The 57,671-nt window shown below is 33.6% G+C and carries 62 protein-coding genes and 1 riboswitch (1 of these 63 running past the window's edge); of the genes, 25 read left to right on the top strand and 37 right to left on the bottom strand.

The annotated features are described in order from the left end of the window. Positions 1-515: the 5' portion of a (Fe-S)-binding protein gene (locus RT228_RS15060; protein ID WP_006261368.1), read on the bottom strand. 226 nt of this gene lie to the left of the window's left edge; the window shows 515 of its 741 coding nt (coding positions 1-515); its start codon is at positions 513-515; its stop codon lies beyond the left edge, outside the window. A 19-nt stretch (positions 516-534) separates the two neighbouring features. Beyond that, entirely contained in the window at positions 535-2,067 is a 1,533-nt protein-coding gene (locus tag RT228_RS15055; RefSeq protein WP_006261369.1) for an L-lactate permease, read from the bottom strand. 253 nt (positions 2,068-2,320) lie between these two features. Here RT228_RS15055 and RT228_RS15050 point away from each other — a divergent pair, with 253 nt between their 5' ends. Then, positions 2,321-2,839 (top strand): DUF6452 family protein, encoded by a 519-nt coding sequence (locus tag RT228_RS15050; RefSeq protein WP_006261370.1) that lies wholly within the window; start codon positions 2,321-2,323, stop codon positions 2,837-2,839. Continuing rightward, positions 2,793-3,665 carry a DUF6048 family protein gene (locus tag RT228_RS15045; protein ID WP_006261371.1) on the top strand — a complete coding sequence of 291 codons (873 nt, stop codon included), beginning with the start codon at positions 2,793-2,795 and terminating at the stop codon, positions 3,663-3,665. Before RT228_RS15050 ends, RT228_RS15045 begins: the two co-directional genes overlap by 47 nt. 56 nt (positions 3,666-3,721) lie before the next feature. On the opposite strand, the gene RT228_RS15040 is transcribed toward RT228_RS15045, so the two are convergent. From RT228_RS15040 to RT228_RS15030, 3 genes are read right to left on the bottom strand one after another with little or no spacing between them, the layout of a single operon-like run. Continuing rightward, complete coding sequence (locus RT228_RS15040) at positions 3,722-4,267, bottom strand: putative glycolipid-binding domain-containing protein (protein WP_006261372.1); 546 nt, start codon at positions 4,265-4,267, stop codon at positions 3,722-3,724. A gap of 1 nt (position 4,268) precedes the next feature. Then, complete coding sequence (locus RT228_RS15035) at positions 4,269-5,060, bottom strand: class I SAM-dependent methyltransferase (RefSeq protein WP_006261373.1); 792 nt, start codon at positions 5,058-5,060, stop codon at positions 4,269-4,271. Between the two features lie 12 nt (positions 5,061-5,072). Next, entirely contained in the window at positions 5,073-5,558 is a 486-nt protein-coding gene (locus RT228_RS15030; protein WP_006260008.1) for a 3'-5' exonuclease, read from the bottom strand. 221 nt (positions 5,559-5,779) lie between these two features. On the opposite strand from RT228_RS15030, the gene RT228_RS15025 reads away from it, so the two are divergent. Then, positions 5,780-6,052, top strand: coding sequence for a hypothetical protein (locus RT228_RS15025; RefSeq protein WP_313138755.1), 273 nt, complete (start codon positions 5,780-5,782; stop codon positions 6,050-6,052). A gap of 6 nt (positions 6,053-6,058) precedes the next feature. On the opposite strand, the gene RT228_RS15020 is transcribed toward RT228_RS15025, so the two are convergent. The 8 genes from RT228_RS15020 to RT228_RS14985 form a co-directional block, all read right to left on the bottom strand. After that, complete coding sequence (locus tag RT228_RS15020) at positions 6,059-6,595, bottom strand: GRAM domain-containing protein (RefSeq protein WP_006261376.1); 537 nt, start codon at positions 6,593-6,595, stop codon at positions 6,059-6,061. A 29-nt stretch (positions 6,596-6,624) separates the two neighbouring features. Continuing rightward, the gene (locus RT228_RS15015; RefSeq protein WP_259638070.1) at positions 6,625-7,293 is read right to left on the bottom strand and encodes a hypothetical protein; all 669 of its coding nucleotides are present in this window, start codon (positions 7,291-7,293) and stop codon (positions 6,625-6,627) included. A gap of 102 nt (positions 7,294-7,395) precedes the next feature. Continuing rightward, entirely contained in the window at positions 7,396-7,683 is a 288-nt protein-coding gene (locus RT228_RS15010; protein ID WP_313138754.1) for a type II toxin-antitoxin system YafQ family toxin, read from the bottom strand. An 11-nt stretch (positions 7,684-7,694) separates the two neighbouring features. Continuing rightward, on the bottom strand, positions 7,695-7,949 hold the full coding sequence (locus RT228_RS15005) for a toxin-antitoxin system HicB family antitoxin (RefSeq protein WP_313138753.1): 255 nt from the start codon (positions 7,947-7,949) through the stop codon (positions 7,695-7,697). Between the two features lie 162 nt (positions 7,950-8,111). Continuing rightward, positions 8,112-8,816 (bottom strand): hypothetical protein, encoded by a 705-nt coding sequence (locus RT228_RS15000; RefSeq protein WP_313138752.1) that lies wholly within the window; start codon positions 8,814-8,816, stop codon positions 8,112-8,114. A gap of 535 nt (positions 8,817-9,351) precedes the next feature. Beyond that, positions 9,352-10,098 carry a 3-oxoacyl-[acyl-carrier-protein] reductase gene (gene fabG, locus RT228_RS14995; protein ID WP_006260004.1) on the bottom strand — a complete coding sequence of 249 codons (747 nt, stop codon included), beginning with the start codon at positions 10,096-10,098 and terminating at the stop codon, positions 9,352-9,354. Positions 10,099-10,166: 68 nt separating this feature from the next. Next, positions 10,167-11,468, bottom strand: a complete 1,302-nt coding sequence (locus tag RT228_RS14990; protein ID WP_313138751.1) for a Na+/H+ antiporter NhaC family protein — start codon at positions 11,466-11,468, stop codon at positions 10,167-10,169. A gap of 61 nt (positions 11,469-11,529) precedes the next feature. Next, positions 11,530-11,630: riboswitch (SAM-I-IV-variant riboswitch) on the bottom strand. 189 nt (positions 11,631-11,819) lie between these two features. Continuing rightward, positions 11,820-12,782: a nitronate monooxygenase family protein gene (locus tag RT228_RS14985; RefSeq protein ID WP_313138750.1), complete on the bottom strand. Its 963-nt coding sequence runs from the start codon at positions 12,780-12,782 to the stop codon at positions 11,820-11,822. A gap of 359 nt (positions 12,783-13,141) precedes the next feature. Between RT228_RS14985 and RT228_RS14980 the strand changes: the two genes are divergently transcribed. Beyond that, positions 13,142-13,639, top strand: coding sequence for a hypothetical protein (locus RT228_RS14980; RefSeq protein ID WP_006263740.1), 498 nt, complete (start codon positions 13,142-13,144; stop codon positions 13,637-13,639). 65 nt (positions 13,640-13,704) lie between these two features. Here the strand turns inward: RT228_RS14980 and RT228_RS14975 are convergent, their stop codons facing one another. Both RT228_RS14975 and RT228_RS14970 read right to left on the bottom strand, forming a co-directional pair. After that, positions 13,705-14,313, bottom strand: coding sequence for a hypothetical protein (locus RT228_RS14975; protein WP_313138749.1), 609 nt, complete (start codon positions 14,311-14,313; stop codon positions 13,705-13,707). Further along, complete coding sequence (locus RT228_RS14970) at positions 14,303-14,791, bottom strand: RNA polymerase sigma factor (protein ID WP_313138748.1); 489 nt, start codon at positions 14,789-14,791, stop codon at positions 14,303-14,305. Before RT228_RS14970 ends, RT228_RS14975 begins: the two co-directional genes overlap by 11 nt. Before the next feature lie 119 nt (positions 14,792-14,910). On the opposite strand from RT228_RS14970, the gene RT228_RS14965 reads away from it, so the two are divergent. The 3 genes from RT228_RS14965 to RT228_RS14955 are packed head-to-tail and all read left to right on the top strand — an operon-like array spanning position 14,911 to position 16,500. Further along, positions 14,911-15,381, top strand: coding sequence for a hypothetical protein (locus RT228_RS14965; protein ID WP_313138747.1), 471 nt, complete (start codon positions 14,911-14,913; stop codon positions 15,379-15,381). After that, positions 15,374-16,273, top strand: a complete 900-nt coding sequence (locus tag RT228_RS14960; protein WP_313138746.1) for a hypothetical protein — start codon at positions 15,374-15,376, stop codon at positions 16,271-16,273. Before RT228_RS14965 ends, RT228_RS14960 begins: the two co-directional genes overlap by 8 nt. 59 nt (positions 16,274-16,332) lie before the next feature. Continuing rightward, positions 16,333-16,500, top strand: coding sequence for a hypothetical protein (locus tag RT228_RS14955; RefSeq protein ID WP_313138745.1), 168 nt, complete (start codon positions 16,333-16,335; stop codon positions 16,498-16,500). A 149-nt stretch (positions 16,501-16,649) separates the two neighbouring features. On the opposite strand, the gene RT228_RS14950 is transcribed toward RT228_RS14955, so the two are convergent. From RT228_RS14950 to RT228_RS14915, 8 genes are all read right to left on the bottom strand, one after another. Further along, positions 16,650-17,249, bottom strand: a complete 600-nt coding sequence (locus tag RT228_RS14950; protein ID WP_313138744.1) for a hypothetical protein — start codon at positions 17,247-17,249, stop codon at positions 16,650-16,652. 15 nt (positions 17,250-17,264) lie between these two features. Beyond that, on the bottom strand, positions 17,265-17,630 hold the full coding sequence (locus RT228_RS14945) for a type II toxin-antitoxin system HigA family antitoxin (RefSeq protein ID WP_041892147.1): 366 nt from the start codon (positions 17,628-17,630) through the stop codon (positions 17,265-17,267). 6 nt (positions 17,631-17,636) lie between these two features. Then, positions 17,637-17,930 (bottom strand): type II toxin-antitoxin system HigB family toxin, encoded by a 294-nt coding sequence (locus tag RT228_RS14940; RefSeq protein WP_313138743.1) that lies wholly within the window; start codon positions 17,928-17,930, stop codon positions 17,637-17,639. Between the two features lie 66 nt (positions 17,931-17,996). Further along, complete coding sequence (locus tag RT228_RS14935; protein WP_313138742.1) at positions 17,997-18,617, bottom strand: DUF4240 domain-containing protein; 621 nt, start codon at positions 18,615-18,617, stop codon at positions 17,997-17,999. 282 nt (positions 18,618-18,899) lie between these two features. Beyond that, complete coding sequence (locus RT228_RS14930; RefSeq protein WP_025126173.1) at positions 18,900-19,463, bottom strand: Crp/Fnr family transcriptional regulator; 564 nt, start codon at positions 19,461-19,463, stop codon at positions 18,900-18,902. 6 nt (positions 19,464-19,469) lie between these two features. Next, entirely contained in the window at positions 19,470-20,126 is a 657-nt protein-coding gene (gene ribB / locus RT228_RS14925; protein WP_313138741.1) for a 3,4-dihydroxy-2-butanone-4-phosphate synthase, read from the bottom strand. 3 nt (positions 20,127-20,129) lie between these two features. Further along, positions 20,130-20,351: a DUF2798 domain-containing protein gene (locus tag RT228_RS14920; protein ID WP_071307441.1), complete on the bottom strand. Its 222-nt coding sequence runs from the start codon at positions 20,349-20,351 to the stop codon at positions 20,130-20,132. Between the two features lie 410 nt (positions 20,352-20,761). Continuing rightward, complete coding sequence (locus RT228_RS14915; protein WP_313138740.1) at positions 20,762-22,546, bottom strand: ABC transporter ATP-binding protein; 1,785 nt, start codon at positions 22,544-22,546, stop codon at positions 20,762-20,764. A 177-nt stretch (positions 22,547-22,723) separates the two neighbouring features. On the opposite strand from RT228_RS14915, the gene RT228_RS14910 reads away from it, so the two are divergent. Next, a complete protein-coding gene (locus RT228_RS14910; protein WP_286416419.1) occupies positions 22,724-23,356 on the top strand; it encodes a porin family protein in 633 nt (210 codons plus the stop codon). 109 nt (positions 23,357-23,465) lie between these two features. Here RT228_RS14910 and RT228_RS14905 read toward each other — a convergent pair whose 3' ends face one another. Next, entirely contained in the window at positions 23,466-24,320 is an 855-nt protein-coding gene (locus tag RT228_RS14905; protein WP_006261391.1) for a GNAT family N-acetyltransferase, read from the bottom strand. A gap of 439 nt (positions 24,321-24,759) precedes the next feature. Here RT228_RS14905 and RT228_RS14900 point away from each other — a divergent pair, with 439 nt between their 5' ends. Together RT228_RS14900 and smpB are read left to right on the top strand one after the other, a co-directional pair. Further along, positions 24,760-25,353 carry a porin family protein gene (locus tag RT228_RS14900; protein ID WP_006259986.1) on the top strand — a complete coding sequence of 198 codons (594 nt, stop codon included), beginning with the start codon at positions 24,760-24,762 and terminating at the stop codon, positions 25,351-25,353. Between the two features lie 100 nt (positions 25,354-25,453). Next, positions 25,454-25,906 carry an SsrA-binding protein SmpB gene (smpB, locus tag RT228_RS14895; protein WP_006259985.1) on the top strand — a complete coding sequence of 151 codons (453 nt, stop codon included), beginning with the start codon at positions 25,454-25,456 and terminating at the stop codon, positions 25,904-25,906. A gap of 755 nt (positions 25,907-26,661) precedes the next feature. Here the strand turns inward: smpB and RT228_RS14890 are convergent. Both RT228_RS14890 and RT228_RS14885 read right to left on the bottom strand, forming a co-directional pair. Continuing rightward, positions 26,662-26,961: a hypothetical protein gene (locus tag RT228_RS14890; protein ID WP_039329726.1), complete on the bottom strand. Its 300-nt coding sequence runs from the start codon at positions 26,959-26,961 to the stop codon at positions 26,662-26,664. A gap of 104 nt (positions 26,962-27,065) precedes the next feature. Next, positions 27,066-27,707 (bottom strand): protein-L-isoaspartate(D-aspartate) O-methyltransferase, encoded by a 642-nt coding sequence (locus RT228_RS14885; protein ID WP_283840929.1) that lies wholly within the window; start codon positions 27,705-27,707, stop codon positions 27,066-27,068. A 150-nt stretch (positions 27,708-27,857) separates the two neighbouring features. Between RT228_RS14885 and RT228_RS14880 the strand changes: the two genes are divergently transcribed. The 8 genes from RT228_RS14880 (at position 27,858) to RT228_RS14845 (ending at position 35,710) form a co-directional block, all read left to right on the top strand. Continuing rightward, positions 27,858-28,826: a Gfo/Idh/MocA family protein gene (locus RT228_RS14880; protein WP_006259982.1), complete on the top strand. Its 969-nt coding sequence runs from the start codon at positions 27,858-27,860 to the stop codon at positions 28,824-28,826. 30 nt (positions 28,827-28,856) lie between these two features. Then, positions 28,857-29,744 (top strand): 3-hydroxyacyl-CoA dehydrogenase family protein, encoded by an 888-nt coding sequence (locus RT228_RS14875; protein WP_006259981.1) that lies wholly within the window; start codon positions 28,857-28,859, stop codon positions 29,742-29,744. 92 nt (positions 29,745-29,836) lie between these two features. Further along, complete coding sequence (locus RT228_RS14870; RefSeq protein WP_006261394.1) at positions 29,837-31,054, top strand: DUF1015 domain-containing protein; 1,218 nt, start codon at positions 29,837-29,839, stop codon at positions 31,052-31,054. Between the two features lie 15 nt (positions 31,055-31,069). Next, positions 31,070-31,741: a YggS family pyridoxal phosphate-dependent enzyme gene (locus tag RT228_RS14865; protein ID WP_006259979.1), complete on the top strand. Its 672-nt coding sequence runs from the start codon at positions 31,070-31,072 to the stop codon at positions 31,739-31,741. A gap of 17 nt (positions 31,742-31,758) precedes the next feature. Beyond that, a complete protein-coding gene (locus tag RT228_RS14860) occupies positions 31,759-33,108 on the top strand; it encodes an exonuclease domain-containing protein (RefSeq protein WP_313138739.1) in 1,350 nt (449 codons plus the stop codon). An 11-nt stretch (positions 33,109-33,119) separates the two neighbouring features. Next, on the top strand, positions 33,120-33,971 hold the full coding sequence (locus RT228_RS14855; RefSeq protein WP_006259977.1) for an ion transporter: 852 nt from the start codon (positions 33,120-33,122) through the stop codon (positions 33,969-33,971). Beyond that, the gene (miaA, locus tag RT228_RS14850; protein WP_313138738.1) at positions 33,955-34,875 is read left to right on the top strand and encodes a tRNA (adenosine(37)-N6)-dimethylallyltransferase MiaA; all 921 of its coding nucleotides are present in this window, start codon (positions 33,955-33,957) and stop codon (positions 34,873-34,875) included. The genes RT228_RS14855 and miaA overlap by 17 nt, the downstream gene beginning before the upstream one ends. 100 nt (positions 34,876-34,975) lie before the next feature. After that, positions 34,976-35,710: an acyl-ACP thioesterase domain-containing protein gene (locus tag RT228_RS14845; RefSeq protein ID WP_313138737.1), complete on the top strand. Its 735-nt coding sequence runs from the start codon at positions 34,976-34,978 to the stop codon at positions 35,708-35,710. 91 nt (positions 35,711-35,801) lie between these two features. On the opposite strand, the gene RT228_RS14840 is transcribed toward RT228_RS14845, so the two are convergent. From RT228_RS14840 to RT228_RS14830, 3 genes are read right to left on the bottom strand one after another with little or no spacing between them, the layout of a single operon-like run. Then, complete coding sequence (locus tag RT228_RS14840) at positions 35,802-36,674, bottom strand: hypothetical protein (protein ID WP_058699912.1); 873 nt, start codon at positions 36,672-36,674, stop codon at positions 35,802-35,804. Then, complete coding sequence (locus tag RT228_RS14835; RefSeq protein WP_286399533.1) at positions 36,671-37,036, bottom strand: hypothetical protein; 366 nt, start codon at positions 37,034-37,036, stop codon at positions 36,671-36,673. Before RT228_RS14835 ends, RT228_RS14840 begins: the two co-directional genes overlap by 4 nt. A gap of 18 nt (positions 37,037-37,054) precedes the next feature. After that, positions 37,055-37,498 carry a HipA family kinase gene (locus tag RT228_RS14830; protein ID WP_286399536.1) on the bottom strand — a complete coding sequence of 148 codons (444 nt, stop codon included), beginning with the start codon at positions 37,496-37,498 and terminating at the stop codon, positions 37,055-37,057. A gap of 235 nt (positions 37,499-37,733) precedes the next feature. On the opposite strand from RT228_RS14830, the gene RT228_RS14825 reads away from it, so the two are divergent. Both RT228_RS14825 and RT228_RS14820 read left to right on the top strand, forming a co-directional pair. Further along, the gene (locus RT228_RS14825; protein WP_313138736.1) at positions 37,734-38,573 is read left to right on the top strand and encodes a helix-turn-helix domain-containing protein; all 840 of its coding nucleotides are present in this window, start codon (positions 37,734-37,736) and stop codon (positions 38,571-38,573) included. A 66-nt stretch (positions 38,574-38,639) separates the two neighbouring features. Next, the gene (locus RT228_RS14820) at positions 38,640-39,821 is read left to right on the top strand and encodes a multidrug effflux MFS transporter (protein WP_313138735.1); all 1,182 of its coding nucleotides are present in this window, start codon (positions 38,640-38,642) and stop codon (positions 39,819-39,821) included. Between the two features lie 65 nt (positions 39,822-39,886). Here the strand turns inward: RT228_RS14820 and RT228_RS14815 are convergent, their stop codons facing one another. The 7 genes from RT228_RS14815 to RT228_RS14785 all read right to left on the bottom strand — a co-directional run bounded on the left by RT228_RS14815 (position 39,887) and on the right by RT228_RS14785 (position 51,229). Then, positions 39,887-41,110, bottom strand: coding sequence for a Ca2+-dependent phosphoinositide-specific phospholipase C (locus tag RT228_RS14815; RefSeq protein WP_313138734.1), 1,224 nt, complete (start codon positions 41,108-41,110; stop codon positions 39,887-39,889). Continuing rightward, positions 41,103-43,133: a glycoside hydrolase domain-containing protein gene (locus tag RT228_RS14810; RefSeq protein ID WP_313138733.1), complete on the bottom strand. Its 2,031-nt coding sequence runs from the start codon at positions 43,131-43,133 to the stop codon at positions 41,103-41,105. Before RT228_RS14810 ends, RT228_RS14815 begins: the two co-directional genes overlap by 8 nt. Before the next feature lies 1 nt (position 43,134). After that, positions 43,135-44,373, bottom strand: a complete 1,239-nt coding sequence (locus RT228_RS14805) for a YdcF family protein (protein ID WP_059050828.1) — start codon at positions 44,371-44,373, stop codon at positions 43,135-43,137. A 20-nt stretch (positions 44,374-44,393) separates the two neighbouring features. Further along, positions 44,394-46,070: a RagB/SusD family nutrient uptake outer membrane protein gene (locus RT228_RS14800; RefSeq protein WP_058699906.1), complete on the bottom strand. Its 1,677-nt coding sequence runs from the start codon at positions 46,068-46,070 to the stop codon at positions 44,394-44,396. 10 nt (positions 46,071-46,080) lie between these two features. Further along, on the bottom strand, positions 46,081-49,497 hold the full coding sequence (locus RT228_RS14795) for a TonB-dependent receptor (protein WP_313138731.1): 3,417 nt from the start codon (positions 49,495-49,497) through the stop codon (positions 46,081-46,083). After that, on the bottom strand, positions 49,494-50,414 hold the full coding sequence (locus RT228_RS14790; protein WP_313138730.1) for a FecR family protein: 921 nt from the start codon (positions 50,412-50,414) through the stop codon (positions 49,494-49,496). The genes RT228_RS14795 and RT228_RS14790 overlap by 4 nt, the downstream gene beginning before the upstream one ends. A gap of 254 nt (positions 50,415-50,668) precedes the next feature. Further along, on the bottom strand, positions 50,669-51,229 hold the full coding sequence (locus RT228_RS14785; protein ID WP_006259963.1) for a sigma-70 family RNA polymerase sigma factor: 561 nt from the start codon (positions 51,227-51,229) through the stop codon (positions 50,669-50,671). 236 nt (positions 51,230-51,465) lie between these two features. On the opposite strand from RT228_RS14785, the gene RT228_RS14780 reads away from it, so the two are divergent. The 5 genes from RT228_RS14780 (at position 51,466) to RT228_RS14760 (ending at position 57,034) form a co-directional block, all read left to right on the top strand. Continuing rightward, complete coding sequence (locus RT228_RS14780) at positions 51,466-52,332, top strand: helix-turn-helix domain-containing protein (protein ID WP_313138729.1); 867 nt, start codon at positions 51,466-51,468, stop codon at positions 52,330-52,332. Between the two features lie 91 nt (positions 52,333-52,423). Continuing rightward, entirely contained in the window at positions 52,424-53,743 is a 1,320-nt protein-coding gene (locus tag RT228_RS14775) for a TolC family protein (RefSeq protein ID WP_313138728.1), read from the top strand. Positions 53,744-53,929: 186 nt separating this feature from the next. Continuing rightward, the gene (locus RT228_RS14770; protein ID WP_006259960.1) at positions 53,930-55,048 is read left to right on the top strand and encodes an HlyD family secretion protein; all 1,119 of its coding nucleotides are present in this window, start codon (positions 53,930-53,932) and stop codon (positions 55,046-55,048) included. Between the two features lie 138 nt (positions 55,049-55,186). Then, positions 55,187-55,411 carry a four helix bundle protein gene (locus RT228_RS14765; protein WP_225600599.1) on the top strand — a complete coding sequence of 75 codons (225 nt, stop codon included), beginning with the start codon at positions 55,187-55,189 and terminating at the stop codon, positions 55,409-55,411. Positions 55,412-55,498: 87 nt separating this feature from the next. Then, complete coding sequence (locus tag RT228_RS14760) at positions 55,499-57,034, top strand: MFS transporter (RefSeq protein ID WP_313138727.1); 1,536 nt, start codon at positions 55,499-55,501, stop codon at positions 57,032-57,034. Positions 57,035-57,364: 330 nt separating this feature from the next. Here RT228_RS14760 and RT228_RS14755 read toward each other — a convergent pair whose 3' ends face one another. Continuing rightward, positions 57,365-57,493: a hypothetical protein gene (locus RT228_RS14755; protein ID WP_259638031.1), complete on the bottom strand. Its 129-nt coding sequence runs from the start codon at positions 57,491-57,493 to the stop codon at positions 57,365-57,367. Positions 57,494-57,671: the final 178 nt, after the last annotated feature.

The following is a 57,671-nucleotide window of genomic DNA, read 5'->3' as shown; positions in this document are numbered from 1 at the left end:
GTAGGCTCTACTACTTCTACACCTTCTACAAGACTAAGCAAGGCTTTTACCTTAGAATAAGGTTTTATATTTAATTCACTAGCTGCTCCTAGCTTTAATTCTCTTAATCCATGGCAACTGTTGTGAAGGCTTACTTTATGAGGAAACTTACCTGGCAATTTGTCAATCTTCAGGATATCGTGTAAGAATTCACAGATATCATACACCTTACCACTTACTTTACTCGTACAGCCTTCCTTCTCCATTAATCTCGGGTAAGTATCTTTTACAAACCCAACACAACTACCCGAAGGAGCAACTATATAGTCAAACTCTTCAAATAAATTATTAAACTGCTTCGCTAAAGGCAAAGCTTTATTCTCGAAACCTGCGTTAGCCATAGGTTGACCGCAACAAGTCTGATCTACGGGGTAATCTACTTCTACCCCAAAATGTGTCAATATTTTATAACTTGCTAATGCCGCCTCAGGATAAACTGCGTTCACATAGCAAGGAATAAACAACCCAACTCTCATATATCTATCTATTTAATTCTTAACTTCCAATATATACTATCAAGCCTGCTATTAAAATATATAACAATGCAAAACCGACAGCTTTTTTAAGGATAATACCTTCTTTACCTTGTTCTCCACAAGCTGTTGTAGCTACAGCAATACTCTGTGGAGAAATAATCTTTCCTCCTGTAGCACCTGTTGTATTCGCTGCTGCCAACCAACCTTTATCTGCTCCAATCTTATCTGCAACTGTAGCTTGTAACTTCCCGAATAAAATATTAGAGGATGTATCACTACCTGTTAAGAATGTTCCTAAGGCTCCTATCGCTGGAGCAAAGAAAGGATAGAACGTCCCTGTAGTCGTCGCTAAGGCTAATCCTAGAACTGTAATCATACCTGAGAAGTCCATTAACGTAGACAAAGCGATTAAGCAACATACTGTAATAACCGTCTTTTTTAATTGTACTGCAGTTTTACCTAATAAAGCAAACAAACCACTTAGAGAAACTCCTTGAATCAATCCTCCTACTAATGAGCTTATAAAAATTAACACGCCTGTATCTGTCAACCAATATATTGCCACACTGCGAATACCTCCTGCGATAGAAAAGGAAAAATTCGTTTGGAATATTTCCAAATTAGATTTCATCATCGTTGCAAAAGGAAACAGAGGACTAGTCAATAAAACGAGTAATAAGATCAGTCCATATACACTCCATGCCTGAAAGATACTTAGAAGGCTAAAGCTCTGCTTCTCTATTTTATCTTCTTTCTTTGCCGTGATTTTTCCAAATAGGATAATAGTAATCACTGAGGCAATACTTCCTAAAATAGCAGGAGTCTCTGCTCCTATATATACCGCTGCATAATACTGAACAGCTAAGGTAACACCTCCTACCAGAAGACTTAAAATAATGTTCTTTGGGATAGCTTTTACAGATTTATCTGCTAATGTTACAATTAAAAAAGGAACTAAAAACATCAATACTGCTAACTGCCAAACTACATGAGCACTAATCGTAGTAATCTGCTCTACCATCTCTACTTCTCTAGCCAAAACAATAACCGGAATACCAACTGCTCCAAAGGCTGTAGGCACACTATTAGCAATCAAACTAACAACGGCTGAGAACATGGGCTTAAAACCTAAACTAATCAAAATAGCTGCAGGAATAGCTACTGCTGTACCAAAACCTGCCATTCCTTCTAACAGTCCCCCAAATCCCCAAGTCAGTAGTAATACTTGAATAGATTTATCTGTTGAAATAGCCGAGAACTGTTGTTTAATAATCTCTATTTTCTGAGACTCTACTTGTACATTATAACTATAAATAGCCATTAAGATAATAATCAAGATAGGAAAAATAGCTTTCACTATCCCATATACTACTGATAAAGAAGTATCTATCAAAGAGAGATTAAAACCAAATAACGCTATTAATGCTGTAACAACTAAAGTAATACTGGCACTTTTCTCACCTGGTAACTTTAAAAAACCTAATAATACAATTAACAATATAACAGGGGTAACTGCTAATATTACCTGCAAACCTGAAACAGTTTCTAACATTTTACTTAATCTTTACTTATCTTAGAACTTTAAATATAAGGCGTCATTTACAATTACTATGTTAATTACAGTCATAAAAATACAACAAACGCCACTATTTAGAATCTTTAAAGCAAAAACGAATCATTTTCTCCACATTTATTCTAAAACATTTATACTCTAAAAGTATAGAAGTTCACTTCGAACTTTTTTAAAGAGTTCTGAATTAGTTTTAGTATTTTTGACAACTTATATACAGAGATAAAAAATCTATATGAAAAAACTAATATTGGCAGCAGTATTTCTAAGCTTAGGAAGTTTTATTTTTAGCGCTTGTGAGAAAGATGATATTTGTGGTGCGGATGAGCCTACTACGCCTAACTTTCTAATTGAATTCTACAATTTTGAGGATCAAGGAATCGCTAAGAATGACTTAGTTGAAGCTTTTGTTGCGGGTAGAGAAAAAGATGTTATCAAAAGCAAAGCAAACAAATTACTAATACCGCTTCGCTTAGATAATCAAGAATCTGAATGGATACTTAAATCAATAAGAAGAACTCAGAATCAGACAGACACACTTTATGATACATTGACTTTTAAATATAAAATCAATACCAAGTATCTTAATAAAGCCTGTGGATATGTATCTACATTCTCCTTAAATCAAGATGGTACTTTTCCTATGTTAAACGGAGAATCTCAACAAACGAGTGGTAACTGGATTAAATATTATACAACTGAAACAAATGAAATTCAAGATAGCAAACAAGCACACTTCAAGATTTATTATTAATTGTGGTTTACTACTATTAGCTTTCTCTTCATTTGCACAAGAGAATAATCCTACAGAACTAAAGACTCCTGCTCCACTTACTGATGCTGCAGAAGAATCACCTCATTACTACCCACAGAGATATGGACTGCGTGTAGGGGTTGATTTATTTAGAATCACGCGTTCATTCTATGACAATACTTATCAAGGTTTTGAAGTAGTTGGGGATTATCGTCTTACTAAAAATTGGTATGCAGCAGCAGAGATAGGTCATGATAAAATGGATAGAGACGAAAGTAGTTATGGCTTTACAACCAATGGTAACTACATTCGCATAGGAGGTAACTATAACCTATACGAAAACTGGCTAGATAGAGAAGATATGATCTACGTAGGTTTTAGATATGGTTTTGCGACCTTCTCTCAAACTCTTAATTGGTACCAATCTTATACTACAGATCCATATTTCCCTAAAGAAAGAATAGAAGTAGATCGAAAACAAAGTGGACTTAGTGCACACTGGGTAGAATTTGTAGCAGGTATTAAAACAAGAGTATTTAGCAATGTCTTTATGGGATTCACCATGAGACTAAATGGGCTAGTGTCTCAGACGCAACCTGATGATTTTGAAAACCTATATATTCCTGGCTATAACAAAAAACACAGTGGTAATATAGGAGTAGGATTTAATTATACCATCTCTTACTTATTCCCACTATACAAATCTAAGAAAGATAAGTTTGTTGTCCCTACTGAAGAAGAAACTAAGTTTGACTTAGAAGGAAACGCAATAGAACAAGCTGAGGATTTAAAAATGATTGAAAACAATAAAAAGAAAAAGAAGTAATCTTCTTCTGAACAATATATAAAAAAGCCCCGATCTCTATCGGGGCTTTGTATTTTTTATAGTCTATTGAATAACTTCGGATAATTAGTCACTAAGCCATCTGCACCTACTTCTATCGTAGACTCGAAATCACTCCACAAGTTTTTATAGTGATAAGTGGTTTCAGATAGTCTCTCATAACGCTGTACTACTCTAGTAAAACGCTCTTCTATAGGATTAATATACAACACTGCTATTTCCTTAGACTCTCCTATCGCTAAGTTAAGTCTATTAATAGGCAATGCATTAGTAAAAGGTGTCACAGAAATATCTATATCTAAACAATCGTGTAACTCTGGATGCTCTTGTTCATCTATAATCCACTGATTATTTAGTTTATACCCATGTATAGTATAGTGCTTATGCCCCACTTTACAAGTAATATCAAAGAATCTAGTCTCCCATCTCTGATCTACTACTACTTGATATTCGGCACCATACACCTGATTATTCTTATTCCCTACTAACTCACCTTTACTGTGAATGGTTTCTCCTTTATCAATCAGGACACATTTTTCAATCGATAAATTATCGACACCTGTCCAGACTATATTTTTCTCCATACTATTGAAGTTTAATTGCTACTGTACCTATAAAAGTTGGTAAATAATGATCTACTACAAAGCGAGGATGTGGCTGAAATGCCTCTTCATATTCTTTAATTAAAAAACCTGCTTGTAGCTGTCCTCCTATCAAATCTTGAAGACTATGTCCAAAGACGAAAGCCTCCTCTTTATTTCTTTTTTCTTCTACCTGATCTGGAGTCATATCTGTCAAGTCTGCATAAGGAATCTTATACATAGGCTTCACAACTCCTTCTGCTGCATACTTAGGATCTCTATCGTGTATAAATATCACTGGATTATAGAAACTACTGATTAGTCTTCCTCCCTTGTCTAATACGCGATAACACTCTCTCCAGATCTTCGTTACATCACTTACATAGTGATTAGAGATGGGATGAACAATAATGTCAAAACTATTATCCGCGAACATCTCTAGATTCGTCATATCTCCTTCTACAGTTGTCAAATCTAAATTATCTCTAAGTGCTACTTGTTTATCCTTATTAAGTTGCTCTGTAGATAAATCTAACACAGTTACCTTACCTCCTATAGCAGCTAAAATAGGTGCTTGCTGTCCTCCAGCAGATGCTAGACATAATACGCGCTTCCCTTTTACCTCTCCTAACCACTTCTTATCTATTGGAGTTGGCAACACATATAATTCCCATTCACCTTCCTTAGCTTTTGTTACTGTCTCTGCACTTACAGGCATAGACCATTGCTGATTAGCTAACGCCTGTTTATCCCAAGACTTCTTATTGTGTTCTAAATACTCTTTACTCTTCGTCATAATTTGCTATTATTAAATTAGACCTCCTTGCTTTAAATATTGATCAAACAATATTCCGCATACTTTAGCATCACTAAGAGCATCGTGGTGATTTAATGCAAGATTATACTTCTCAGCCAAAGAAGCTAATCCTTTTTTATACAATCTATAAGTACAATGCTTCTCGTATTCAGGCACAGCCAAGTTATAATACTCTAATGTCTTCTCTAAGACTGGGAAGTCAAAGCCAAAGCCATTATGTGCTACTACATTCTGAAATTGTATAAAGGGTAATATCTTATGCCAAACTTCTTCGAATGTAGGCGCATACTGTGTATCTTCTGGTGTGATACCGTGTACGTCAATAAATTTACTCCAATAAACATTCTGAGGAGGTTGTACAAGAATGTTTAAGGAATCTACTATAATTCCGTTCTCAAATACAACTAAGCCAACTTGGCAAATACTATTGCGCTGAGGCTGAGCTGTCTCAAAATCTATAGCTGTAAATTTATTCATCGAAGTATTGTAATCATAATAGCTAAGGTAGTCTTTTTTGATGATAATCTATTAGCCTACTTACAAAAAACATCACTTTGCTAAGTTTTTTAGCTAATCTTTTAGATTTAATCTATTAAATTATATTTCAAATACAGGCATAAAAAAACGACTATAATGTATATAGTCGTTCTCTATCAAAATATTTATTGTATCTTACTCTTATTAAATCACTTACTACGATGAATAAGCACTTTATTACCTATGCAATTATATTTAGTATCATTGGTCTAAGTATTTTTTCTATTTACAAAAAGACTCAAAATCAAGCATTTATTAATCAGTTTATTTCCACACATAGTGCGTCTATAAAAGAGATTAATTATTTTGACTTAGGACTATACACCTCTCTTAAACTAAGAGATCATCATGGCAACCAAGTAGACTTCTCTTCTTGTTTTGCTGATTTTGAAAAGCTTACGCATGCAGCAACAGCACATTTACTTAAAGATTAACTCGTGCTACTTTATCTTTTTCTGAATAACCTCTAACCACGTTTTTCTATCATTGACCACAAACACACACCGGTCTGTAGCCGTCTGTACCTCTATTCCATTGTTAAGCAACCACATCACTCTACAGGGTTTAATAGATTTAATATCTTCAAAAGGAATGCGGACAGTACTCTTCTGTATATTAAACTTATGAGAATGGAATACTAAAGTATCTTCAGTCATACCTAATTTACCCCCTAAGGCTTCTTTCCCTAAGAACATATTAGCTACTCCATATACTTCTAGCTCTTCTCCTTCTGCTAATGGTATTTGCAGCTTTAGTTCCACTCTTTTGGTCAAGGTCTTAATCGCGTAATACATCAATACAGAAAGTACAATACTATATACCAACCCTTTTAAAAGATAGTTTTCCCAACTTTTAATAGCTCCATCGAATAACCAATCGAAAAGAAGCATAATCAACACATATACTGTAAAGAAAAAAACTAGTATTGTTATCTTATCACTATTACTTATACCTATTGTATCATTTCCTATTTTCATAACATTTATTTCTATATTATTTAAACCATCTAATATCTATAGTAAATATACAATATAAACAAGATTTGTATCCCTACTAAGGCATAAAACATCCATAGTCCAGGAAGTAACGCTAAAGGATTAAAACGAAGTGTTGTCAATTGTTGTAACAAGGTAGAAGGCCCATTACCTAATTTAGCATTTGAAAGGACGTAGTTTGTCGTTTTTCGTTGTACCATACCCGCTACATGATTATCTTCATTAAGTGCTATTAACTCTCTCTGTATCGCTTCTTTATCAGGTTGGCTTCCAAACAGTGTAGGCTTTTTCTGATGTAGATATTCCATCAACTGAGCCACGTAATTGGTAATAAATACACTTCCTTGCTTCTCCCATAATAAAGAGATTGCCTTCTGAATAGCATATTTATTAGCTACATAGAAATAGGCGATAATCATCACGACTTGTAGAAGAAAGATAATAATCACAGAATAGTTTATATCGCTAAAAAAGGCTGTGAAGTTATCCCAAAAGCCTCGTGCCTCACTTCCTTTTCTCAACTGATAAATCTTACTCATCGAATAGAAAAAAATCCAAAGAGACAAAAATACACCTACCACCATCATGCCTAGCCATCGAATCAAACATATCAACACGATTCTAAATGACTTAAGGCCTTGTTTTCCTACTGCTACTCCTTTATCTAATACCTTCTTCATTTTTTTATTTAAAAGTACTGAGTATTCCCTAAAAGACAAAAAATAATTCGTGTTGAAACTAAAAAGGCTACCTGATTACACAGATAGCCTTTATATATAATGTTATTTGAATAACTCGGCATGAGAACCTATCCGAACTAATATAATTTCTTTATTTAGTTCATCTTGTTGCCAAATTAAGAGTAAATCAGGTAATATATGACATTCCCAGTGATCTTTATAATTACCTATCAGAAGGTGAGGTCTAATCTTCTTTGGTACTAAAGAAACACCTCCTTCTAAAAGGTATTTAAATACCGTTGTCGTTTTTTCAAGTGCTTTAGCATTGTTTTGAATCTTCTTAAAGTCTTTTTTAAACTTACTGGAATATGTCAATTGATAAGCACTCATTACTAACTAAATTAATCTCCCATTAAATCATTTAACAAATCATGAGTATTGTCAAAACGTTTTGATGACATTTTTTCTTTCTGTGCATGCTCTATAGCTTGAATCGTTTCTTCATTAAGTTCGTGAAAATGTATAGCTTCAGCTAATGTTTTCTCTATAAAGTTATTAATGCTTCTATTTTCTTTTTTAGCTAACATTTCAATATAATTGTATAAATCATTATCAAGGCGTAAAGAAGTTGCTTTTTTAAAATTCAATGTATTCATACTACTATCAGTTTATATACAAAAGTAATCATTAATACTTTATAAACAGCAGTATTTTAACACATTAACCATTCCTCCTAAAAAAACAACAGACCTCCTCTAACCTATACTCCTAACTAAAAAGGCTACCTGATTACGCAGATAGCCTTTATATTGTTTATTTTATTTAAACGTCTCTATACTAAAAGAAGCTTGTGGCGAATCTATTGATGACATATTCTGTACGTTATTGCGTTGTACATAGTTATTCACTTCACTAGCATTGACTACTCTATCTTGATTAATAGAGACCTTGTCATCCTTACTGTTTAGCTTAATCCATGCATAGTTATTCACTAAGTAATACCCTCCATCTACCTCAAAAAACACATGGTTGTTATTTGCTCTTAACTTTGCAATCTTATTATTCAAGATACTTCTAGCCTTTACTTTATCATTAAAATAACTCTCTACAACAGCAGTAGTCACCTCACCTTTATGAAGGTATAATTCAGAGAAACTCCCTCCTTTAGATGATTTTCGCTTTTGTAAAGCAAAGTACATAACAGGGTTTTTCTCATTGTCCTCTCCCCAATTATCATTTTGCCTAAAAGTAGAATACTCTTCTTTCTTTAAATTCAACGAAAATTTAAACCCTTCTTTACTAGTAGAATGGACAGTGACTTCATAATATCCCTCGTCATTTGTAGTTGCTAATGTTTTTTTATTTTCATTTGTAATCTTGACATTAGCCAGAGGTAATAAAGTCTCACTATCGACTACTAATCCGACAATTTTTCTAGTTTTAGGCTCTGTATTATTAGCCATACTTAGACTACAGTTGGTCAAAATAAGTAGAGTAATTAGAATGTTCTTGAATACTTTCATATCATTTTATTTAGTTGGTTGTTACGTTACAAGTATTAGAATGTTGCTGCACCCTTTGTATAGTTTTGTATACTTCGATCTACCTTAGCCTGCTATACATTTATATAAAATATCTTGTAGTTTAGCCTAATTCATATAGATCAGATTATATCTAAACACTCTAATACTAATTACATACCAAATAACCTATTATCCATAAACACCAATACAACAACCATTTACAAAAAAAGTTATCTTACCTATGTTCATTATCGGACAGTTATTTTATGAAAACGAACAGTCACTCTCCCTTTATGCAGTCATATAAATACTTAGCGTATAATTTATTTGGTATAATAAATAAGTAATTGAGACGTCAATCCATATTCACTCCGTTATTTTATACCATTTAACGGACTCACTACGGACTCACTACGGACTCATATCGGACACATTCAAAAGCAATCTCCTAAAACACTACTATAAAACTCTTCACAAAGTAAAAAAGGCTACCTGATTACTCAGATAGCCTTTATATATGGTTATGTGTTCACTCTTAAGTAAGCATTCCACCATCTACATTAATCACTTGACCAGTGATATAAGCAGACATATCAGAACCTAAGAATACACAAGTATTTGCGATATCTTCTGGAGTACCTCCACGCTTTAATGGAATAGCATCTCTCCATCCTTTTACAACATCTTCAGGAAGTTTACCAGTCATCTCTGTTTCGATAAATCCAGGAGCAACAACGTTACAACGGATATTACGAGAACCTAACTCTAATGCGATAGATTTAGAGAATCCAATAACTCCAGCTTTAGAAGCAGCATAGTTCGCTTGTCCAGCGTTTCCTTTTACTCCTACTACAGAACTCATATTGATAATAGACCCTTTTCTGTTTTTAAGCATTGTGCGTTGAACAGCTTTCGTCATATTAAATACAGACTTCAAGTTCACTTCAATTACAGCATCAAAATCTGCTTCAGACATTCTCATTAATAAGTTATCTTTAGTAATACCAGCGTTATTAACTAAAATATCAATGTTTCCGAATTCTTTTAAAATCTCTTCTACCAATTGTTCTGCTGCTGTATATTCAGCTGCATTTGATTGATATCCTTTTGCCTTAACACCTAAAGCTGTTAATTCTTGCTCTAATTCTACAGCTGCTTGAGCAGAAGAACTATATGTGAATGCAACACTTGCTCCTTGTTGAGCATATGCTAAAGCTACTCCTCTACCGATTCCTCTTGTAGCACCAGTGATAATAGCGATTTTACCTTCTAATAATTTCATGTGTAAATCCAATTTTTGTATTTGAACCGAGGACAAATATAAACAATTTGTATTTTCTCACGCCCCTTTTATGCTGTTTGTGTACTTTTTCTCAAAAAAATCATATAAGTTAACGTGATAATCAACAGAGCAACAAAGTAATACGAATATTTCATCAAATCTAGATAATCTATCTGTCCATTAGTAAAACTTAGTAAGATCAGTATCTGTGCTCCATAAGGTAAGATTCCTTGAATAATACAAGCGAAAATATCTAATATAGAAGCAACACGTGGTCTGTCTAATTCATACTCTGTAGCAATATCTCTAGCCAGATTACCTGCTACCAAGATAGAAACTGTATTATTAGCTAAGCACACTCCTATCGATGACACTAATCCTGCAATACCGAACTCAGCCCCTTTAGGAGATTTCATCAGCTTCTTCATTTGTTTTAGCAGCCATTGAATCCCCCCCTGATCTTCTACCATCTTCGCTAAACCTCCTGTCAACATAGACAATAAGAATATCTCATTCATAGAAACAAAGCCTTCATACGTCAAATTAGCAAAACCTAATACATCAAAATCTGCTTGAATAAGCCCAATAATTCCCGCTACCAAAATACTGATAAATAAAGCTACGAATACTTGTACCCCTACTAAGGCTAGTACGATAATTAATATATAAGGGATAATTACCCAGAAATTACTTGTATCACCTAGTTCTAAAGCTACATCTGTCGCCCCTCCGCTCATAAAGAATAAACCTACTATCGTAATTAAAGCCGCAGGTAATGCTAATTTAAAGTTGGCTCTAAACTTATCTTTCATTTCACACCCCACCGTTTGAGTAGCTGTAATCGTTGTATCTGATATAATAGAAAGGTTATCCCCAAACATCGCTCCTCCTAATAGTGTTCCGCATAGTAACCCCATAGACGAACCTGACTTCTCAGCCAACCCAACTACAATAGGCCCTAAAGCTACAATAGTTCCAACTGAGGTACCAATCGCTAAAGATAAAAAACAAGCAATCACAAAGATTCCGATAGCTAGATACTCTATTGGTACCACACTAAGTCCCATATTGACCATCGTGTCTACTCCTCCTATTGCTTTAGTCACTGCCGCAAAGGCTCCTGCTAATAAATAGATGATACACATCGTGATAATCTTACTATCTCCACATCCATGGATAAGAGAGATAACCTTCTCTTGCATCTGTGTTTTATAAAATAGTAAAAATGCAGATATCACTCCGACAGATATTGCTATAGGAGATGGCATTTTATAAAAATCACCTAATAGTATACCTGAGCCTAAAAAGATGGCAATAAAAATAAAAAAAGGAATAAAAGTGTAAAACTTGTTATCTGACATAGCTTTCATTTAATAATAATGTTATTACAAATAATTTGCCAGATTGGTAGAAATAAAACTTACTAAGGAAGTAAACAACATTTTTTCCATTTCTGGCTTATCGATTGCAGCACCTTGCTTGTTGTTGCAGGTTGCTATTCTACTTATTAAGTAGAATTCTTGATAATTGAGGGACAAAGATAATCGTTTTTAGCTAAAAAGCAATATCTGTATTTATTATAATTTGCATTCTATGAACTCTTTATAAAGTCTTAGTCCTAAAAAGCCTGCTTATTACAACTTCTTTATCGACATAAAGGCGTAAAAAAACAGCTCCTTTTGGGAGCTGTTCTTATTATATATCCATTAAATGATTGATTCTTAAAACTTAATATTCTTCTGAATATCAGCATTCTTATTCAGTGCACTTTTATATTCTGCTTTTAACTGACTAACAAGGTCTTTAACGCTAAGTACTTTATCAATACCTGCTGTACCATGCCCAGCAGACCAAATATCTTTCCATGCCTTCGCATGCTCTCCTGTTAATTTTGAGAAGTCCTCTTCTTTCTTTTCAGACAAATCTATTCCAGCCTTTTCTATACTAGGTTTTAAAAAGTTAGCATTCACACCAGAGACCCCATCTGTATACATAATATCATCTATTCCAGAGTCAACGATCATTTGTTTATATTCGTCTACTGCTAAACATTCATTAGTTGCTATAAAACGAGTTCCCATATAGGCCATATCAGCTCCCATAGTCTGCGCTGCTAATACATCACTTCCTGTATCTATACTACCTGCTAATAATACAGCTCCTTTAAAGAAGCTCTTTACCTCCGCTAATAAGGCAAAAGGACTCGCAGTACCCGCATGACCTCCCGCTCCTGCTGCTACACAGATTAATCCATCTACCCCCGCTTCTGCTGCTTTCTCAGCGTGTCTTTTCTTCACGATATCATGGAAGACTAACCCACCATAACTATGTACTGCATCTACTAGATCCTTCACTGCTCCTAATGAGGTAATCACTAAAGGTACTTTATACTTAACACACAATTGTAAATCAGGCATCACTCTTGGGTTGGTCTTATTCACGATTAAGTTTACCCCAAATGGAGCAGGCTTAATACCTGTCTCTTTCTCAAAGGCTGCTAATTCTGTTGTTACCTCAACTAACATCTTCTCAAAATCCTCTGAACTTCTTCCATTCAAAGCAGGGAATGTACCTACAATTCCATTTTTACAACACTCGATTACTAGTCTTGTTCCAGAAACGATAAACATCGGGGATACTACAATCGGTAATGTTAGGCAATTTTTAAATTCTTGTATAGTCATATAATAATATATTTAGTTAGATAATAGACACTATAAAGTACTAACGTAAGATAAGTCAAATAATTGATTGTAGAAAAGTAATTTTGCTCTCTCTCCGTAGAATAATATCAATTGTAAGACTTATCATATTTTTTTTAATATTTTACAAATTAGGGCTTAATCCTCTCATAATTCTACTACAATCTGTTAAGTCTACATTTTTTTATTTCTTTTTTAAAAACAACTAACTTATTCTTATTAAACATTTAAGCCTTCTGAGTAGCCGTATTTAATGCCATAACAAGGCACTCCTGCTTATTTAGTTTGAATTCACACACATTTTGTACTACTTTTGAAATGCAAAAAAACAAAACATTACAATGAAAAAATTATTGCTTTCAGCTGCTCTTGTTGTAGCGGTAGCTTTTACTGCTCAAGCACAAAAAGGACCAAAAAACGCATTAGGTTTGCGTTTTGGAGGAAACCACGGTTTAGGTACAGAAATCTCTTACCAAAGAGACTTATCTAAAAACAACCGTTTAGAATTAGATCTTGGTTGGAGAAACAACAACGACTTTGATGCCGTAAAACTTACAGGTATTTATCAATGGGTTTGGAATATTGAAGGAAACTTCGATTGGTATGCTGGTGTAGGAGCTGCAGTAGGTACATGGAACTCTAGCTACTACGAAGGAAAAAGAAAACACTCTGATAGTGGAGCATTCGGGCTAATCACAGGTACTGTAGGGGTAGAATACACTTTCCCTGAGTTTCCAATACAAGTAGCCTTAGACTTACGTCCAGAGATCTACTTAAATGACAGTTACCGCGATGGTATCTATGCAGATTTCGGTATTGCAGTACGTTACAAATTCTAATTACTTTTTTTGCACCTGAAAACGATTTAAAATACAAAGCCACCCATGAGGTGGCTTTACTTTTTTTATTGAATAGCTTGGAGAGCTTTAATCATTTGCTCTAGCTTCACTATCTTTTTTGAATTCATCTTTTTATTCCAATACATATTCACTCCAGCCCAAATCCCTAATACAGCATAATATCCTACTAATACAATAGAATACCCTACCGATATTGCAGTATCTACCATGTCTATAAATGGATAAGAGTATATAGCTATCCCAACTATAAAAAGCAAAATATATACATTCATCCATACTTTAGACAATTGTAATTGTTGTTTCTTTTCTTTTGTCAACAATACAATATAATCACTTGTAGTCTGTGTTAATATAGAGCTTGGTATTAAACCATTTAAGCGATAATAACTCGTCATAAACATTGTCATTGCTAAAACACAAATTATACTCCCTAATACTACCCAAATAGATCCATAGAACACTGTTCCTTTTAATAGTACATTAATCCCGATAATCCATCCTATAGAAAACACACCTATTATAGCTAGAGCCCAATTCATCTTTACTTTCTTTAAACGATAGGTGTCTATAGACTGATAAACTTCCCTAATATCGCTGTGTTCTACTCTCGGAATAGCCCAAAGCTGTTCTAAATTTACTTGATTACTTTCCATAGTTATTGAGTTTTTGATATAGTTCTTCTTTAATACGATGTACTCTAGTACGCACATTAGCATGTGTAAGTCCTGTCACATCAGCAATCTGTTTTTGATCCACCCCCTCTAGAGTCAGCGAAATAATAATCCTGTTAATTTCTGTGAGTTCACTAATCGCTTGATAGAGTTTTTGAGTATTGGTTTCTTTATACTCCTCCTCTACACTTTTGCTCTGCCTTATCTTGCTTTCATTAGGCATAACTTTTTTACTCCGCTCTATTTGTCTTAAACAGATATTTACAGTGATCCGGTATATCCATGTACCATAGCCTGAATCAGCTCTAAACTTGGGCAACTGATTCCACACATTAACGAATGTCTCTTGTGCTATATCTTTAGCCCAATCTACATCGTTAACATACCCTAGAGCCAATCGATAAATTCGTTGCCAATATTGTTCATAGAGCGACTCAAATGTTTCTTTATACTTACTCATGTGTTTTGATTGGTTTTGTAATTTAGATACACTGTATGGGGATATGTTACAATAAGTAAATATGAAAATCACTATTAATTAAAAGAACACTACCTTTGATTTACAAAGAAACTAATATAATGAATATCAGAATATTTATATGTATACTACTACTTATAGGAATTCATTCTTGTAACAAGAAACCTACAGAGTCTCCTCAAGAGGTTATAGAAATTGAGGTAACTAATGAAAATGTCATTGACCATAATGCCAACGCTCTAAATCTTATCAAAAACCTTGTCGTTAATGGTGAAATAAAAGGTAAATGGTTATATGGAGGTTATGATTGCTATGTACTTATAAAAACTGATGAATCCTTATCTATGGTTAGATATAAATACCATGAAGAAGACACAAATAATTTATCGGTTTTTAGTAATCAAACTGTTATACCTTTTCAATATTATGACTCTGATAAAATCGAGTATCCAACAGGAGAACAATATAGTTATCAAATCAATGATGATGGAGATCTCTGGATAATAGATGCTTATTCAAGTGCAGAAAGAGGAATACACGGAATAGCTACAAAATTAAAATACAATGAATAAATTAATCCATTACATAAAACACAGTCTATACTGCTTATTCGTTTTAAGTAGCCTATTTAGTTATGGACAATCACTATATCCCGTAAACAGCGCTAATAGCAATTCTATATTTGTATCATTGACTAGGTTTAACCTAACTGATCAACAGCAGAAAACACTTCAACAACACCTTCCTAAAACAGAAAGCTTAGAGCCAATCTCTCTACCTAAGGAACTAAACAATATAATTCTAAAAGCATCTGAATACACAAGTAATGACAAAATATTCTACTATAACTATGTCACAAATAAGTTACTTACTTGGAATGTAAATGATGCGCAATTAATAGCCTTACAAGACCCTTACTTAGATGGTTTTGATTATGGATTGATGATAACAGATGATGCCTTAGCTCCATATAAAGACAATCTCACTTCTGCTTTTATTCATATCGGAGCAACGAACCCTTTTGCTCAAGAGAAACTTAATCCTATAAAATGGACACTAATAAACAAGAAAGCTTATCCTATACCTATTGGTTTTATAAATCAATTAAAATCCCACACCTCATCGCCTTGGACTATATTAAAAACACATCAATATCACGATAACCAATATGATTACTATTTAGCAGAGCTAACATCCGAAGATCATCAATACGCACATTTCTTTACTATCACTAAAAAGAACTCTGATATAGTACATTATTATAAACTATCTATCTCTAGTGAGGAGAACTATTTAAACACAGTAAACACAGGAAGTGAAAATGACGTCAAAATACATATTGGTAAACTTATCAAGAATAAACCATTAGCTTTTTGGGGATTATCTGATACGTCTATTGGTTGCTCTTCTATTTATTTTATTGATTATGACGAAATCGTAATGAGTTGTATAAATAACCATTAAACAACAAGATAGGCACAAATATTGCTGTATAATATACAGTATCAAAACAATAACTCATTATGAAAAAACAGAACTCATACGACGACTTAAACGTTTCAACAAACATCCCTCAATGGCAACAAAGCATTGTACTTGATCGAATAGAGAACTCAACAGAATTCGTAGATGCCTTCGAAATGTTAGCTCAGTTAAACCCAGATTCCGCATTCGCCCAATACTACGAATAAATTCTACTTTACATCTCTTTCATTTCTTCTAAAACCATACTATAGTATGCTTTTTTCATAAATTCAGAGCTGTTTTGTATAATTTACTCTCGTTAATAGGTCTATCGCGTATTCTGGGTTAAAGAATGAATAAAAAAAGCATAGATTACTTACAACCTATGCTTAAAATATTTTAAATCTGATTTCTTCACTTCTAATGAATATACTTTCTCTCTAAGTATATTTAATTGTCTTAAATACTCTGATTCACTCGTTTGTTCTATATATCGAATCAAGTGATCAATTAGGGTTAACGCTTTACCTCTGTACTTTACCACTTCTCCTACAGGATGATATACCTGACTCTTTAAATATAGCTCTAGATTAAACTTGACCATTTCTTCCTTCGTGATATTAGGAAAGTCTTCTTCTGCTCTTACTAGTGTACTTAATATATCCTCTACTCTAAAGCGAATACCCCGCTCACATAATACCTTAAGCGCTAAAAACTCTTCTTGCTGTACAAAATATAAAGCTAGAGGTTCATTAAACTCCTCATAACTATACCAGCCTCCATGAGCACAAGAGATAAGCTCCTTATATCGTTTGGCCTCTTTCCACTGCGCGATTATACTGTCACGCACCTCATTATACCTCGTTAATCTTTTATGCTCTTCTTCTAGCGTAATCTCTAAGGCATTATAATGAAACTGGAGACCAAGTTGTTTATAATGCTTCTCTATCTCTTTAGTTAATTTTGTGTAACTCATTATTAATAAAAGACTTTAAACCCCTAAGACAATAGCTGGGTCAATATCTAATTTTCTACTGATTTCTCTAGCGACTTTTAAAGGAGGTTCTCCCTTCCCTGTAAGATATTCGCTAACTCTAGAAGTACTAACACCTAATAATTCTGACAGAGACTTTTGATTTAAATCTCTTTCATACATTCTTAACTTCATACTCTCAATTAAAGTAGGAGGTAAAACTGGTTCATTTAATTCCTCGTAATTAGCAACTAAGTCAGAAATAAAATCCAACTCTATAAAGTCTTTACTATCTGTAGGGGTATCATTACCTACTACTTTAAGTAATTCCTCTATTCGCTCACACAGTGCGTTATACTCAAGTTTATTCTGAATTGTTCTCATAATTAATTATATATTTTTACAATCAATCTTATCATACTCAGCATGCGTACCAATAAATCTAATGTACACTTTCTTAGATGCAAAAATAATTATTGCTACAAGTCTATAATGGTTCCCTTTTATATTAAATACATAACGATTATTTCCAACATAATCAACAGTACTAAAAGTCCGTTTAAGATCTCCTAAACTCTCCCCGTCACATTGACTAACTCTGTAATACCAATCTCTAAGTGCAATATCAGACATAGGATGGCTCTCTATAAAAGACTTAATTGCCGAAAAGGTTACTATTCTCATCTAGCTTATAATTACAACAAATATATAACAAAAAACAAAATATAGTTACAGAATACAAAACAATCATCACTCCTCTCTCCTCAGCTCTCCTATTTCTTTCACTAATGCAGGATAGTGTGCTTGTAACGCTGTACCTGTATAAGGTGGTCGAGTCCATTGTGTGTCGATAACATCATAATGTTCTATATCTTGGTACAATTCATTTACAGCATCTGTTACAAAACTAGAATCCTCTGTCCCATACTTGGCATCATAGGCTAAATCACTCACATACAATAAGCCTTCGCCCCATGTATCTCCTATATCAAAAGAATACTTGCCGCTAATAAAGGCATTAATATCCTTTATGATATCGTAGAAAAACTCTTTTCCTCGTAAAATTAACCAACACCTAAAGTAGATAAATCCGTCTGTAGAGATATGATCATCAAAGTTATAAATCCCATCCTCTTCTTGAAAACTGTTTTCTAAAATAATGCCTAACTCTCCTATCTCTACCTTATCTAGTTCATTGATTTTTTTTCTCAATGTCATTTCAAAGAGAATCATCTCTTCTGAAGACAACTCTGTTAAGAGAGCAGTTAGCTCATCTATATGTTCATCTATATCATAAGTCTCCCAACTATCACTAGTATTAGACTGTTCTATTAATTCCCAAAAGAACTGTTCGTTTAAATCTATATTCATTGCTTTATATGCTTATGTCAGTCTTACTAAGATACAGCTTATTCATCTTATATTGCTTAAATCAATGAAATAAAAAACCCTCTCAACAGCACACACTGTCAAGAGGGTTAAACTCAAAATTAGAATTAGTCACATACTACAAAGTAATTCTACTTCATATCTCTTACATTAACTCTAAAACCATACTACAGTATGCTTGTATCGCAAATTCAGACCTATTTTATATACTTACTTGTCGTTTATATGTCTATCACCTATTTTGGGTTAAATAAATAATCCGACTTATTTAGATTTTATTCTACTCAGCGTTTCTTGAGATATATTTAAGTAAGAAGCAACTATCTTATTGGGTAGTCGTTGTACGATAAGGGGATTTAATTTGAGTAGTTCATTATATCGCTCTGCCGCATCCATGGTGACCATAGCGTGTAATCTATTGGTATTATTGATATAAGCGAATTCTAAATACTGCCTGTAGAACTTCTCCCACTTCGGGACTAACTCTAATAAATTGTAAAAATCAGCGTGCGTAATAGAATATACTTCGCTTATCTCTAGTGCTTGTAAATATTCGGATGACGTAGAACTATTGATAAAACTCACTAAGGCTGTAGCAAACTGATTTTCAAAAGCAAAGAATCTCGTAGCATCTTGCCCTGCCTCATTGATATAAAATATACGCAAACACCCTTTACACACAAAATAAAGCTTCTGCGCACTCGCCCCTGCAGATGTAAGCTGTTCTCCCTTTTTTAGTTTCTCATAGTGAAAAAAAGAAAGTATCACATCTAGCTCCTGATCATTTAATTCAACTCTATCTTGTATATAATCTATTAGTTGCTTCATTACTCATTATTTTTCTGTAACAAAAGTACGGTAATATACTAAGTCTGCTATACTTAACACCATCATTTTGTGTTCTTTTGCAAACTCTACTACCTCTGGTAATCTAGCCATTGTACCATCGTCATTCATTAATTCACATAATACAGCTTGAGGAGGTAAACCGGCTAACTTCATTAAGTCAATCGCTCCTTCTGTATGTCCATTGCGCTCTAATACTCCTCCATTTTTTGCTCTTAATGGAAATATATGTCCTGGACGTGCTAGATCAGCTGGTTTAGCATTCTTATCACTTGCAGCTCTTACCGTAGTTAATCGGTCTGCGGCAGATAATCCTGTGGTTACCCCTTCTGCAGCTTCTATGGTTATTGTGAAAGGTGTTTGGAATCTAGAACTATTTTCTGTCACCATATAAGGAAGCTCTAGTTCGTCTGCTTTATCATTCGTTAGACATAAACACACTACTCCACTACAATAGCGAATCATCATCGCCATATCCTGCTCTGACATTAAATGTGCTGAGAAGATGATATCTCCTTCATTTTCTCTATCTTGATCATCTAATAAAAGAACACCTTTACCGCTCTTTAAAAAACTCAACGCTTGATTAACTCTTTCTTGACTATCCCAACCAAATTGGTTAAGGGCATTTTCTAATGTATTCATATTTTATTCTTTTATTAGTCTCTCTGCATATTTACGCGCTCGAGGAATAATTAGAAAGGCAGAAGCATAGGCCACTGGCGACATTACACTCCATGCTTTTAAAAACATAAAGAACCATCCATCTCCAAAACCATAATTTCTAATCAACCCTACAAAGGCCATAATAAGGGTCATCGGAATAACCACAAATAGCGTATTTACATACTTATAATACTTAGTTTTCATTCTTTTATTTTTTATTTATTGACAAGACAAAGTTCTTCTTCCTAACCCCGAAAAACATTGACGTAAGTCAAAAAATAAACACACTCAAAAAACCTTAGTACACACTCAAAAAATAAAGCCACCGCCTAAGCAGTAGCTTTATTACACAACCTATACTTGTGAGAGTCTAAATCACATAATATGTATAATCTTATATCAGGTTGGCGGTATCTTTTTTGAACTATAATTATTAGCTTTTCCGACTTTATCTCTTGAGAGACACTAATAATTTTTGATCTTTTGGTATTGCAAATATCATCCCTGCTCAATCCAAAAACATTGACATAAGTCAATAAAAACGCTTTATAATAAATAAAGCCACCGCATACGCAGTGGCTCTATTACACAACCTAATTTATAAATGTCTATTTTTAATCTTGATGTAACGTTTGTGATATTTTCTCTAGGTTTAAGCTATTTGCCATAGCAGAGAAGATCTCATAATAGGTATTCTTATTTTCATACAGCTCCTCATGCTTACCATTCTCCACTACTCTTCCTTTTTCCATCACTACGATATCGTGAGCATCTATAATCTGAGAAATACTATGCGATACGATAATCACTGTTCTATTCTCCTTAATCGCGTCTAAACTTTTCTTGATCTGCTCAGTAGCGATAGCATCTAAGCTAGCCGTAGGCTCATCTAAGAAAATAATAGCAGGATCTTTTAAGAACAACCTCGCTATAGCGATACGCTGTTGTTGACCCCCTGATAGCAGACGTGCATCAGATTCATACCCTTGAGGAAGATCGATGATCTGCTCGTGAATATACGCCTTCTGCGCTGCTAATTCTACTTCTTCTATCGTAGCATGAGGATTCCCATAACGTATATTCTCTGCTATACTACCTTGGAATATGTGATTCTTCTGTAGTACAAGCCCTATGTGCTTACGAAGTTCTTTAGTATCGTATTCTCTTAGATCTACACCATCTAGGAGTATTTGTCCAGAAGTAGGCGCATAGAACTTATCTAATAAATTAATCACTGTACTCTTACCTGCTCCACTCAGCCCTACAAGAGCAGTCGTCTGATTAGGTTCTATCGTCATAGACACTTCTTTTAAAGCGCTTGTCCCATTAGGATAATCAAAAGAAACATCCTTAATCTCTATCTTTCCTTTAATTTCGGTAGGAACATAAGTACCTGTTGTTTCTACTTCATGATCTGCATTAATAATCTCAAAGAAAGTCTCTGAGTAAATCATCGCATCGTTCACATCATCATAGATACGGTGAAGCTGTCTAATAGGAGCTGTAACGTTATTAAATAATAGAACGTGAAACATAATAGCTCCTACAGTCATCTCTCCTTTTAGAACAAAGTAAGCCGTCATCAGGATAATCACAACAAGTCCAAACTGCTCAATAAACCCTTTTACAGCATCAAAGACAAAACTCATTCGTCTCGTCTGTAACTGATTCTCTGTCATATCATATTGAATCTCTTCATGTTTCTCCGCTTCTAAAGGCTCTCTCACAAAAGACTTAATCACAGTAATAGAATTAATCAGAGAGATAATACCATTGTTTTTATTCTCTCTATAACTACGCATTTTTCTTCTAAAACCTTTTAATTTACTAGCCTGAAGCTGACTCACATAGAAGTATAAAGGAATCATCGCTGTACTAACTATACCTACATACACATTAGCTGTATAAATAAACACTAAAGCTACTATAGCATTAGCAAACAAAGGCAAGATATCGATAAAAAAGTTCTGAATCAGTCGAGTAATACTCCCTACTCCCTGATCTATACGAGTCTGTAGCTTACCACTATCATTCTCATCAGAGGTATAGAAAGCCATTCGGTAGGTTAATATCTTCGTAACCACTAACTGTGAAATATCTCTAGAAACATAAATACGCAGTTTCTCCCCAAAAAACTTCTGTCCAAACTGTATAAAAGCATTTAAAATTTCTTTTACAATAAGAACAACAGTACTAAAAACAAGCATCTTATACCCCCAAGCCAAATCCTTCACTCCACTTACTACATCATTTAACGTATCCACCATAAAGCGAATAATAAGCGCATTTACCTGCACTGCGAAGGACCCAACGGCTGTTAATACCAATGTCCCTATGATTAACCTTTTATAGGGCATTACAAAAGGCTTTATCTGTTTAAGTATTTTTATCAAACTCATACTGCAAAGATAGAATTGTTCTAAATAAAAAGCTTTGATTTAAGTCAATAAATTCACTAGTTTTCAATCTATTACACAATCACCTATTCTCATTTTGTCATATAAATGCTTTATACTCCTTGTTTTTATAAAAAATTCGTACTAGTTTTACGTTAAATTTAACAATAAATTAAAGATATGAGAAAAATTACTTTATCATTAGTTGCAGCCCTAGCAATAGGTTTTTCTGCAAATGCACAGACTCCAGATGTAAAAATCGGAGCAAAAGCTGGTTTAAACGTTTCTAACCTTACTAATTCTGATGCGTCTTCTCGTACGAGCTTTCATGTGGGAGCTGTAGCAGAGATTTTTATTAATGAAAAATTCTCTATTCAGCCTGAGATACTTTATTCAGAACAAGGTTTTAAGATAAAGGAAAGTGATTCGTTCAATGGAGTACAAAATAAAATTGATGTAACAAGTCAATTAAGTTACATTAATATTCCTATAATGGCTAAATATTACCTTGTAAAAGGGTTAAACGTACAAGTAGGACCACAATTTGGATTTAATGTTAAGGCTAAGAATAAAATTAATGATTTAATTATTGCTGGTCAAAATGTACAAGGAACAGGGTTTGACGACATTGATAAAGATTTTAAAGACAGTGTTAAATCTTTTGATTTTGGCGTAAACTTCGGAGCTGGATATGAACTTCCTATGGGAGTATTCTTTGACGCTCGTTATAACGTAGGTCTTTCTAAAGTAAACAAAGAAGGAGAGGCTTCTAAAAATGGAGTATTCCAACTATCTGTAGGATATAAATTCTAATACAGATACCTAATATAACTATGGAGGTTCTTATCGGATAATAAGAGCCTCTTATTTTTTTATAAATACCACAAAAAAAGACCTAAGCATTGTTTAGGTCTTAGTTATCTTATGATAAAATATTGAATACCATCAGTACCCCTGGTACTTGTACTTCTTCTTTCTTATATTCTTCTAAACTAAAATACTTCACAGCTCCTATTTCATTAGTAGCTTCTATAGTTTCTCCATTTAGGCTATAACTATAACAGTCTTGTTGCATCATGATATTAAGCTTCTCCCCATAGGCAGGAGCAGTGATATGATGTAAAAAAGTCAGCCTATCTACGTCTAGCACTAGATTTAACTCCTCTTCTATCTCTCGAATAAGAGCAGTTCTACTCCCCTCTCCTTCATCGATCTTTCCTCCAGGTAGATACCAAGCCTTCTTATTATTGCTATACGCTAGTAATAGTTTACCTTCTTCTACTACGACAAGCCCTGCCGTATCTAGATCTATCCAATTCTCTTCCACAACAGGTAGGTGATACACCTTCATCATACGACCAGGGACACTAGTTAACACCTGACGTACACATACACCTCCCATTTTCTCATAAAAGAGATTTGCATTAGGCTCTGCATACACCTCTATATACTTATATCCTCTGGACTTAGCTATCGCTTTAATTTGAGACATGATCACTCGCCCATATCCTTTATTAATATGTGCAGGCAATACCCAAAAGTGGTCTATACATAAATAAGGACCTTTATTTTCTAATTCAAAAAAGCCAATATATTCATCTGCATAAAAACATTTGATAAGTTCTCCTTTTCTAAAATTAATATCTGTGATTGTTAGATCATCTGTCCACATCGACATATATTCCTCTCTGTATCCCCAATATCTCTTGGAAGCTAATGCAGTCTCTGTTAGTAATTCACAATCTGCTACTGTAGCATTTTTGTATGAAATAGTCATTTTATAGTAATTGTTACAAGATAGTCAAATGTAACATTTATGACTTTAAAATTCCGTTTATTCTAGTTTATTTACTATAAAACCTCTATTAATCAAATTCAAAACCTCTAAACCAATCCCTTATAGACTAAATAAGAAAATATTTATTACATCCCCCCTCCTATACGGTACTTATAAACTACTCTAGCTCATTTAGCCGCTTAAATAAAACCAAAATCTTTAAAAAACTGTATATCAAGTCATCAATTAAAAAATATACTGCAAATACAATCTCATAATATTAGCTATAAACTGAAAATTTGATTTCTATAGAAAAACAACTCAACCGTTTATCATAAAAATACTGCCCTTTATGTAAATCTGTCAATATCTACAAAGAAAACATTTTAAATAATTAACTTTTTATTTAATTTTGTCTTTCAATATAAAAAAAATGACAATGAAAAAAATCATGCAATCACTTACTTGTGCTCTTATGTTAGTTGGAGCAACTGCATTTGCACAAACACCTTCTCCAATTCACTTTGGTATTAAAGCTGGTGCTAACTTCACAAATATTTCTACTGACTTAAAAGATTACAGTAGTAAAGCATCTACAGGATTTGGTATTGGAGCAATGACTAGAATTGATATCAAAAAGACATATATCCAAGCTGAACTATTATATGCTGAGAAAAAGTCTAAGTTCGAAAACAACTTAGGAGAAAGTACTACTAGTACTTCTAAACAACTTGAAATACCAGTAGTTATCGGACACAAATTCTTAAAACTACCAATGGTAAGCCTTAGAGGATTTGCTGGAGGAGTGTACACGAATACTATTGATGACAAATTATCAGGAAGCAAAATCAACGATGCAGTACAATTCAAAAACTTTGACAAAAACAATATCGGATACCGTTTAGGTGTTGGTGTTGATGTATTGACATTCACTGTTGACGTTTCTTATGACGGAAGCTTCAGCAAAACAAACAAAGAAATCGGAGCAAGACCTAATACTTGGATGGTATCATTAGGATACTTCTTCCTATAGTAGGTCTATAAAACATACTATTTAAGAGCTATCTCTAGAGGTAGCTCTTTTTTTATATCATAAAAGTAGAAACACTTTAAAAATTTGTTATTTTTGTCCCATGCAAAAGACAATAAACATTTTAAACAAAAGGGCTAAGTTCGAATACGAAATACTAGATAAGTATACTGCTGGTATCGTATTAACTGGAACTGAAATTAAGTCTATACGTTTAGGTAAAGCAAATATCGCTGAAAGCTTTTGTGAGTTTCAAGGACACGAATTATTCGTTATCAATAGTCAGATAGAAGAATACGCATATAGTAAGCACTTTAATCACAAAGCAAAAACAGAGAGAAAACTTCTTTTAAACAAAAAAGAATTAAAATCTCTACTAAAAGATGTTCAGAATAAAGGTCTGACTATCATCCCGCTTAGACTATTCTTAAACGATAAAGGTAGAGCCAAACTTGATATCGCTCTAGCTCGTGGTAAAAAGAACTATGACAAGAGAGAAACAATTAAAGATCGCGATAATAAACGCGACCTAGATAGACTTAAAAAATCGTATTAAGACATACACTTATCGAAGCATCCTATAAAGGATGCTTTTTTGTTTACATTCTACTTTTTATCCTCCACAAAGTCTCTTGACTTTTGATTACTTGATCTGGTTTGGGTGACATGCAAAATATTGCATCTCTACCTTAATAGATTATATATATGTTATGAGAATATGTCCTGACAAAACATCTCCACAATACCACGTCATTAATAATGTTTATCTAAAAACAACTTAAAGTTTTTTTTCTGTATATTTGCATATATCAATCATATAAGTTCTGTGAGTATCTTCTTAAAACACACAAATTGAACCAATATCCAATGTTGTACTCTTCAGCATTATTACAGTAAAAAAGTCAATCTGTAAAATTCTTATTTTAAATTTTAACATTAATCTTAACATATACTTTTTCATCTAAACCCTCTATTCATACGGTCTTAGACTAGATTTGTTCGGAACCTGTTCGGAAAAAAAACCATTTTTCCGAACAATCCCCGAACAAGGCTAACAAAAAAAACTGTAAACACTTGAAAATACAGGGATTGGATATCATTTAGCACTGTAAAAAACATCATAAATGTTAAAAATTTAACTATGAGTAAATAATCCTAATCAACATTAGTTTTAAGTCTAAAATAATCTCTAATTGAGATTATTAAAAGAAAGTGTTTTTTGTCTTGGTTATATACAAACGATCTTTACATACATTAATTTCTATTAAAAAAAGCTGTTATCTAAAGACAACAGCTTTTATCTAATTTTAATTATAATTCCCCAGGTCCTGTAAGACACATCATTGCTTCATGCTCCTTCATATATTTTCCTCCTACAATTGTACCACCACGTTGTTGAGCAAATTCTACTGCACATTCATAACCTTGTACATATACTTCCCAACCATCAGCAAGTCTAACTAAATAAGCATAAACAAGCCCTGCATTAGGATCTTGATCTAACGATAAATGGGTACTAGACTTTATCGTAAATAAAGTATTAACATCTAAGGCTAATGCGCTTCCTGAAAATGTAGCAAAGGCAATTGCTACGAAAAATAGTTTCTTCATAATTTATTATGTTTTAATTGGTTATATAAACATAATAAAAAAATATGGTAATTAAACTACCATAATAAAAGATATAGTTAGTATCCTAAAATCAATCTAAATTCCTAATTCTTATTCTCCAGCATGGGTACGAACTTAAAGTCTCCGTGTTCGTGTTTTTCAAACTGTTTTTCGTTGATACGGATTAACTCTGTCATGATTTGTTTCTCCTCACCAATAGGAATGATAAGTCTACCTCCTACTTTTATTTGTCCTAATAAAGCTTGCGGGATAAAAGGAGCACCTGCTGTAACAATAATAGAATCAAAAGGAGCATAATTAGGTAATCCCTTATACCCATCACCAAAAGTAGTAAGCTTAGGTCTGATCCCTAACTTTGGCAATAAAGCTGAAGTCTTTTTATACAATTCGTTTTGTCTCTCGATACTATACACTCTAGCGCCCATAGCTATAAGTACAGCAGTCTGATATCCACTACCAGTACCAATCTCTAAGATTTTATCTTCTTTTTTGACTTGAAGTAACTGAGATTGAAAAGCTACAGTATAAGGTTGCGAAATAGTCTGGCCTGCTCCGATAGGAAAAGCCTTATCTTGGTATGCAAAATCCTCGAAACTTGAATCTAAGAATAAATGACGTGGTACCCTCTTGATAGCATTTAAAACATTGGTATCAACAATCCCTTTTTGCTTAAGTACTTCAACCAACTGGTTTCTAAGACCTTGATGTTTTGCAGAATCTTTCACTATTAAATTATTATTTCCCACAAAATAACTAATATTTTCTAACAAAAGCAATCTGTATAAGCCCTGAGAATATAATTGAACAAAACTTTAAGCAGGTTTATTGAAAGTTTAGATAAATAAATTATATTTTTGTTTTCAAAATATAGTTTTATGCTTAAAGTTGGAGTATTGGGAGCAGGCCACCTAGGTAAAATTCACCTACGCTTGCTTAACCAATCTGAAAAATATGAACTAGTAGGATTTTACGATCCTTTTAAAGAGAATGCTGAAAAAGTAGCAGCAGAATTTGGCTATAGAAAATTTGACACTATAGAGGAATTAATTCAGGCAGTAGATGTAGTAGATATCGTTACTCCTACCCTTTCTCACTTTGACTGTGCTAAACAAGCTATCGAAGCTGGTAAGCATGTGTTCTTAGAAAAACCGATTACAACGACTATTGAAGAAGCTGAAGCAATCATCGCATTAGCTGCTAAATATAATGTACTAGGACAAGTAGGTCACGTAGAGCGTTTTAACCCAGCGTTTATCGCAGTACGTCCAAAGATAGAAAACCCTATGTTTATCGAGACTCACCGCCTAGCTGAGTTTAATCCTAGAGGAACAGATGTACCTGTAGTATTAGACTTAATGATCCACGATCTAGATGCTATCTTAAGTGTGGTTAAATCTCCTGTAAAGCATGTAAGCGCTAGTGGCGTAGCTGTACTAAGCGAATCTCCAGATATCTCTAATGCTCGTGTAGAGTTTGAGAACGGATGTGTGGCTAATATCACTGCTAGCCGTATCTCTATGAAGAATATGCGTAAATCGCGCTTCTTCCAACGCGATGCTTATATCTCTGTGGATTACTTAGAGAAGACGTGTGAAGTAGTGAAGATGAAAGAAGCTCCTGAAGTACCAGGTGACTTTGACCTAATCCTTCAAAATGCTGAAGGAGTTAAAAAACAAATTTATTACGACAATCCTGAAGTATTAGCGAATAATGCTATCTTAGACGAGTTAGAGACATTCCATGACGCGATAGTGAATAAAACTACGCCTATCGTGACGCTAGATGATGGTACTAAAGCACTGCGCTTAGCTTACCAAATCATCGAGGCAATGGAGAAAAAATAAATTAACATCAAAAAATATAAATTAACCATTATGAAAAAAATTGCTGTTATCGGAGCTGGAACGATGGGAAATGGTATTGCACATACATTTGCTCAAAAAGGTTTTACAGTTCTTTTAATTGATATATCAGAAGCTGCTATCGAAAGAGGAATGACTACGATTATTAAGAATTTAGATCGTATGATCGCGAAAGGAAGCATCACTGAAGCGGACAAAAAAGCAACTATCGAAAACATCGTTACCTATACTGATATTAAAGATGGTGTAGCGAATGCTGATTTAGTAGTAGAAGCTGCTACTGAGAATGTAGAGTTAAAACTAAATATCTTTAAACAACTGAGCGAAGTATGTGATGAGAATGTAATCTTAGCATCGAATACTTCTTCTATCTCTATTACAAAAATCGCTTCTGTGGTGAAAAACCCTGAGCGCGTAATCGGTATGCACTTTATGAACCCTGTGCCTATCATGAAGTTAGTAGAAATCATCAGAGGATACAACACGAGTGATGAAGTGACTAAAGCAATCATGGATATGTCTAAAGCTTTAGATAAAGTTCCTACAGAGGTTAATGACTACCCAGGATTTGTAGCGAACCGTATCTTAATGCCGATGATCAATGAAGCTATCGAGACATTATACAACGGTGTAGCTGGTGTAGAAGAAATCGATACTGTGATGAAGTTAGGTATGGCTCACCCAATGGGACCATTACAACTAGCTGACTTTATCGGATTAGATGTATGTCTTTCTATCCTTAACGTAATGTATGACGGATTTAAAAACCCTAAATATGCTCCATGTCCACTATTAGTAAATATGGTAATGGCTGGTAAATTAGGAGTTAAATCTGGAGAAGGATTCTACGACTATAGCGAAAGCAAAAAAGCTGAGAAAGTAGCGAAAATGTTCGCTTAACCCTCCAGTGTTATTGTAAACTAGTAAATACTAATAAAAGACAACCAAACTAAACTTTGGTTGTCTTTGATATTTTTGAAACCATACTTATAATGGCTAAAATAATTCCTTTTAAAGGCTTGCGCCCTACCCGAGATAAAGTAAGCTTAGTAAGCTGTAGATCATTCGAAGACTACAATGCTGTTGAGATTGCTTATCTTTTAGACTACAACCCCTTCTCTTTTTTGCACGTATTAAACCCTGCTTATGTAAACCCTTCAAAAGTAACGTATGATAAACGTTATAAGATGGTCGCAGCCAAGTTAAACGACTTTAAGAAAGAAGGTATTCTGATTACAGAAGATAAACCGATTTATTATCTGTATCAGATCAGTACAAAAAGTTGGAGTTTTACAGGGATAGTGGCAGGAACTTCTATAGATGACTACCAGAGTAATGTGATCAAAAAACATGAAGACACCTTAGAGTTTCGCGTAAGATTATTTAAGGAATACTTATATCACAGTAAGTTCAATACTGAACCTGTACTGATGATGTATCCTGATCAGGAGGGTATAGAAAAGTGGATTATCACGAAGAAGCATGAGAAACCCCTGTATGACTTTAGTACTGTAACTAGAGAAAGACATACGATCTGGAAGATAGATGAGGATACCGATATCAAGTGGTTAACAGAACAATTTGCAGATATTAAAGAACTGTATATCGCAGATGGACATCACCGTTTTGCTTCTGCAGAACTGTTACAAGCAGAACATTCTAACGGAACTCCTGCTCATAACAATACAGTGATGACGTATTTAATCGCTGAAAACAATATTAAAATCTATGAGTTTAATCGTATTATACACGATTTAAACAATCATACTAAAGAAGAGTTCCTAAACCTTCTAAAAGAGAAGTTTCACGTTGTCAATAAAGAACAACAACTTTGGAAACCTACTAAGAAGATGGAATTCGGAATGTACTTAGACGGTGACTTCTATGCCTTAACGCTAAAAGACATCAAACAAACAGACTGCATCTTACAACAGTTAGATGCGCAAATACTATACGATGAAGTACTACATCCTATATTAGGATTAGATGACTTGAGAAATGATGCTCGTATAGACTATGTTCCTGGTAATGAATCTATCGTTACAATCAAAGAACTAGTAGATGATGGTGAATACGAAGTAGGATTTATGCTTTATCCTACAAATGTAAGTGAGATCAAACAAGTGGCAGATAACGACCTTATCATGCCTCCAAAAAGCACATATATAGAGCCTAAGTTTATGAATGGTCTCTTTATATACGAAATTTAAAAAAAGATAAAAATTATGTCTATTACAGAGAATTTAAAACACGTTAAGAACACATTACCTGCTCATGTTACCCTTGTTGCTGTTTCTAAAACGAAACCCAATGAGGATATTCTAGAAGCATATGAAGCAGGACAACGTGTATTCGGTGAGAATAAGATTCAGGAAATGACTGATAAATATGAAGCTCTTCCTAAAGATATTAAGTGGCACATGATCGGACATGTACAGCGCAATAAAGTGAAGTATATGGCTCCCTTTGTCTCTCTGATTCACGGAGTGGATAGCTTCAGACTCTTACAAGAGATCGATAAACAAGCGAAGCGTAATAACCGTGTTATAGAATGCTTATTGCAAATGTTCATCGCAGAAGAAGACACAAAGTTCGGCTTAGATGAGGCAGAATTGTTAGAAATTCTTTCGAGTGAGGAATTTGCTGGACTTAAGAATATTAAAGTAGTTGGACTAATGGGCATGGCTACTTTTACAGATAATCAAATACAAGTAAAGAAAGAATTTACACAACTAAGTAATATATTTGCAATGTGTAAAGAGAAATACGGCACGAAGGATAACCTAGACCTAAACATTGTCTCTATGGGGATGAGTAACGATTATCCACTAGCGATAGAATGTGGGAGTACGATGGTTAGAATAGGTAGTAATATCTTCGGTAGTCGTAATTATTAATTTATTAAAAGGACAAGTTGTACGCAGTTTTAGATATAGAAACAACTGGTGGGCAGTTTAATGAAGAAGGAATCACCGAAATTGCTATATATCGATTTGATGGTAATCAGATCGTAGATCAGTTTATTAGTTTAGTTAATCCAGAGATGGAGATACAACCTTTCGTAGTGAAACTTACGGGAATCAATAATGCTATGCTACGGCTAGCTCCGAAGTTCTACGAGATAGCTAAGCGCATCATAGAAATAACGGACAACTGTGTCATCGTAGCTCATAATGCTGAATTTGATTATCGAGTACTGCGCAATGAGTTTAAACGACTAGGTTATGAATACAGTCGCAATACACTGTGTACAGTAGAACTATCACAGAAGTTACTGCCTGATATGCCTTCTTATAGCTTAGGTAAACTAGTGCGATCACTTGGTATTCCCATCGCAGATAGACATCGCGCTAATGGAGATGCTATGGCTACAGAAAAGCTATTCGAATTACTTCTATCAAAAGATAAAGAGAAGACCATCTTAACCTCTATGATTAAGTCGGATATCAAAACGGGGATTAGTCCTAAGTTTTTGGATATCGTAGACACTTTGCCTTCTACTGTAGGTATTTATTATATCTTGGACAAAGAAGGTAATATTATCTTCATCGGTAAGAGCAAGAATATTAGAAAGAAAGTCTTACAGCACTTTACAAGTAATTCGCTTATATTCAAAAAAATACAACAAGAAACCTATACTGTCACTTTCGAAAAAACAGGTACTGAACTCATCGCGCTTCTAAAAGAGGCTGAAGAGATCAATACCAATAAACCAAAGTACAATAAGGTCAGTAAGAAAAGTGTATTCCCCTACTCTATTTATTTAAAAACTAATCTAGAGGGATACTTATACCTATCTATCGAAAAGACAGATGGTAGAAAAAGAAATCTAATGGCGTTTACATCGCCTAATGAAGCTAGAAAATTCTTACATAAGATATTCCAAGGTCAACAAGAGTTACCTTATGTAGAGTTTATATATGAGAAAAAATCAACTAAAATAACAGCTGATAACTTCTTCACCAACTTTACCTCGACAAGGGAAGAGTTCAATGCTAATATACTTGAACTATTTAAACCTTATGATATAGATAAAGACCATGTTCTAATCTTAGACAAAGGCCGTAAAGTAGATGAGAAAAGTGCTGTCGCTTTAGAAAAAGGGAAGCTAAACGGATATTGCTTCTATAACTTAAACCACCAAATCAACGCCCCAGAACGAATAGCAGCCAATTTAACGCCAATTTTGTTTAATAGAAACAACAGAAATATCATTCTTAATTATCTAAATAAGAAGATCGGTTACAAATTAATTCACTACTAAAAACAGTTTTTGTGAGACGCAGATTAAAAAACAAATGGGATATCCTACAGCAGAAGATTTACATCATTATTTATGGTTCAAATACTTTTGCAGGTAAATTATTTGATATTGCCTTACTAGCGGTTATTCTGATGAGTGTACTTCTAGTGATGCTTGAATCGATAGAGAGCTATGATATGAAGCACCACACAGGTCTAGTAGTCTGTGAGTGGATTATCACTGTGTTTTTTACCATAGAGTATATCCTTAGGATTCTTTGTAATAAAAAACCGCTTAAGTACATCTTTAGTTTTTATGGAATAGTAGATCTTATCTCTATTCTACCGATGTATTTATCGTTCTTTATTCCTGGTTCTAGAGCACTTACTGTTGTAAGAGCACTGCGTTTACTGCGTTTATTTGGTATCTTAAACCTTGTACCATACATTGGACAACAGTCACACTTAAAGCTAGCTCTTAAGTCTAGTAGAACGAAAATTATTGTATTCGTATACTTTGTACTTGTGATGTCGATCTTATTAGGTGCGCTAATGTATGTTATTGAGAGTAAAGAAAGTGGCTTTACGAGTATACCTAGAAGTATCTATTGGTGTATCGTAACGCTTACTACAGTGGGGTATGGAGATATCGCTCCACAGACCCCACTAGGTCAGATGATAGCATCTTTTATCATGATTATGGGTTACGGTATTATCGCCGTTCCTACAGGTATTGTGACAGCAGAGTTCTCTAATATTAAACGCAACAGATTAGATGCGAAGAGAAGAAGAAACTGCTCTACATGTACTACTACAATCTACGATGATGATGCAAATTACTGCTATAACTGCGGTCAAAAATTAGGAGATGTCTACGAAAAATAACAATTATCTTATTGTTGTCATTGGACCTACAGCGATTGGAAAAACAGCTTTAGGAATCAAACTTGCACAACATTTTAATACCAATATAATATCATGTGATAGCCGCCAATTCTATAAGGAAATGGCGATAGGAACAGCTGTGCCTTCTAAGGAAGAACTAGCTGCTGCTCCACATCACTTTATTCAGAATATCAGCATTCACGATACTTACTCTGTAGGAGATTTTGAAAGAGAGGCACTGGCTAAGCTAGATGAGCTCTTTACAGATAATCCTGTACAGGTTATGGTAGGTGGATCGGGACTATTTGTCAATGCGATCCTAAATGGGCTTGATGACTTCCCTGATGTAGATCCTGGTATTAGAGAACAATTAAATCAAGACTTAGCAGAAAAAGGCCTTCCTTATTTGCAAAATATGCTAAAGGAATTGGATCCTATTCACTATGAAAAAGTAGCGATAGACAATCCTCAAAGAGTAACTCGAGCATTAGAGATCTGTATAGGTACTGGCAAGCCCTACTCTAGTTTCTTAAATATAAAACAACACGCTCGCAACTTCACTCCTATCGTGATAGGTCTAGAAGCTGATAGAGAGAAGATGTATGAGCGCATTAATAAACGTGTGGATATCATGCTAGATAATGGCCTTCTAAAGGAAGCTCAAGATTTATATCCGTATCGCGATAACAATGCATTACAAACCGTTGGCTATCGAGAATTATTTGCGTACTTTGACAACGAATTCACATTAGAGTTCGCTATTGAGGAAATCAAAAAGAATACACGCCGCTTTGCTAAACGTCAGATTACTTGGTTTAAACGTACTCCTGATGTTATGTGGTTTGACTACCTTACTGCACCAGAACAAATCTTAAAAGCTGTAGAAGATAAAATACAGTTTTAAGGAAACATAAAACCGAGAACGGGGAACTGAAAACAGGGAACAACGATTTCACAAATTTACAGTCTCACAAAAAAACAACAGCACAAAAAACAAAAAAACCATGCCTATATCACCCAACTTTACATCTATATTTACACAGAGCTTCGATGTTGATTACTTTGACTGCGATATCAATGCTCAGTTAAAAACAGTAGATTTATGTAAGATGATACAGATGGCTTCTTCTAATCATGCAGTCTTAGGAGGGATAAGCTTTTGGGATCTGCAAGAAGCAAACCAATCATGGGTAGTCTATAAATTTAGAGTAGAAATAGACAGAATGCCTAAGTGGCAAGAGCGCATTGATATCACTACTTGGATAGAGACATTAGATGGTATTCGTTCTGTGCGTAACTTTGAGGTACACTGTAACGGAGAGCTTGTCGCAAGTGCTAGCTCGATGTGGGTAATCATGAATACAGTAAGACGTCGTCCTGAGATGATGGCTATTCCTCATGACCACTTTACTAAACACGAGGACAAAAAAAGTATCCAAAATGAGTTCACCACTTTTCAGAAGAAACCTGAGACAACGCATTTAATCACAGATAAGGTAAGATACTCTGATCTAGACATGGTTAATCATGTAACTAATATCAAATACTTAGAATGGGTTATTAATGCCTTAAAAGTATCGGAAAACACTTCTAAAGACATTTCTGTAGTTGATATGCACTTTAATAAAGAACTTCGTTTTAATCAGGAGTATACCATAGAACAATGTGTTGCTAATAACAACCACTTTGTAATCAAATCTAATGAAGGAGACCTTAACTTCCAATGTGTGATAGAGTAGATAGAAGAGAACAGACTTATTATCATAAATAACAAAGGCTAATACATCGAGATGTACTAGCCTTTGTTTTATTATTTAGTTCTTAATAATATTATCGCAAAATCAGTTCAGAGAATTTAGATGCTCCTGTTCTAAGAATATCAGCAGTTACTTCTTCTAGTTGATTTGAATTAATCAATCGATATAGTTCATTTTCTTGGTTACTTAATGTATCATATAATTCTAGATACTTCTCATCAATACCTTTATACTGATCTATAACTAGATAATACTTATTCTGTTCAGGATATTCTACTAATTGCTTAGAAAAATCATTTAATCTAAAGTTTAAGCTTTCTAATTCAGATATATCTTTCTGAATAGTATCTATTGTTCTATTCGAATTAATATCAATACACTTTACACTATAAATAGATCCATTTCCTCCTATCCCATTTAATTTATAATCAAAAAACAAGGAAGGAATTACCTTCTTTTCAATCTTATAATCAATATCTATGATGTCTTCTAGAGGTTCTCTAAAGTGACTATTAATACGATTATAAAACACCTCATCTTTTTTGTTACTCTTAGTACTTGTCCTCAAGTCACCTATATATTTCTCATAGAATTTACTAAAGAAAGTTGCATCTATATTCATATTTAATTCAACTGGTTTGTCAAATTGAATTATTCCGTTATTATAAACTGCTAAACGATCTAAGTACTTCTTTAAAATATTAGTATTCTCTTCAATAAATAAATCTTCCTTAGCATTTAGTTCCAAAACTTCACTAATCTTCTTTATATTGAAATTTAATAGTTTACTCTTATTGTCATAGAATCTAGTAATAAAACTAATCTTTGATTCAGAAAACTTATAAAACACATTATTGGTTGAAGAAACCGCTATTAGTCCAATAACAATATTCTCCCTAGACAAGGAGTTATTAAAGTATCTAATTAAACTGTAATACGATTTCATTTTAATAGTTTGTTTAATATGTTGGAAATTCTAGTATTTCGTTCTTGATTACTAAGTATCTCTATTATTTTAAGCTTACCTGCCTTACTCAATCCTACTTTTGACGGAAGGCTATCTAACACCTCTGGCAAGACCACTAGTGTTGTGTTAATTTTTTCAATAATTCTAATATTGAATTTTGAAAGTACTTCATTCTCAGCAAAATTACAAATCTTTTTGGTGAATTTTGAAGCAATTAACATATTTACAAGACTGACATCCATTACATTAATTTTCAACCCTTTATAGTTAGTTTGATTACCAAAAAGTTGTGTATGATCAATAGCAACAAAGTCTATTTTTCCTTGATCCTCAACTAACAAAAGATTAGGATTGTTGATTCAACGATCTCTATTAGCTAACCATACATCACAAAAGGCTATATCTAAAAATTTATAAGGATCTAAGTATTGATTAAAATCATTCTTATTAGATAGAACTAAGTTATGATAGTCAAGTTCTGTTTGATTATGAATCTCTTTGGAGCCAATAATAAACAACTCTTCAATATCAAACTGACTGTATTTAGATATGATATTATTGGCGATCAAAAACTCTTGAAGTAACTTATTCTCAATCTTTATTATCTTGATATCTGGCACTCTTATTCCCCAACTTTTATAAACCTCATTTCCGATCAATTCATTAATGATATCTTCCAAAGGAGGATGGGTTTTAAAAATAGTTTTTGCATAATAGATATCAGTATCAGCTCCTAATATTTTTATTGGAATACTATTAGTTTCTAATATCTCGAGAATCTGTATAGCGCCAATTACCTCCATATCAATTCAGTATTTATTTCGTTTTATTAGCCTTATTTATACCACTTAATACACCGCTTATATGTAAATATAACCTATAAAACAGATACTTACCCAAAAAACAGATGTATATATTATATTTTTTAAAGAATGTCTTTTTACAATCAACTGTTTATACAATATAAACACATTCTTAAAACACTTTTAAATTACAACTAGGCAAAATAAACTACCTTTACGCCCTAATTAATCTAAGATGTCTACACACAAGGTAATTAAAGCCAAACAATTTGATCAAGATGTACCTATTGAATTCTTTATGCTAGAAGACAATAGTCATCTATTCAACTTTGATTACCACTATCAATGTAACTTCTATCAGATCTACTGGTTTACCCAAACCAAGGAGACAACACAAAAAGTTGACTTTGAGTCCTACCCTATCTCTGATGATCAGATATGGGTCATCTATCCTGGGCAAATGCACAATATTAATCCTGATGGAGTAAGGGGATATTTTATCTCTGTCAATAAAGATTTCTTTAACCGCATTCTCGCCAAAGAATTTAACGAGCACAAGTTTAGATTTAATCCTCCCTTATGGTTTGAGTTATCAGAAGATAAAAAAGAAGTCTTTAAAGCAATCATGTTTTTATTCCAACAAGAATGGGATACACAGAAACGCACTTATATACTAGAGAAGTACCTCAATATCTATATCTCCCATATTCAAGGCTTAAAAGAGCTCTCACAGGACAATCCGCTTATAGATACTAGAGTCTTAAAGTTATTAGAGCTGGTAGAAGAAAACTATACTATACACCATCCTACCGCCTTCTACGCTGATAAAATAGCATTATCTGTAAAGCGAATGAATGAACTGGTAGTAAAGGCTACTGACTATACCCTTAATCAACATATTCACAACAGAATACTTCTAGAAGCAAAGAGGCTAATAGGATATGCTGACTTGAATATCCAAGAGATTTCAGCCGAATTAGGCTTTAGTGAGGTCAACTATTTTAACCGCTTCTTTAAAAAAAGTACAGGAGTAGCTCCATTAGCTTTTAGAGAAAATGTGAAAAAAGTCCAATAAGAGTACTTGTTTTGCCAAGGTCTAAGTGAATCAACAGGTTTACTTTTGCCCCATCAAAATATCAATATGAATAAGTTAACAAAAGCTCAGTTTATAGTCGTGATTATTTTATCATTACTATCTGCTATCGAACCTTTTAGTATAGATCTGTACTTACCTGGTTTCTTAAAAATCTCACAGACCTTTAATACAGATCTAAAAAATGTACAGTTGTCCCTTTCTTTCTTTTTAGGAGGATTCGCAGCAGGACAGCTATTTTGGGGAATTATCTCTGATCGTTATGGTCGTAAACTTCCGACTATTGCCTCTTTAATTATCTTTATCCTTGCATCGGTAGCTTGTATCTATGCAGAGACCATAGAACAGTTCTGGGCAGCTCGATTCTTTCAAGCTTTTGCAGGATGTGCAGGAGTAGTTATCGCTCGTGCCGTAGTGAATGAATACTACTCTGCTGACCAGAGTATGAATGTGTTCTCTTTATTAGCCATTATTGCAGGAGTAGCACCTATCGTAGGTCCTATCGCTGGTAACTTTCTGATCAGTCATTTCGTATGGCAATCTACTTTCGTTACTTTAGTGATATTAGGTATCATCTGCCTATTAGCTGTTATCATCTTCTTGCCTGAAACACGTATTGTCACAGAGAAAAAAGATGTTAACCTTATGGCAGACTTTAAAGAAATAGTACAAAATAACGTCTTTGTCAAATATACATTGATTGGAAGTTTAACCTATAGTATCTTAATGATCTACCTAGCTAATGCTCCTTACCTTATTATGGAATATGGAGGAATGTCTTCAGATATGTTTAGTGGTATATTTGCTTTTAATGCCATTGGATTAATCCTTGGGGCATGGCTGGCAAACTCTGTATTCTCTCGCTGGTGGACTGTAGAACAAATCGTAAAATACACCGTGTATTTCGGTATTGCTTGGACAGTAGCCTTCTTAGTTATGTGTGTGCTAAAAGAACCTATTGAAGCCTTATTAGTACCACTATTCTTCATTGTACTAACTCTTGGAGTACTATTCCCTACAACTACTAAATTAGCCTTAGCGCCGTTCACTACTAATAGTGGATCTGCGTCAGCTCTACTAGGTACTTTACAACTGCTATTTACCTTTATCATATCAGCCGTGACTAACTTAATCCCTGCTGACATCATGACCTTGACTGCTTATTCTTTACTTGCATGTCATCTGTTATATCTAGGATGTTATCTGATTAAAGAGAAACAAACTGAATAATATAATTTTAATACAAAAAGCCTTGTGACTGTAAGTTACAAGGCTTTTTTAAAACAATAATTATACTAATTACTTTTTTTATAATTTACTGGGTTTATCCTAACCTGCTTAAGATTATCTGGCAGCTCTACAAAATATTCTGATCGATAAGGGTTGTAAACTTTAGAGAAGAAGTCTGTTGATATAACTTGAGCACCACTAGAGAAAGCAGCTTTAGAACGAGTATGATCATTGACTTTCGCTTCATAGGTATCTATATCTGATCTAGTTCTCACAAGATAGCCTTTAGTGACGTATTCTTTTATATCCTCTTGGCGTACAATAGCATTATCTAAGAGTAAAAACACACCATAAGTATCCGTTGGTTTAGACTGTACAAACATAACTCTTCCTTCTAAATTTGGACGATTGTGTACATAAGCTGATTCACCTTGATTTACCCCTCCTGTAGAAGGTAATAACATAAATAACAGTTTCCCTTTAGACTGAGATACAAGTGGCCAGTTATGATTAGCCACAGCCTCTTTAAGCGTTTTATAATTTCCTCTTAAATCATCAGGTGTAATCAACTTCTCTCTACCTATAATATCAACAATCTCTTGATCTAATAGGTCAAATGCATATTCATCATATTTCAATACTTCTGTTGGATTCTTAAACAAAGGCCAATTTGAATCTTTTGCTTCAATCATGATAAATAAAGGGATGTGATCTACATGCTGATCAGACCATTTTTTTATACTTTGTAATGCTAATTTTAACGTTGGATATTTAGACCTAAAATCTACATCTGCCATATGCAAAACTTTAAATCCAGGCTTATCTAAATCTGTTATGTTATGCTTTGCTAGCTGCTTCACTCCTACTGTTTTTAAATATTCATAGCCTGCTGGATTTGTATATCTATTGCCTGTTGAATCATAATACACATCCAGTTCCAAACTTCTCAATCCACTGTCTAACTGAATCTCAAAGCTTGGGTGCTCATAAAACAAACTCTCCTTAAAACTAATTTCATTAGGGTGATACTCTTTAAAAAAGTCTAACTGCTCTTTAGTCATTCCCTCTAATAACTTCCCTTTTGACTGATCTACAATTTTAGATACATAATCAAGGAGATTAGGGTCTACTGGTTCTGCATAGCTATTATGTGTCCCTAGAACTTGAATTTGATTAATTCGTAAATCACTAGGTAAATTTATTTCTTGTTTTGTGTTTATTTGTCCATACATCACTATAGGTAATAGCATACCTAACAGAATACTACTTAACTTTATATTTCTATTCATCTTCTTTTATATTTGAAATCCACAATGGTTCTGACGGCCATTGTTTATTAGGTTCATCACTCGTTTTGAATATGATTTTTGATGCCCCAAAAAATTCTTTATAAGTAATATAGTTCCTTTGATAATCCTTATTATTATACGCTACCTCTTGTATATAAGAGCTTCTTTCTTTATTACTAATTACTAAATTATTTCGTATAATAACCTTTTCAAAAACAGGAGCATTGAGATAAAAAGTATCCGACCCCACATTAGCAGCGCTGAATCCTAAACTCCTTAAAACAAACCATGCTGACATTGTTCCTAAATCATCATCCATAGTCCGTAAAAAAGCTTGAGGTGCATTCTTATAAATCCTTCCGATGTAAGGATCAATTCCTTTACTGTTGTCATTAAAGTAGAACTGAATACTCTCTCCTAGTAGTAAATCATGGATCAATTTCTGACTCTTATGAGCACTTCTAGTAGCATTGTACAAACTAGATGTCTGAAGATCTGGCTGATTGGCGTGATTATAATAATGACCTTCAAAAAAAGTATCTAATTGGTCTTCAAATTCTTTTTCAGAACCTATAAGACTAATTAAGCCTTTTATATCATAAGGTACTAACCATCTATATTGCCAGATAGTTCCTTGATATAATCCTCTTGCTTGCATTTTATCCACATCGTGAGTCTGAATATCCTTAAAGTCCTTTAGCCAATATTTCTTATACTCTTTAACTTTTTCTAAATAATAGTTTGCAGATACAGTATCTTGAACACTTTTAAATATTTCACTCAATGCCCAATAATCATAAGATGATTCTAATGCCTTATCAGGAGAAGAAAAATCAAGTTGCTCAGCTTCCTTAACAAGGTACTCCTTAATGGAATCTATAGGTAACTGATATCCTTTATTCACTGCATCAGCCAAAACAACTAAAGCGTGCTCTGTCCTCACTGTAGGGCCAGGTTCATTGAGTGTAGAGAAGTCTTTTTTACCGTATGGATACATATTAGCAATAGAGTGAACTACATCTTTATACACTTCAGGATATAATATAGAATACATAGGAATAACTTCTCTATAATTATCCCATAGCGCCCAACCATGATATACATTAAAATCAGCTTTTTTCACCTCACCACTAATTGTTCTATAAGTCCCATCTGCTTCAGATATTAGATAAGGCGCCTGAAGAGTCCTGTAAAGCAAAGAATAAAAAAGCTTTACCCTCTCATCATTCTTATCACTAACCTCAGTAGCAGATAATAATTCATTCCATCGCTCTGTAGCTAGAGTTCTTGTTAAATCAAAACTTTGCCCCATTGCTATTCTGCTCTTTGCATAGTGTTCTGAAACAGATGAAAAACCAATCTGTAATTCGACTTTAGAGGAGGGAAAATCAACGATAAATTGATATTCTCCTACCTTTCTTAAGATGGCTCCATTTCCTAAATCTATACTAAAATAAAAATGATATATCCCAGCAGAGCATGTTGTTTTAGAGCTGATCTTTCCCTGAATAACCTGATTAGATACTTCATATTCAGCACTGACAAAAGCACCACCTGTAGCACTAGATAAATCCACAAATAGTTGCCCTTTATTAGGGAAGGAATATCGATGCACTCCATAATTATGTCCTACAGTAAAGTCAGCCTTAATCTTATTTGTAAATTCCACCTTGTAGTAACCAGGTGTTCCCTTTTCTTTCTCTTTGATTAACTCTGTTTCAATATTACTTCCTATAATTGGTTTGATTAGAATATTACCTCCACTTCCCTTACATCCCACTCCCTGAAGTCTAGTATGAGTCACGCCTTCAAATTGTTTTGCTCTATTATCGTATCCTGTATGATTATAAGGATATGTCTCTGGAGAAATACATAGCATACTAAATGGAAAAGAAGCTCCAGGAGACAACTGTCCGTAATCCCCTGAAGTTCCTAAAAAAACATTCACTTTATCACTTAATTTATTTTTTTGTCCATAACCACATTGAGTTGCTATAAGCAATAAAATAAGAAACTTCCTCATCTTATGGATCTAACGGCTCTAAAGGATTTATTTGTAATAGTAATTCAGATGGGTAAAAGTCTAATAACTCCCCTTTTTTCTGCTTAACTATTTTCCCTGGTAAATAACCTAATTCACGCATAAAACGTTCTAAAAACTTCTTATCTGCTATTGACTTTGTATGTAACTCATAAGAGACAATCATACTTTTTTGTTTAATATCAAAACCATATTCAATCATTAAACGAGTAGCATTTCTAAGATTAGTAGTCGTATGTCTAGCATAAGGTTCTACAATAATTACCTCTTCCGGAATATTATATAACCCTATTAATTCTTTTTTCATTTCTATAGCTTCACAAGTCTCTGTACGATTTGGGTGTACGTGTCCACCTGAAACAATAATAAAAGGCGCCTTACCTTGTCTATACTGTTCTACTGCTAATTTTAGATTCAATTTTCCTAACGCCCCCAAAGGATCTCTATAATTCTCTGGTCCATCTCCTAGGACGATTAATGCATTGTATTCATACTTTTTAAAATCAATGCGTTTAGCATATTCTATAGCGCTCTTATTATACAATGCCGCTAGAGGCTCATATCTAATACCTTCATCCCTGTGGTTCATATACATCAAATACAGTCCATAATCCAACATTGGTTCAAAGAAGCTAGCCTTAGAATAATCTGATTCATTTGCTAAATGTTTTGCCCAAAATAAAATAGCTCTTTTAAAATAACGTGAATTCTTATCATAAGATACTGAATCAATATTTGGATAAAATGGCTTCTCTCCTAATCCATACACTTTTAAGGTATGATTTAATCCACTAAAGTTTAACTTCACTACATTAGAGATAAAATCTTTCTGACTCATCTCATTGTAATTAATGTATTTTTTAGACTGCTTTAATTCTTCAAAGAAAGTTTCTACTTTCTTCTCTTTATTATTTAAAGCAACTAACTCATCAGAGATACTTTTTATCTGATCGTCTGTAAAAATATAAGAATGAACCAATTCTTCACTCTTAGGGAAAGTTTCACTATTTACTAACTTGTTGATTAGATCTAGTCTATTATGTTTTATTTCTGTAAAAGTCTTATTATCATTGAGCAACTTAACAAGACTAGGTTGTTTAGAAAGCTGATCTAAAAAATAAAAATTACTATTTCTTAACAATGTTACACTTTTATTCTCACCACTTTGTCCGAAAGAAAAAGTACATACAGCGAGTAAGAAACCTACTACTATTTTTTTCATTTGTTTTATATTACTTAATATTAATAATTAGGATTTTGTTCGACTTTAGAAGTAGCCCCATCTACATATCTTTGTGGAATAGGAAAATATTCATTCTTTCCTTTAGTAAAATGAGCATTTGTCAAAAATGAACGTTTATGCTTCTCTGCTTCTAGATACTCTTGATTAATAACCTTATCTGCTATCCCCCAACGCACTAAATTAAAGAATCGTTCTCCTTCCATCGCCAACTCTAATCTACTCTCTAATTGTACAGCCTCTCTAGCCTTATTTACATTACTCCAGCTATCATTATATAAGCCTATTTTATAATTAGCAGCGTATGACTTACCATCTAAAGCCATCACATACTTTGACTCTTTTGCTCTTTTTCTAATCGCATTTACGATACTTCGAGCTTCTTCTAATTTACCTAACTCTACAGCTGCTTCTGCCTTCCATAACATTACTTCTGCATAACGAATAATATAATAATTCAACGCAGAAACATAAGGCCAAGTTGCGCCATAATAAGGTGATTTAGCAGAAACTATACGTTTCTTTGGTGCATATACTCCATAAGTAGCTACATCCCTTGCCCAAGATGCATCATATGTCACTCCTAAACCTTTATATGTTATACCTGGTCTACCTATGGTATAATCTAATCTTGGATCTACGAAATCTTGACTGTTTACATCTACATTATCTTTTACAGGTAATCCGTTAGCATCTGTCTTAAAAGCATTAACTAGATTTTGAGAAGGTCTATGAAAACCATACTGAGGATAAAAAGGGCCTCCTGGAGCTGTAAGACGATCTCCTATACTTCCATTATAGTTATTAGGATCACCATCATTAATAGAATGTTGTACTGCAAATATTACTTCTAAGCTATTGTCATTTTCTGGTAAAAACACATCTTCAAAATTAGACAGAAGTTTATATTGACTTGACATCACCTCTTCTGAGATTGTATAAGCCTCTTGCCATTTCTTTTGATATATCATTGTCTTCATCAGATAAGCTTTAGCAGCAATGCTAGTAGGTCTTCCTATTTGTGCTTGCTTAGAAGGCAATACTTTTGATGCATTATCAAAATCTGTTGCTATTTTTTGCCATAACTGTTCAGAAGTAAACTCTACATTTGATCGATTATAATCCTCTACGTTAACAACTTTTTCATCTATATAAGGAATTCTATTGTAAATCTTCTTTAATTCAAAGTAGTAATGTCCTCTAAGAAAGAATAATTCTCCCTGTCTCTGCTTCTTTAGTTCAGGATCAAATGCTACTGATTGATTTAATAATCGTAGAGCGTCATTTACCCTTTTAATACCTTCATATAATGCACTCCACTTTCTTTCTATATCTATTACTGTTGGGTCTGTCTGGTATAACTCCATTCTGTGGATTTGCCCTTGATCACCAGTACCTCCACCTCCTTTATATGCATCATCAGAAGTCACATCTCCAAAACTCCAATTAGACGCTGGAGAATTCATTGCATTTGAAGCATTATCCATCTGTCCATTCAGCATCTTATAAGCCCCTATAATTACTCTTTCCACATTCTTAGGATCTGTCATCTTGTCTGGTGATACTTCTCCATAAGTAGTTTCGTCTAAAAAGTCTTTAGAACATGAACTCATTACACCTGCCATAATAGTTGTGACAAATAGTATCTTATATGTTTTATTTGAAATATATCTTTTCATTACTTGTATTTTAATAATTAATACTTAATCCCATAGAGAAAGTACGTGCAGGTGGATAAAGCCCACGATCAATACCTATATCTAAATTTTTATTACTCTTAGAATAACTTTGTAGTCCCACTTCTGGAGTTAATCCACTATAGTTAGTAATCGTAAATACATTTGTTGCTTGTAGATAAACTCTCATTTTCAGCTTTTTATGAAGTTTTTCTCCAAAAGAGTAACCTAGTTGTAAATTATTTAACTTGAAATATGAGCCATCCTCCACATAATAAGATGAAGGGCGTATATTGTTATTTGTATCATCTAAGGATAATCTTGGTATAGAAGCATTCGGATTTTTAGGTGTCCATGCCCCTAATACATCAGAAGACTTATTATAAGCTGATTGATTAAAGAAATGAGAGTTATATTTTGTTAAGTTATAAATCTTATTGCCAAAACTTCCATTAAAAAACATACTTAAATCAAACCCTTTATATTTTAAATCTACATTAAAGCCAAGAATAAAATCAGGGTGAGGAGAACCTATAAATGTTCTATCATTGTCATCTATTACACCATCATTATTTACATCTCTAAAGATTAAATCACCTGGTTTTGCATTAGGTTGTAATTTATACTGATCGATCTGCTGTTGACTTTTAAATATCCCATCATTAACATAACCAAAGAATGAGCCTATTGGTTGACCTATAGCAGATCTAGAGATTTCTTGTCCAAAGTTTACACTGTGTAAAGACGAAGAAGGAATACCTAGATAATTAACAGAGTTTAATGCTGTCAACTGATTTTTATAAGTTGTAAAATTGAAATTAATATTATAGTGAAGATCCTTAATATTATCTTGATAAGATAGATTTAATTCTAAACCTCTATTTGTCATCTCTCCATCATTTACCCACTGTCCATCATTAGTACCACCATAAGTCAAAGGCAGCGATTTATAGACCAAAATATCTTTTGTTTTCTTGTTATAGATATCTGCTGTTACACTTAGTTTATCGTTAAAAAAACCTAAATCAACTCCTAAAGAGCTCTGTGTAGTAGTCTCCCATTTTAGCTCTGGGTTAGGTACTCTAGATTGAATCAGACCTGTCTCAACAGATGACTGTCCTCCATTAATATCATAATTTGAATTATAGCTATTACTAGAATAACTTTTTATAGTTGAGTAAGAGGGTACCTGTTGGTTTCCTGTAACTCCCCAGCCACCACGAAGTAAAAATGAAGTAAACGTATCTCCTAAATCAAAAAAGTCTTCTTTATCTATCCTCCAACCAAGTGACACAGCAGGAAAAGTATCCCATTTATGATTAGCTAATCGCGAAGTTCCATCTCTACGCATTGTAGCAGACACAATATACTTTCCATCATAATTATAATGAACTTTACCAAAGAAGGAATTTAATGACCACCCATTAGCGTTACCTCCATTTAGTTGATTGGCTGTACCATAATCTAAAAACCAATAATTAGGATCTTCGTACATAAAGTTCTGTCTTGAAGCAGAGAACCCTTCATAGTAATACTCAACTGCTTCTTGTCCTAATAAGACATCAAAATTATGATTGCCTAATTGTTTTTTATAACTCAGTGTATTAGTAAAAGTAAATTGATAATTAAACGAATTTCTAGTAGATAGTGAATTAACTGGATTAATAACTAATATTTCATTAAACTTTGGTGAGAAGTTCCTTCCATTAATATTTACATAATCTAGCCCTATAGATGACCTAAAAGTAAAATCACTTAGCTTTAACTCTGCGAATAAATTACCTAGTAATCTCAGCTCTTTTGTCTTATTATTTTTATTTCGATCTAAACGCCCTCTAGGATTTTGAATATCATTTAATGGATTACCCGAGAACTCTCCTAACTCACTATAAACAGGCACTATAGAAGGATACATAAATGCATTATATACTATTGACCCTAATGCTGCATTAGTACCGATACCAACATTTTCTGTATATGAGGCATTAAGATTCTCCCCTATTGTCAAGATCCCATCAAAGAATCTATAATCTGAATTAAAACGTCCTGAAAATCTTTTAAAATAAGTATCTTTTATGATTCCTTGTTGATCAAAGTACCCTAACGAAAAAAGCTGACTAGAGTGCTCCCCTCCTTTTGCTAATGATATATTGTGAGATTGAATCGTAGCAGGATTAAATATTTCTTTAACCCAATCTACATTACCACTTTTAATAGTTTTATCTTTATTTAAATAAAGAGGAATAGTTGCCCCAGTAGGATCATTTCCATAAATATCATGTTTAGGAGCAACACCATCATTTTTATAAGCTTGCCATAACATATCACCGTACTGCTGAGCATCAAGCATCTTAGGTAGGTTAAAAGCACTTTGAACACCTGTAAAACTACTTACATCTATAGATATTTTTTCATTTCTCCCTCCTGACTTTGTTGTAATTAAAATCACTCCATTAGCCGCTCTAGAACCATAGATAGAAGATGAAGCAGCATCTTTTAATACTTGCATTGAAGCTATATCATTACTATTAATCGAATTCAACCCATTAGCTACAGGTACTCCATCTACAATTACTAATGGCTCATTATTATTAATAGTACTGAATCCCCTTATTCGAATAGAGTTCCCCCCACCTGGACTATTATCACTCATAACTTGTACCCCTGAAGCTCTACCTTGTAACATCTCGGCTACATCTGCCTTAGGTACATCCTTAATACCATCTACATTAATAGTCGAAATAGCAGCTGTAATATTTCGCTTGCTCTCTGTTGTATAACCAGTGATTACAATTTCTTCTAAACTACGAGCATCTTCTTCTAAGATTATAGAAGTATATTCTGGATTTTCTACCTTAATTTCTTTAGTATCATATCCTATATACTCTATTACTAATACGATCGGTTTATTCTGGGCTACTTCTAACATAAAACTACCGTCTAGATCAGTAGCTACAGCCTCTTTAGAATCTTTTATTTTTACAGTCGCTCCAGGAAGTGCTAGTCCATGAATGTCTTTAACTACCCCTTTTAAAACAGTCTTATTATTTTGCTGACCTGTATTAACCTTCTCTGCTTTAGGAATAACATATTGTGATTTAAAAGTGATGAGTTTATCTGATATCTTATATGTAGATCCTGTTCTTAAGGCAATATCTTCTAACAACTTCTCTAGTTCACGTTCTTTACTAGTAAATCTAAGAGCAATAGAGGTATCTAATCTAGAGGGAGAATAGACTACTTTATAAGTTGTTTGTAGTTCTATTTTTTCAAATAAACTCTTCACTGTTTCTGAAGAATTACTTACATAGACATGTACACCTACCTTATCAGAAATTGTCTGATTAGTAGCATAAACGCCTGTACTTAATAAAGAAAGACAAAAAAGATATGTCTCTACTCTTAACCGGCAATAGTAATTTAATCTCATTTCTTGGTGTTATTAATAATTATAGTTTTATTTTCATACTTATAATCAAAATCATACATATAGCTGACACTCTGAACAATATCTGCTAGAGTAGAGTTTCTAAAATCTGCTTGAATAAATTCTTTTGTTGAAATAATATCTTCCAGGAAGTGTATCTGGATATCAAACTCTTTTTCTATTATTTGTTTCCACTGTGTAAGAGTGATGTTGTTCATCATAAGATAAGATGATGTAGAAGAGATACAAGAAAACACGTCTATGGTGTTTTTATATAATCTATGGTCTTTTAGTAAGGCCTTTTGCTCAGCAGTTAAAATGACATAGTTTTCCCTATCTAACAAGTTACTAACCTTTACTCGTCCTGTAGAGACTTCTACTATATTTGGTTTCACCCAAAAAGAAGTTCCTAAAACTTGTGTCTCAAAATTATCTGACGAAATAATAAAAGGTCTTGAGGCATCTTTAGCAACTTGAAAATAAGCCTCACCTAGTAATTTAATCTCTCTACTTGATTGATTAAACTCATTTGACACAATTAATGTAGAGTTACTACTTAGCGTTACAGCAGTACCATCTGATAGAATAATATGTTTAGCTAACTCACTAGAAGTAGTGTATGTTAATTCTTGATTATTTATAGAGATATGCTTTTGATAAATAGTTAAGCCTATGACTAATAAGAGTGAAAAACCTATTGATAATAATCTATAATTCTTTCTTCTCTTTCTTTCTCTAGTTTTATACTTTATACTATTGTATATAGAGCTTCTCAGTTTGCTATTCTCTTGAATTATCTTTAATTCTATTAATGGTCTTTTCTGTAAATTATCAGAAAAGTCTTCCACAACTTTTTTTTCTGTTAAGTCAGATGTACCAAGTAAATATTTATTTAAAAAATGTTTAAACTTATTTTGCATAATTTAAGATTGTCTTACATAAGTAAGAGTCCTCTATTATTATAACTCCCTATGCAAAAACAAACGCTTAACTCATTCTTAATATCAGTAACACTTAGATAACATTGCTTTTAACTCAGAACAAAGTATAAACTGATAAACAAAAACAATTATAAAAAAGACGCTTAAATAAGTACCCCCTGCATACTCTAATATAGTTTTAGAACTAAGAGAAAAGTTATGAAGCAAAATCACTTTGCTATATTTAATTAGTACTAATTCTGGGTTACCCCCATCAAATAACCTATCACAATAATATAATCTACCAAATAAGGTAAAGAACTCTTAATACTTTTTAAAGCTTTACTAATTTGATTATCTACAGTACTTTCTGATATCCCAAGTTTTAATGCGATTTCTTTATAACTCAATTTATTACTATATCGAAGAACAAATATTTGATAACACTTCTCTGGTAGTACTTCTTGAGCCTTACTATATATCATATTAACTAATTGTTCCTTGAACATTATTTCTTCTTCTCTGCTTAATATTTCATTATCTACTAATACATTATATACCTCTTCTAACTGAACAGTATTAAAACTAGTTGTACTAATAGCTTTTAAACTTTTATTACGAACAGACTGTATTAAATAAGCTTTAGAATTATCGATTATCAAATTGCTGTAATTATTCCATATATTCACAAAAACATCTTGAACTATATCAGCTGATAGATCCTTATCTCTCGTAATATTACAAGAGAGATAATACAATATATCCCAATACTTATAGTAGTTAATATCAACCCATTGATCTCTTGATAGTGCCATCTTATGTCTGATTAATCGATGCTAAAGTATAGCTTGCACAACTAATAAGAATTAAATAATCATTAACAAAAAATTATATTATATAGATACTAAATTGAAAACTTCCCCCTTCCCCCAGTAACTCCATATCCCTAAAATATTCCTACTCAGATCGCTTCTTTCAGCAAGTATTCTGCTTACATATAAAGCCTATACTCCCTATTTTTTCCCTATCTTGCACCTATAAAACCATCCTCATGCTTCAAGGAAATATAGAGACAGCCAATTCTTCATTTATACATGTACAGATATACAATCAACAAAACATCTTTGATCATGCCAACTTTGGGCATCCCTATAGACCCATTCGTTCTTCCTTTCTATTTGTCAAAAAAGGAAAACTAAGAATAAGAGAACAGATTAATGAATTCGAAATCATAGAGAACTCTATCTTCCTTATTGATGTCAAATACGTATACGAAATCTTAGAGATAAGCCCAGATGCAGAACTGAGACTACTTAGCTATGATCGAAATTTCTTAGAAACTGCTTCTTTTAAGCTTCACCGATTAAAAGTATATAGAGATTTAAAAACACAATTACAACGCAATTTCCACATTAGCAAACAAGAACTAGAGATCTTCTGGACCAATGTAGAATCTCTAGGTTATTACCTGGAGCACTTCAAGGAGATTGAGTATGGTCAATACATTATAGAGAATTATTTTAATATCATCCTCTACCACCTAGTAAGCGTAGCCACGCCTAGAAGTGAAGACTCTATTAATCAAATGACCTCACAGCAAAAGATCACGTATAAATTCGTGATGTTAGTCTCTGATTATTACCTAGAGACCAAGTCTGTTCAGTTCTACGCAGATAAACTACAACTCTCTATTAGACACCTAAGTACAGTAGTCAAGGAAACTTCTGGAAAAACACCTATAGAGATCATCAATGAGTTTATATTTAACGAAGCTAAAGCACAGTTATCCACTACTACTTTGCCTATCAAACAATTAGCCACTAAGCTACAATTTAGTGATCAGTATGCTTTCGCTCACTTCTTTAAAAAACATCAAGGCACTAGCCCAACTCAGTATAGAAAGATGTTTAAGCTATAGAATAATACTTTTAAACATCTTTTTTGATATTCTTAATCATTTTATACCATGTACTACTGAACTAACTTTGTCGGCATAAAGTACAAATAAAATGAAAAGAAATATTCACAAATACTTTTGTGGATTAAGCTTACTACTACTCTCATATACTTCAATATATAGCCAAGTAAGCGACCAAACACTTAGTATAGAACAAGCGGTGAACTTAGCGATGCAAAATCATCAACAATTAAAAGTCACTGCTTTAAACAAAAACATTAGCGAACAACAAACCCAATTAATTAAACAGCAACGCCTTCCTAATCTTGCCTTTACTGCCAATGCTTCTTATATAGGAGATGCGCTTATATTAGACCGCGATTTCAGTAAGGTCATGACCAAGGATATGCCTCACTTTGGCAATAGCTATGCAGTACAGGCATCTGAACTACTATTTAAAGGGGGAGCGATTAATAAGAATATAGAACTTGCTCAAATAGGCGAACAGCTTGCCTCTCTAGACCTTGTACAAGATCAGCAAAGCATTAAGTTCTTAGTTATTTCTAACTACCTAGATGTATATAAACTGATTCATCAAGAACAAGTTTATCAAAACAATAAAAGATTAGCCCAAATCCGACTTGAGAATGTCAATAGATATTATAAAGAAGGAATGATGACACGTAATGAAGTAATCAGAGGTGAATTAGTTCTTCAGAATATGGATCAAGCCCTATTAAGTGTAGATAATAATCTATCGATTCTAAACTATAATTTGGCGATTGCACTAGGACTACCTACATCAACTAAAATAACACCTAATGAAGCTCTTGTACACAGACCACTAGAGGGCGATTATAACTATTATCTAGATCTAGCCTATACGCAACATCCGATGATACAAAGAGTAGAAAAAGGAGTCGAAGCGGCACAAAAAAAGATAGAGATTGCCAATACTGATAAGTATCCTGCTCTAGCTGCAGTAGGTGGGTATAACATGAGTCGTCCGATCACCACATCTAACCCTGTGATGGATATGTATTCTAACGCTTGGCAAGTAGGGGTATCTCTGACTTATAATATTGACAATTTATATAAAACACCCAAAAAGGTCAAACTAGAGAAACTTCAAAAAGACAAAGCTGAAGAAACATTCACCCTTGTACAACAACAATTAGAAATGGGAGTCAATGCAGCTTATACCAAATACGATGAGGCTATACAAAACGCTAATCTATTAAAGAAAAGTCAACAACTCGCACAGGAGAACTATAAGATAATAGAGGCTAAATACCTAAACCAATTGGCTATACAAGCAGAGATGACAGATGCAACTAATGCAAAATTAGAAGCCGAACTTCAGTACGCCAATGCAGAAATAAACGTATTATACCAATACTACAATTTATTAAAGTCAACAGGGACACTTTAATGCCCTACAGGGCATTTAATTAAGAATTACGAATTAAGAATGTTTGGCTAAGCCATAATGTACTTATATGACGCGATATAGATTGTGGTAAAATACAACGATGGCGCCGATTTGTAATCCGTGACGTGACATGCAGTACCTCCAAAAAAACAAAAAGTACAAACGACATTATATCTAAAACAAGCAATGGAAAATAAAGAAAATACAACTACTGAACAACCAGTTCAAGCTCCAGTAGAGCAAGTTGTAGAGGATAAAGCTAAAAAAGAAAAAAAGAAGAAAACAAAGATACTCTTAGTCAACACCCTAACATTTGCGGTAATAGGAATCGCATTTTTCTGGTTATTGACTAAATACTTTCACATCAACGATAGAGATTACACAGAATCAGCACAGGTAGAAGAGTTTATTAACCCTATCAATACCCGTGTATCTGCTTATATTAAAGAGATCAAGTTCATAGAACATCAGCAAGTCAAAAAAGGAGATACACTAGTTATCCTAGACAACAGAGAAATCTTAACGCAAGTAGAACAAGCTGAAGCAGCTTATTTAAGCGCATTAGCTGCTAAGAAAGTAACTAACTCCTCTATTCATACAGCATCAAATAATATCGGGGTATTTAGCTCTAATATTGAAGGGGCAAAAGCAAGATTGTGGAACGCAGAACAAAACAATAAAAGATACGAGAATTTATTACAAGCTGAGGCTGTTACCCAACAACAATATGATCAAGTAAAAACAGAGTACCAAGCTGCTAAATCTGCTTATGAAAGTTTAATAAAACAACAAAACACAACCAAACTTTCAGTTTCAGAGATAGAAACACGTCTTGCCCTAAATGAAGCGGATATCAAACGTACAAAAGCGATGTTAGATATGGCTCAACTAAACCTGTCATACACAGTAATTACAGCTCCTTATGACGGGGTGATGGGACGAAGACTAATCAGTGAAGGACAGCTACTCTCGCCTAGCCAGCAAATTACTACTATCGTAAAAGATAATGAGAAATGGGTAACAGCCAACTTTTTAGAATCTCAAATGAACAATATACAAATAGGTAGTATTATCGACATGACAGCTGATGCTGTAAAAGGAATACGCTTTCAAGGAAAAGTAACGGCTATCTCTGCAGCTACTGGTTCTAGATATTCTAGTATGCCTACGGATAACTCTACGGGGAACTTCGTCAAGGTACAACAGCGTATCCCTGTGCGTATCGAATTTACAGATACCAATGATATAGAAAACATCGCTAATCTTAAAGCGGGGATGAATATGAATATACAACTGGCTAACTAATTAGAAATTAGGAATTTTAAATTAGGAATCATAGCCCTTCGGGCTTTCTAAATATATCCTATAATTAAATTTCTAATTCTTAATAATGGAATGATTAATGTGCACACTATATTTTTAAATTCATCAAATCCGTTTTCTATGAAGAATGAAAATATAGTACAAATTAAAAGCTATGCTAAACTATATATTGCATATAAAGAAGCTCGTGAATCTCATTACTGGATTCGACTGTTAACTGACACAGACTATCTAACGACTAAACAGAGTACAAGCCTTTTGACTGACATAGATGAGCTGCTTAAAATTATAGGAAGCATTCTAAAAACAATCAAAGAAAAAGAAAAAATAATAAACCATACTTAGGGATGTACAACGTACACAATTCCTAATTATTAATTCTATACCATGTATAACAAAGGATTATTTCACTCTTGGGTACCAAAACCAGTCATGCTATTACTCATTGTAATCATAGCAGCTGTGTTCTGTAGTATTAGTGGAATATATACTACTAATATAACCAATATCGTGGGTAGTACAGGCTCGATGACAGAGTACTACCTATGGGCTAACTATGCCTATGCCATAGGTCTAGGTACAGTCATGCCTCTTATTGTTAGGATCAAAGCGAGATTCAGAACAAAAGAACTTCTTGTAACCTCCCTCACCATGTGTGGTCTATTATACTTGGTACAATCCACCACACATCAACCCTATATCATTATAGCCTCTTCTTATCTAATAGGAGTATTTAAAATGATGGGAATGATGGAAGTAGTATTACCCCTTATGATGCTTTTAAGTGTAGGAGGTAACAGAGGTATATTCTACAGTATCTACTACTCTGCCCTATTAGTTATCACCCAATTATCAGGTTACTTTGTAGCTAAGGTAAGCTTTATATTCAGCTGGCAGATTAGCTATATGAACCTAGCAATTATGTGCTTTGGAGCAGCATTGATTTGTATTATATTTCAGCACAATCAACGCTTTATGCGCAAGGTCCCTTTTATTTACATTGACTGGATTAGTATCCTTCTATTCAATGTAACATTCATGACCTTGGCCTATATCCTAGCTTTTGGAAAACAACAAGCTTGGTTTGACTCAGAGATCATAAGATATGCCTCATTATTATTTGGTATTCTCTTATTTATTTTTGTCATTCGCCAACAGTTGATTAGAAGACCATTCTTACCCTTAAATGCCTTTAAGAAGAATAATGTAAGACACGGAACGATTATGTTATTGTGTTTAGGAATGTATCTTGCCACTGCTACGATACAGAATATCTTTGCCGTAGGTATATTAGGATATAATCCGATGACCAATGCCTCCCTAAATCTCTTACTGATTCCAGGACTTATTACTGCAGCAGTTGTCTGTTATTATTGGTATAAAAACGAAATCCCTATACGCATGCTCGTCTTCTCTGGATTCTCTGCATTTCTTATGTACAGTGTGATGATGTACCTCGCTATGGCAACAGAATTCAGCTATTCGATGTGGTACCTACCCATGTTCTTTAAAGGATATGGAATGGGAGTTATCTTTGTCACCACTTGGTATTACACCTTAGATAAGTTAGACTTAGCTAGTATGTTAGGACTGATCGGTTTTGCTATTCTATGGCGTACATTTATCGCTGTAGGGATGTTTAGTGCATTATACAGCTGGACACAATATCAATTCCAAATACAAAGTCTAAACAACTTAGCTGTATACCTAGACGATGCCATGTTATTAAGATCAGGGGCTGGTATTAATCTATCCCTTATCCAACTAAATGGGGTACTCGCCGCTACCAAGACAGTATATGGATATATAAATATCGCTGGTATAGGTGTATTGTTATATGTATTATTCCACCACTACGGTAGAATACGCACACTGAAAACTCGTGTGTATATCAATAAACTAGGTAATCTTATGATGAGCAAAAAAGATAAAGAGAGTATCGAAAATCAACTCCCTAACAATATATAGATTTGTACTTTTGAATCTCTAGTACACTGCTTCTTCTAAAGGAGAAAGAACTAGAGATTCTTTTTAATTTTATAAAATAAAAGCGATTACAAAGTACTCTGTAATCACTTTTTCTGTTGTGATTGCACACCAAATCTTTAGATTCACGAACTCCTATATTTAAAATAGAAACAACGTAAGTAAATATGTGTACAGTACCAACTCAAGTTGCTACACTAACAGCACAAGTTAAGTTGTGATTGCACACCAATTATTCATAATCACGAACTCCTATATTTAAAATAAGAATAACGTAAGTAAACTGTGTACAGTACCAACATGAAAAGCAAACTACACCGATTCGATAAGGTTGTGATTGTACAACAAATATTCATATTCACGAACTCCTTTATCTAAAATAGAAACAACGTAAGTAAATACATGTACAGTACCAACCTTAACTGCTAAAACTTCACTCATTGTTAAGTTGTGATTGCACACCAATTATTCATAATCACGAACTCCTATATTTAAAATAGAAACAACGTAAGTAAATACGTGTACAGTACCAACTAAGAAGGCTGAGATTGAATATAAGCAAGCGTTGTGATTGCACACCAATTATTTATAATCACGAACTCCCATATTTAAAATAGAA

This window comes from Myroides sp. (assembly GCF_032073645.1).
Lineage (GTDB): Bacteria > Bacteroidota > Bacteroidia > Flavobacteriales > Flavobacteriaceae > Flavobacterium > Flavobacterium odoratimimum.
Note: the sequence above shows the minus strand (reverse complement) of the source record. Positions and strands in the feature narration are given on the sequence as shown.

What these genes read in the sequence shown, in the direction of transcription:
- RT228_RS14840 (WP_058699912.1), bottom strand. Translation starts at nt 36,674, where the DNA reads ATGAAATCGTATTACAGTTTAATTAGATACTTTAATAACTCCTTGTCT.
- RT228_RS15035 (WP_006261373.1), bottom strand. Translation starts at nt 5,060, where the DNA reads ATGACGAAGAGTAAAGAGTATTTAGAACACAATAAGAAGTCTTGGGAT.
- RT228_RS14985 (WP_313138750.1), bottom strand. Translation starts at nt 12,782, where the DNA reads ATGACTATACAAGAATTTAAAAATTGCCTAACATTACCGATTGTAGTA.
- RT228_RS14900 (WP_006259986.1), top strand. Translation starts at nt 24,760, where the DNA reads ATGAAAAAAATCATGCAATCACTTACTTGTGCTCTTATGTTAGTTGGA.
- RT228_RS15055 (WP_006261369.1), bottom strand. Translation starts at nt 2,067, where the DNA reads ATGTTAGAAACTGTTTCAGGTTTGCAGGTAATATTAGCAGTTACCCCT.
- RT228_RS14825 (WP_313138736.1), top strand. Translation starts at nt 37,734, where the DNA reads ATGTCTACACACAAGGTAATTAAAGCCAAACAATTTGATCAAGATGTA.
- RT228_RS14820 (WP_313138735.1), top strand. Translation starts at nt 38,640, where the DNA reads ATGAATAAGTTAACAAAAGCTCAGTTTATAGTCGTGATTATTTTATCA.
- RT228_RS14755 (WP_259638031.1), bottom strand. Translation starts at nt 57,493, where the DNA reads ATGAGTGAAGTTTTAGCAGTTAAGGTTGGTACTGTACATGTATTTACT.
- RT228_RS14975 (WP_313138749.1), bottom strand. Translation starts at nt 14,313, where the DNA reads ATGGAAAGTAATCAAGTAAATTTAGAACAGCTTTGGGCTATTCCGAGA.
- RT228_RS14910 (WP_286416419.1), top strand. Translation starts at nt 22,724, where the DNA reads ATGAGAAAAATTACTTTATCATTAGTTGCAGCCCTAGCAATAGGTTTT.
- RT228_RS14780 (WP_313138729.1), top strand. Translation starts at nt 51,466, where the DNA reads ATGCTTCAAGGAAATATAGAGACAGCCAATTCTTCATTTATACATGTA.
- RT228_RS14775 (WP_313138728.1), top strand. Translation starts at nt 52,424, where the DNA reads ATGAAAAGAAATATTCACAAATACTTTTGTGGATTAAGCTTACTACTA.
- RT228_RS14865 (WP_006259979.1), top strand. Translation starts at nt 31,070, where the DNA reads ATGTCTATTACAGAGAATTTAAAACACGTTAAGAACACATTACCTGCT.
- RT228_RS14765 (WP_225600599.1), top strand. Translation starts at nt 55,187, where the DNA reads ATGAAGAATGAAAATATAGTACAAATTAAAAGCTATGCTAAACTATAT.
- RT228_RS14890 (WP_039329726.1), bottom strand. Translation starts at nt 26,961, where the DNA reads ATGAAGAAACTATTTTTCGTAGCAATTGCCTTTGCTACATTTTCAGGA.
- RT228_RS14875 (WP_006259981.1), top strand. Translation starts at nt 28,857, where the DNA reads ATGAAAAAAATTGCTGTTATCGGAGCTGGAACGATGGGAAATGGTATT.
- RT228_RS15010 (WP_313138754.1), bottom strand. Translation starts at nt 7,683, where the DNA reads ATGAGTGCTTATCAATTGACATATTCCAGTAAGTTTAAAAAAGACTTT.
- RT228_RS15015 (WP_259638070.1), bottom strand. Translation starts at nt 7,293, where the DNA reads ATGAAGAAGGTATTAGATAAAGGAGTAGCAGTAGGAAAACAAGGCCTT.
- RT228_RS14940 (WP_313138743.1), bottom strand. Translation starts at nt 17,930, where the DNA reads ATGAGAATAGTAACCTTTTCGGCAATTAAGTCTTTTATAGAGAGCCAT.
- RT228_RS14980 (WP_006263740.1), top strand. Translation starts at nt 13,142, where the DNA reads ATGAAAAAATTATTGCTTTCAGCTGCTCTTGTTGTAGCGGTAGCTTTT.
- fabG (WP_006260004.1), bottom strand. Translation starts at nt 10,098, where the DNA reads ATGAAATTATTAGAAGGTAAAATCGCTATTATCACTGGTGCTACAAGA.
- RT228_RS14935 (WP_313138742.1), bottom strand. Translation starts at nt 18,617, where the DNA reads ATGAATATAGATTTAAACGAACAGTTCTTTTGGGAATTAATAGAACAG.
- RT228_RS14870 (WP_006261394.1), top strand. Translation starts at nt 29,837, where the DNA reads ATGGCTAAAATAATTCCTTTTAAAGGCTTGCGCCCTACCCGAGATAAA.
- RT228_RS14785 (WP_006259963.1), bottom strand. Translation starts at nt 51,229, where the DNA reads ATGGCACTATCAAGAGATCAATGGGTTGATATTAACTACTATAAGTAT.
- RT228_RS14800 (WP_058699906.1), bottom strand. Translation starts at nt 46,070, where the DNA reads ATGAAAAGATATATTTCAAATAAAACATATAAGATACTATTTGTCACA.
- ribB (WP_313138741.1), bottom strand. Translation starts at nt 20,126, where the DNA reads ATGAATACATTAGAAAATGCCCTTAACCAATTTGGTTGGGATAGTCAA.
- RT228_RS15025 (WP_313138755.1), top strand. Translation starts at nt 5,780, where the DNA reads ATGAATAAGCACTTTATTACCTATGCAATTATATTTAGTATCATTGGT.
- RT228_RS14795 (WP_313138731.1), bottom strand. Translation starts at nt 49,497, where the DNA reads ATGAGATTAAATTACTATTGCCGGTTAAGAGTAGAGACATATCTTTTT.
- RT228_RS14815 (WP_313138734.1), bottom strand. Translation starts at nt 41,110, where the DNA reads ATGAATAGAAATATAAAGTTAAGTAGTATTCTGTTAGGTATGCTATTA.
- RT228_RS15030 (WP_006260008.1), bottom strand. Translation starts at nt 5,558, where the DNA reads ATGAATAAATTTACAGCTATAGATTTTGAGACAGCTCAGCCTCAGCGC.
- miaA (WP_313138738.1), top strand. Translation starts at nt 33,955, where the DNA reads ATGTCTACGAAAAATAACAATTATCTTATTGTTGTCATTGGACCTACA.
- RT228_RS14915 (WP_313138740.1), bottom strand. Translation starts at nt 22,546, where the DNA reads ATGAGTTTGATAAAAATACTTAAACAGATAAAGCCTTTTGTAATGCCC.
- RT228_RS14920 (WP_071307441.1), bottom strand. Translation starts at nt 20,351, where the DNA reads ATGAAAACTAAGTATTATAAGTATGTAAATACGCTATTTGTGGTTATT.
- RT228_RS14955 (WP_313138745.1), top strand. Translation starts at nt 16,333, where the DNA reads ATGAAAAAACAGAACTCATACGACGACTTAAACGTTTCAACAAACATC.
- RT228_RS14965 (WP_313138747.1), top strand. Translation starts at nt 14,911, where the DNA reads ATGAATATCAGAATATTTATATGTATACTACTACTTATAGGAATTCAT.
- RT228_RS14810 (WP_313138733.1), bottom strand. Translation starts at nt 43,133, where the DNA reads ATGAGGAAGTTTCTTATTTTATTGCTTATAGCAACTCAATGTGGTTAT.
- RT228_RS14950 (WP_313138744.1), bottom strand. Translation starts at nt 17,249, where the DNA reads ATGAGTTACACAAAATTAACTAAAGAGATAGAGAAGCATTATAAACAA.
- RT228_RS15005 (WP_313138753.1), bottom strand. Translation starts at nt 7,949, where the DNA reads ATGAATACATTGAATTTTAAAAAAGCAACTTCTTTACGCCTTGATAAT.
- RT228_RS14760 (WP_313138727.1), top strand. Translation starts at nt 55,499, where the DNA reads ATGCTATTACTCATTGTAATCATAGCAGCTGTGTTCTGTAGTATTAGT.
- RT228_RS14880 (WP_006259982.1), top strand. Translation starts at nt 27,858, where the DNA reads ATGCTTAAAGTTGGAGTATTGGGAGCAGGCCACCTAGGTAAAATTCAC.
- RT228_RS15000 (WP_313138752.1), bottom strand. Translation starts at nt 8,816, where the DNA reads ATGAAAGTATTCAAGAACATTCTAATTACTCTACTTATTTTGACCAAC.
- smpB (WP_006259985.1), top strand. Translation starts at nt 25,454, where the DNA reads ATGCAAAAGACAATAAACATTTTAAACAAAAGGGCTAAGTTCGAATAC.
- RT228_RS14830 (WP_286399536.1), bottom strand. Translation starts at nt 37,498, where the DNA reads ATGGAGGTAATTGGCGCTATACAGATTCTCGAGATATTAGAAACTAAT.
- RT228_RS14790 (WP_313138730.1), bottom strand. Translation starts at nt 50,414, where the DNA reads ATGCAAAATAAGTTTAAACATTTTTTAAATAAATATTTACTTGGTACA.
- RT228_RS14990 (WP_313138751.1), bottom strand. Translation starts at nt 11,468, where the DNA reads ATGAAAGCTATGTCAGATAACAAGTTTTACACTTTTATTCCTTTTTTT.
- RT228_RS14770 (WP_006259960.1), top strand. Translation starts at nt 53,930, where the DNA reads ATGGAAAATAAAGAAAATACAACTACTGAACAACCAGTTCAAGCTCCA.
- RT228_RS15020 (WP_006261376.1), bottom strand. Translation starts at nt 6,595, where the DNA reads ATGAAAATAGGAAATGATACAATAGGTATAAGTAATAGTGATAAGATA.
- RT228_RS14845 (WP_313138737.1), top strand. Translation starts at nt 34,976, where the DNA reads ATGCCTATATCACCCAACTTTACATCTATATTTACACAGAGCTTCGAT.
- RT228_RS14930 (WP_025126173.1), bottom strand. Translation starts at nt 19,463, where the DNA reads ATGAAGCAACTAATAGATTATATACAAGATAGAGTTGAATTAAATGAT.
- RT228_RS14945 (WP_041892147.1), bottom strand. Translation starts at nt 17,630, where the DNA reads ATGAGAACAATTCAGAATAAACTTGAGTATAACGCACTGTGTGAGCGA.
- RT228_RS15040 (WP_006261372.1), bottom strand. Translation starts at nt 4,267, where the DNA reads ATGGAGAAAAATATAGTCTGGACAGGTGTCGATAATTTATCGATTGAA.
- RT228_RS14970 (WP_313138748.1), bottom strand. Translation starts at nt 14,791, where the DNA reads ATGAGTAAGTATAAAGAAACATTTGAGTCGCTCTATGAACAATATTGG.
- RT228_RS14960 (WP_313138746.1), top strand. Translation starts at nt 15,374, where the DNA reads ATGAATAAATTAATCCATTACATAAAACACAGTCTATACTGCTTATTC.
- RT228_RS14805 (WP_059050828.1), bottom strand. Translation starts at nt 44,373, where the DNA reads ATGAAAAAAATAGTAGTAGGTTTCTTACTCGCTGTATGTACTTTTTCT.
- RT228_RS14905 (WP_006261391.1), bottom strand. Translation starts at nt 24,320, where the DNA reads ATGACTATTTCATACAAAAATGCTACAGTAGCAGATTGTGAATTACTA.
- RT228_RS15045 (WP_006261371.1), top strand. Translation starts at nt 2,793, where the DNA reads ATGAAATTCAAGATAGCAAACAAGCACACTTCAAGATTTATTATTAAT.
- RT228_RS15050 (WP_006261370.1), top strand. Translation starts at nt 2,321, where the DNA reads ATGAAAAAACTAATATTGGCAGCAGTATTTCTAAGCTTAGGAAGTTTT.